Raw genomic sequence first — 43,071 nt, 5'->3', positions numbered from 1 at the left:
CCGGGGATCGGGCCACCGTTGTGCAGGCGGCGTTGAGCCAGGTCGGATCGTCGTACGTGTGGGGCGGCGCCTCACCGGGCGGGTTCGACTGCTCCGGACTGGTGATGTGGGCCTTCCAGCAGGCCGGCATCTCACTGCCGCACTCCAGCCAGGCGCTGGCCCACGGCGGTCAACCGGTAGCGCTGTCGGATCTGCAGCCCGGTGACGTGCTGACCTTCTACTCGGACGCGTCACATGCCGGCATCTACGTGGGCGACGGGATGATGATCCACTCCTCCACCTACGGGGTGCCGGTGCGGGTGGTACCGATGAACTCCTCCGGCCCGATCTACGACGCGCGCCGCTACTAGACGCCTCGTCGCAAAGCGCCGTCGCCGGTGGTCGTTCCTGCTGGCGGTGTTGTTGGTGGGCGAACTGATCGCTGCCTTGGTCCTCGCGGTGCATCCGGTGCATTCCCACCCCGGGCACGGGCCGTTGACCGTCGGCGACCGCACGGTCCGGTTGATCGATCTCGGCGGCCCGGATGCCCAACGCCTGCTGTCGCGTATCGCGTCGAACATCGGCGTCGCGGTCGATAAGGTCGAAGCCTTCTGGGGCTCCGACTGGTCACGCGAGATTTCGGTAGTGGCCGCCGGCTCGGACAAACAGTTTCGCGCTGCCGCCGGCGGCGGCCCGGCATCGCAGTGGTCCGATATCGCCGCGGTGACGGTCGTGGACCGCGTTGACTTCCCTCACCGGGTGGCGGTGAACCAGCGCATGGTGTTCGCGCCGGGCGCGGTCAACATGAGCGAGACCGCGCTGCGAATAGTATTGGCGCACGAGCTTTTCCACTATGCGGCCCGGGTAGACACCGCCGTGGACGCACCGCGCTGGCTGACCGAAGGGGTAGCCGACTTCGTCGCCCGGCCGCAGACCGCATTGCCCGCCGACGCCTCGTCGATTGCGCAGGCACTGCCGTCGGACGCCGATCTGGACGCGCCCGGGCCGCAGCGCTCCCTGGCCTACGACCGCGCATGGTGGTTCGCCCGGTTCATCGCCGACACCTACGGCACTGCGAAGTTGCGTGCGCTCTACCTGGCCGCCTGCGGCGTAGGACACACCGACCTGTCCACCGCCGTTGGCGACGTGCTCGGCACCGACTCGGAGAATCTGGTCACGGCCTGGCGCCGCTGGCTGACCCGTTAGCCACCGGCTAGCCTCACCCGAGTGAACCGGGTCCTGCTGGTAACCAACGACTTTCCGCCCCGACGCGGCGGCATCCAGTCCTACCTGGGGGAGTTCGTCAGTCGGCTGGTCGCCGCCCGGTCGCACGCCGTGACGGTCTATGCACCGCAGTGGAAGGGCGCCGACGCGTTCGACGACCTGGCCCGCGAGAGCGGTTATCGCGTGGTGCGCCATCCCGGCACGCTCATGCTGCCCGTTCCGGCGGTCGACGGCCGCATGCGCCGGCTGATCGCCGACGAGGCGATCGACACCGTCTGGTTCGGTGCGGCCGCCCCGCTGGCACTGCTGAGTCAGCGCGCCCGGCGCGCGGGCGCCCCCCGGGGGCGGGCCCCCCCCCACGGCCACGAAGTGGGATGGTCGATGCTGCCGGTCGCCCGGTCGGTGCTGCGCCGCATCGGAGACCAGACCGACGTCGTGACGTTCGTCAGCCGCTACACGCGGTCACGCTTCGCGCCGGCCTTTGGACCCGCGGCGTCATTGGAATACCTGCCGCCCGGCGTGGACACCGACCGGTTCCGTCCCGATCCGGCCGGCCGAGCCGAATTGCGCGCCCGCTACGGACTGGGGGAGCGGCCCACCGTGGTGTGCCTGTCGCGACTGGTGCCGCGCAAAGGACAGGACGTGCTGATCAAGGCGCTGCCGTCGATCCGTCGGCGCGTCGACGGAGCCGCGCTGGTGATCGTCGGTGGCGGCCCGTATCTGGACACGCTGCGCAAGCTGGCGCGCGAATGCGGAGTGGCCGACCACGTCACTTTCACCGGCGGTGTGGCGACCGATGAGCTGCCCGCTCACCACGCGCTGGCCGACGTTTTCGCCATGCCATGCCGTACCCGCGGGGCCGGCATGGACGTCGAAGGGTTGGGCATCGTGTTCCTGGAGGCCTCGGCCACCGGCGTGCCGGTAATCGCCGGCGAATCGGGCGGAGCCCCAGAGGCGGTGCAGCACAACAAGACCGGGCTGGTTATCGACGGCCGCTCGGCGGAGAATGTCGCCGACGCGGTCTCCGAGGTGCTCGCCGACCGCGACCGGGCCGCCGCGATGGGCGCCGCCGGACGGGAATGGGTGACGTCGCAGTGGCGCTGGGACACGTTGGCCGCCCGGCTGGGTGACCTGCTGCGCGGCTAAGTGTCTGCTCGGCGATCAGTCCTTGGTGTAGATCGCCTCGATATCGGAGGCAAACTTCTCCGCCACGACGTTGCGCTTGACCTTCATCGTCGGTGTGAGCTCGCCGGTGTCCTCGGTGAAGTCGACCGGCAGAATGCGGAATTTGCGGATCGACTCCGCGTGCGACACCTGCTGGTTGGCCTGCTTGACCGCCGCATCCACCTCGGCCACCAGGTCGGGGTCGGTGGCCAGGTCGCCCACCGAGGCACCGGCGGACTTGCTGTTGCGCTGCTTCCAGCCGTCGAACGCCTCGGGGTCGATGGTGATCAGCGCGCCGATGAACGGCTTGTTGTCCCCGACCACCATCGCCTGGCTGATCAAGGGGTGGCTTCGCAGCTGGTCTTCCAGCACGGCCGGGGCGACGTTCTTGCCGCCGGCGGTGACGATCAGCTCCTTCTTGCGTCCGGTGATGGTCAGGAAGCCGTCCTCGTCGACGGCACCCAGATCACCCGTGCGGAACCAGCCGTCGGTGAATGCCTCCTCGGTGGCCTGGTCGTTCTTCCAGTAGCCGGCGAAGACCACACCGCCACGCACCAGCAGTTCCTTGTCGTCGTCGGCGATGCGCAGGCTGTTGCCGGGCACCAGCTTTCCCACGGTCCCGATCTTCAGCGCGCCGATCTGGTTGACGGTGATCGCGGCGCTGGTTTCGGTCAGGCCGTAGCCCTCGTAGATGGTCACGCCCACACCGCGGAAGAAGTGGCCCAGCCGCGCACCCAGTGGCGCGCCGCCCGAGACCGCTGCGTGGCAGTCCCCGCCCAGCGCCTCGCGCAGCTTGTGGTAGACGAGTCGGTCGAACAGCGCGTGCTTGGCGCGCAACACCAACCCCGGCTTGCCACCGTCTTGGGCGCGGCTCCAGTCGACCGCGGCCTGCGCCGCCTTTTTGAAGATTGGACCCTTGCCCTCGTTGGAGGCCTTCTGCTCGGCGGTGTTGTAAACCTTCTCGAACACCCGCGGCACCGACACCACCACCGTGGGCTTGAACACCGCGAACAGCGGAAGCAGGTTCTTGATGTCGCTGGTGAATCCGACGGTCACCTTGCTGGTGAAGGCGGAAAGGGTGAGTGCCCGGGCCAGCACGTGCGCCAGCGGCAGGAAGACCAGCAGCCGCTCGCCCTCGCGCAGCAGCGTCGGCAGGCATTCCTGGGTGCCCCGGATCTCGTAGAGCAGGTTGGCATGGGTGAGCTGGCAGCCCTTGGGGCGTCCGGTGGTGCCCGACGTGTAGATCAGCGTCGCCGCGTGCTCGGAGCGCAGCCCCTCCTGCCGCGCGGTCAGCTCGGTCTCGTCGACCGAAGCGCCCTCCTCGGCGAGCTGGTCGAGCGCCTTGGGGCCCGACCCGTCGATGTGCAGCACGCGGCGCAGCTCGGGCAGTTCGCCGGCGAGCTCGGCGATCATCGCGGCGTGCGCGTCGGTTTCGGCGAAGGCCAGCACTGCTGCGGAGTTCTGCAGCACCCAGCGCACCTGCTCGGCCGACGAGGTCTCATAGATCGGCACGGTGACGCCGCCGACGGACAGGATCGCGAGGTCGAGGATCGCCCATTCATAGCGGGTGGCCGAAAAGATGGACACCCGGTCCCCGGCCTGCACCCCTAGGGCGATCAAACCCAGTGCTGCGGAACGGATTTGGCGTGCCGCCTCGGCGCACGTGACGTCGGTCCATTCGCCGTCGATCAAGCGCTGATAGATGACGAAGTCGGGATCGTCGCGCTCGTGCTCGAAGACCACGGCCGCGACGTTGTCGTGCTCGTCGACCGAAAAGCGGGCAGGGGCACTTAACTCAGGCACTGGAATGACCTCGCTTGACCTCGGGTGATGTTGCCGGTTGCCGGCTTGCTGCCGCCAGCCTAATCCAGTGTCCGCAGAGCACTGAGGCGCAGCGGCCGCAGCGGCGCAATGGTGTGCAAAGCTGAAACGATGAACAGCATCCAGATCGCGGACCAGACATTCGTCGCGGCCGACGGCGCGCGGGTCGGTGCTGCCATCGCAGATCGCGCGAGCTGGCGCCGGTGGTGGCCGGACCTGCGGCTGCAGGTCGTCGACGATCGTGCTGAAAAGGGCATTCGCTGGTCGGTGACCGGCGCTTTGACCGGCACCATGGAGGTCTGGCTGGAGCCGTCGCTGGATGGGGTCGTGCTGCACTACTTCCTGCATGCAGAACCGTCCGGCGTGGCCGCCTGGCAGCTGGCGAAGATGAATTTGGCCAAGATGACACACCGGCGTCGGGTGGCCGGGAAAAAAATGGCATTCGAGGTGAAGACAACCCTGGAACGCTCGCGTCCGGTGGGTACTTCTCCGGTAGTTTAACCGGGTCGGCAATGCCGGGGTTGACCGCGCGCGGAGAGAGGTAAGCAGTCAGGTGGCGGAGAAGACGACGCAGAAGATTTTCATCAATGCCGATCCGAGCACCGTCTTGGAAGTGATCGCCGATATCGATACCTACCCGGACTGGATCTCGGAGTACAAAGAAGCCGAAGTGCAGCAACGCGGCGAGGACGGATACCCGAAGGTCGTGCGGTTCGTGATGGACGCCGGTGTCATCAAAGACACGATGGTCATGTCCTACACCTGGCCGGAGGACCGCAAATCGCTGAGCTGGACCCTGGTATCCAGTTCGCTGCTGAAGTCGCTCGAGGGCTCGTATCACTTGGCGCCCAAGGACTCTGGCACGGAGGTCACCTACGCACTCACCGTCGACCTCGCCATCCCGATGATCGGGATGCTCAAGCGCAAGGCCGAACGCAGGCTGACCGACACCGCTTTGAAGGATCTGAAGAAACGAGTCGAGGGCTGAGTGATTCGAGCGAATTCGGGCAGCCGTCCCGCGCCCGGATCAGTCTCTTCGTCGGGAAGGGCGGGGTAGGCAAATCCACCCTTGCGTCGGCCACCGCCGTCCGTGATGCGAGCGGGGGCCGACGGGTCCTGCTGGTGTCCACCGACCAGGCTCACTCGCTGGGCGACGTGCTGGGCGTCGCGGTACCGCCAACGGGCTCCAAGGATCCTGTTCGGGTACTTGTCGACTTCGAAACCGGGCATGCCGAGGCAGGCGGGTTTCTCGATGCGCTGGCGCTGGACACCCTGGCCCTGCTCGAGACGCGATGGCGCGATGTCGTAGACACCCTGGACCGCCGCTTCCCCGAATCCGAGTTGAGCAGCATTGCCCCGGAAGAGCTTTCGGCGCTGCCGGGCATTCAGGAGGTACTCGGCCTGCACGCCGTGGGCGAACTGGCGGAGGCCGGGCGTTGGGACCGCATCGTGGTCGACTGTGCCTCGACCGCGGACGCGCTGCGGATGCTGACCCTGCCCGCCACCTTCGCGCTGTACGTCGAGCGCGCCTGGCCGCGGCACCGCAGGCTTTCCGTCGGCGCCGACGATCCGCGGTCGGCCGCGATCGTGGAACTGCTCGAGCGCACCAGCGCCAGCGTCGAGCGGCTCAGTGCCCTGCTGACCGACGGCGACCTGGTGAGCGCGCACCTGGTGCTGACCCCTGAGCGGGTGGTCGCGGCCGAGGCGACCCGCACGCTGGGTTCGTTGGCGCTGATGGGCGTTCGGGTCGAAGAGCTGATCGTGAATCAGGTTCTGGTGCGCGACGAGTCCTACGAGTACCGCAACCTGCCCGACCACCCGGCGTTTTACTGGTATGCCGAACGCATCTCCGAACAACGCTCGGTGCTAGCCGAACTCGACACCACCATCGGGGACGTGGCACTGGTGCTGACTCCACACCTGGCCGGTGAGCCGATCGGCCCGAAGGCGCTGGGCGAGCTGCTCGACAGTGCCCGTCGGCGTGGCGGAGCCGCCCCGCCGGGCCCGTTGCGCCCTATTGTGGACTTGGAATCCGGGTCGGGGCTTGCGTCGGTGTATCGAATGCGGGTCGCGTTGCCCCAACTGGATCCGGGCGCGCTGACACTGGGCCGGGTCGACGACGACCTGATCATCAGTTCCGGCGGGCTGCGACGCAGGGTTCGTTTGGCGTCCGTATTGCGGCGGTGTACGGTGCTGGACGCGCATCTGCGGGGCAGTGAGCTCACAATTCGTTTTCAACCAGATCCGGAGGTGTGGCCGAAGTGAATGGGGCACATCCCGACATCGGTCCCGAACTGCGCCGGCTTGCCCAGGCGTTGCTGAACGGGATCGACCCCGCACTGCGATCGGCAGCCGCGCTTGCGTCGGCGGCGAGTTCGGCCAATTCGTCGGGCGACGGCGGTGACAGAGCGACGGGCAAATGCCAGCAGGTGTGGTGCCCGGTGTGCGCGCTGGCCGCCTTGGTCAACGGCGAACAGCATCCGTTGGTGACCGTCATCGCCGACCACAGCGTCGCCCTGCTCGACACGATCCGCTCCATCGTCGACGACATGGACCGGCCGCAGAACCTTCCGGCAGACGAAAAATCGGAGGCCGTCACCACCAACGGAAGCGGCCCCGACGAGCCGGCCGTCAAGACGCGTTACCAGCCCATCCCGGTCACCGTCGAGGAGTGAGCGGCCCGGCGCCGAGGTGGTCGGAGCCGTCACACATGAGTACAGTTGGACACCATCGAGTGTGGGTGAGAGGGAGGGCCATGTGGTACTGGCTATTCAAGTACATCTTCATGGGCCCACTGCTCTCTCTGCTCGGACGGCCGAAAGTCGAAGGCCTGGAACATGTTCCGAACTCCGGGCCGGCGATACTGGCCAGTAACCACTTGGCGGTCGCTGACAGCTTCTTTCTGCCGCTGGTGGTTCGGCGCCGGATCACGTTTCTGGCGAAGGCCGAATACTTCACCGGCACCGGCCTCAAAGGCTGGTTCACCCGGTGGTTCTATACCGTCGCCGGCCAGGTGCCGATCGACCGCAGTGACGCCGACGCCGCGCAGGCGGCGCTGACCACCGCCGAGCGGTTGCTACAGCAGGGCAAGCTACTCGGCATGTATCCCGAGGGCACCCGTTCGCCCGACGGCCGGTTGTACAAGGGCAAGACCGGGCTGGCGCGGCTGGCCCTGCAGACCGGAGTCCCGGTGATCCCGGTGGCGATGATCGGCACCAACGTGGTCAACCCGCCCGGCAGCAAGATGTGGCGCTTCGGGCGGGTCACCGTCCGGTTCGGCGAGCCAATGGACTTCTCCCGCTTCGAGGGCCTGGCCGGCAACCGGTTCATCGAGCGGGCCGTCACCGACGAAGTGATCTACGAACTAATGGGCCTGTCCGGTCAGGAGTACGTCGACATCTACGCCGCCACCGTCAAGGACGGCGGCAATGACGAGTCCAACGGCGAAGCGACGCGGATCCCGCAGACCGCCGCGGGTTAGTCCCGTGTCGATCAGCCGACGGCAGGGACGGGCGTCAGTTCGGGCGCGGTGGCTTTCTGCGCAGCTGTCCGAGCGCTGACCGTGGCCCCGACGACCACGATGAACGCCAAGGCCCACCACACGTAGGACATCCCCAGCAGCTGACGCCACCAGTTCGCGGTCGCCTCGTGATGTTTGGGGAGCAAGTCGATCGGCGTCCACCTCATCAGCGCCACGCCGACGACGCTGAGCACGGCCAGTGCCACGTTGCGGCGCCGCCACGCCAATACGGCCGCCACTACCACGGCCGGCAGCACCCACACCCAGTGATGCGACCACGACACCGGTGACACCACCAACCCGAACAGGGCGACGCAGATCAGCGCCAAAGCCGGCTCGCCGGCCCGCAATACCCGCTGCATCGCCCATACCGTGAGGGCGAGCACCAGCAGGCACGCGCCCGCCCACAGCAGGAAGCGTTCCTGCTCTCCGAGCCCGAGCCGGGCGAGCGCCCCCGCGATGTTCTGGTCGGTGTTCAGCGCCGCGTCGCCGATCCGCGCGGTGTTGCGCGCGGTGTGAGTCCAGTACTCCCACGAGTCACGCCACGCCAGCGCGAAGCCGACCAGCGTCGCGACCACAAACGATGCCAGGGCGGTAAGAGCCGCTCGGCCGTCGCGGCGCAGCAGGAAATACAGCAGGAACACCGCAGGGGTGAGTTTCAGCGCTATTCCCAGGCCGAGCAGCACACCGCGCGGCCATGGCGTGTGCCGTGGCAGGCAATCGGCGATCACCAGGGTCATCAGCACGACGTTGATCTGACCGAAGGCGAAGTTGGAGCTGATGGGCTCGAGCCAGAGGGTCGCCGGCGCCACGATGATCACCGCCAGCCACAGCCGCCGCACCCAGGCCGGCCCGGGCAGCACGTTCGAGCTGGGCCAGACGTCCAGGCGGGTCAGCACGATGGTCGTCGAGACAATCAGCAGCAGCAACGTCAACAGCGTGATCGCGACGCTGGCCGCCGGCATGTGCAGCCATGCGAAGGGGCAAAAGACGATCGCCGCCAGCGGGGGATACGTGAAAGGGAGATTCACGATGGGTGTGGGAAACAGCACATCGCCCTTGTAAAGGGGATGTCCGTCCAACCAGGCCTGGCCGCCCATCTGATACACGTCGATGTCGATGCGGTACGGCGTGTGCCCGAATAACGTCCAGGCCACATAACCAAGCGCCGCGGCGGCCAGCACCCACAGCAGGCAAAACCACCAGACTCGTCCGTGGCTGCTGTCAGGAGAGCCCACGTCGGGCGCCTGCGAGTTACTCATGTCGCGGTCAAGCCTAATGGTTGACGCGCCGGTGATTGTCAGAGCAGCGCGGCTCCCGCCCCGTGTCGACATCTGGGCGTAGCTTTTTGGGGGTGTTGTTCCGTTGGTTGCAGCATGACATCGTCGACCGGGGCCGCCTGCCCCTGTTGTGTTGCCTGGTCGCCTTCATCCTGACCTTCTTCGTCACGCGAACTTTCGTCCGGTTCATCCGCCGTCGTACCGACAACGGCGCGCCCGCGCGGTGGTGGCAGCCGCGAAACATCCACATCGCGTCGATCCACATCCATCACGTGACGTTCGGCGTGGTCCTGGTGATGATTTCGGGGCTGACCCTCGTGTCGTTGTCCGTCAACGGGCAGGAACCCGAATTCACCGCGGCGGCCGTCCTTTTCGGAATCGGCGCGGCATTGGTGCTCGACGAGTACGCGTTGATCCTGCATCTGTCCGACGTGTATTGGGAGGAGGACGGGCGGACCTCGGTGGACGCCGTGTTCGCTGCGGTCGCGGTGGCCGGGCTGTTGATCCTGGGGCTGCATCCGCTGATGTTCTTGCTGCCGATCTGGAATGACACCCGTTCGGTTTGGCTGCACCTGGCGCTGCTGGGCGGGCTGGTGCTGACGCTGCCGTTGGCCGTGGTGGTGCTGTTCAAGGGGAAGCTGTGGACCGGCCTGTTGGGCATGTTCCTGGTCGTGCTGCTGGTCATCGGGGCGATCCGGCTGTCGCGTCCACACGCTCCGTGGGCCCGGTGGCGATACTCGAATCAGCCGGACAAGATGCGTCGTGCCCTGGACCGGGAGCGCCGGTGGCGTCGGCCCGTGGTGCGGGCCAAGCTGTGGGTGCAATGCCTGATCGCCGGAACCCCGCGTTTGCCCGACGAGCGCACGGTCGACGCCCAGCTGGACCAGGACGTGCATCCGGCGCCGCCCCCTGAACCCGTTGGCGCCGGCTTGCCGGACTAGGGTGCGCCCGTGCGGTACTTCTACGACACCGAGTTCATCGAGGACGGCCGCACGATCGATCTGATCTCCATCGGGGTGGTCGCCGAGGACGGCCGCGAGTATTACGCCGTGTCCACCGAATTCGATCCCGAACGGGCCGGCAGCTGGGTGCGCGCCCACGTGCTGCCCAAGCTCCCGCCGCCGGCCTCACAGTTGTGGCGCTCGCGCAAACAGATTCGCGAGGAGCTGGAGGAATTCCTCCGGGTGGACGGCACCGACCCGATCGAGCTATGGGCGTGGGTCGGCGCCTACGACCACGTCGCGCTGTGTCAGCTGTGGGGGACGATGCCCGAATTGCCGCGGGCAATACCTCGCTTCACCCGCGATCTGCGGCAGCTGTGGGAGGACCGGGGATGCCCCCGGATGCCACCGCGGTCGCGCAATGTCCACGACGCGCTGGTGGATGCCCGGGATCAGTTGCGCCGGTTCCGGATCATCACCTCGGGCGACGAAGCGCAGCCGACGGGCGATCCCCGGTGATGTCGCAGCGACGTTCGCCCTGATCAACCGTCACGCTATGGTTCAGGGCCCGGTTACCATGGACCGATGAACTGGACAGTCGACATCCCGATCGACCAGCTGCCGCCACTGCCGCCGCTGCCGGCCGACCTGCGTGCCCGGCTGGACGCCGCGCTGGCCAAGCCGGCCGCGCAACAACCGTCCTGGGACCCCGATCAGGCCGCGGCGATGCGTACCGTGCTGGAAAGTGTGCCGCCGGTGACCGTGTCGACCGAGATCCTCCGGCTGCAGGAACAGCTGGCCCAGGTCGCCCGGGGCGAGGCGTTCCTGCTGCAGGGCGGCGACTGCGCGGAGACGTTCACCGACAACACCGAGCCGCACATCCGGGGCAATATCCGCACCCTGCTGCAGATGGCCGTGGTGCTGACCTACGGCTCAAGCATGCCTGTGGTCAAGGTGGCCCGCATTGCGGGTCAGTACGCCAAGCCACGGTCGGCGGACATCGACGCGCTGGGCCTGAAGTCCTACCGCGGCGACATGATCAACGGCTTTGCCCCGGACGCCACGGCGCGCCAGCACGATCCGTCGCGGCTGGTACGTGCTTACGCGAACGCCAGCGCCGCGATGAACCTGGTGCGTGCGCTCACGTCGTCGGGCTTTTCGTCGCTGCACCTGGCGCACGACTGGAATCGGGAATTCGTGCGGACCTCGCCGGCTGGCGCGCGGTATGAGGCCCTGGCCACCGAGATCGACCGGGGACTGCGTTTCATGAGTGCCTGCGGGGTGGCCGACCGCAATCTGCAAACCGCCGAAATCTACGCCAGCCATGAGGCTTTGGTGCTGGACTACGAGCGTTCCATGCTGCGGCTGGCGGATGAACCCGACGGGCCGAAACTCTACGACCTGTCGGCGCACACCGTGTGGATCGGCGAACGGACCCGCCAGCTCGATGGGGCACACGTCGCGTTCGCCGAGGTGATCGCCAACCCGATCGGCGTCAAGATCGGCCCGACCATGACTCCGGAGCTCGCAGTCGAGTACGTCGAGCGGCTCGACCCGCACAACAAACCGGGTCGCCTCACCCTGGTGAGCAGGCTAGGCAACAACAAGGTGCGCGACGTGCTGCCGCCAATCATCGAGAAGGTCCAGGCCACCGGCCACCAAGTGATCTGGCAGTGCGACCCGATGCACGGCAACACCCACGAGTCGTCCAACGGTTACAAGACCCGGCATTTCGACCGCATCGTCGACGAAGTGCAAGGGTTCTTCGAGGTGCACCGCGCGCTGGGTACCCACCCGGGCGGCATCCACGTCGAGATCACCGGTGAAAATGTCACCGAGTGTCTTGGTGGTGCGCAAGACATTTCGGACACCGACCTGGTCGGCCGCTATGAGACCGCGTGCGACCCGCGGCTGAATACCCAGCAGTCGCTCGAGTTGGCATTCCTGGTCGCCGAGATGCTGCGCGACTAGGGTTCCCCGGGCTCGACCCGCCGAGCAGACGCAAAGTCGCCCGAAAACCGCCGTTTCGGGCGACTTTGCGTCTGCTCGCCCTACAAAAGGCCGGTCAGGTTGGTACCGATCGTCCAGGCCGCTGTCGCGACCAGGCCGGTGATCGCCACGACGATCGCCACCCAGATCAACACCATGCGCCGACCATGCTGCCGTACCCAGGCCAACTCATTTAGTGCGACACCGCCGAATTGTCCTGGAACCACATCGGATTCGGATTCGCCGGGCTCTGGCTCGAACTCGGCGGCAGGTTCCGGGTCGGACCAATCTTCGGGACCCCGGGTGAACTGACGTGTCGCGTGCAGCGGCGGCTTGCCGGGTGGCGCGGACGGTGGCTGCGCGCTGTCCCGGCGCGCGGCAGCTCGGGTGTGGTGCAGCGCCGCCGAGCGGTGCTGGGCCGAGTTGCGCGGAGCCGGCACCCGGAAATCCGGCAGCGCCAGTTCCTCGGCGATTTCGTCCACCTCGGCGCCCATTTCGATGGCGTCGGCGTAGCGGCGGGCGGGATCCCGGGCGGTTGCGCGTGCCACCAGCTCGTCGAATTCGGGTGGCACGCCTGCGATTACCGCGCTGGCGCGTGGCACATCATGGTCCAGCCGCTGGTAGGCGATCGACAACGGCGTATCGCCGGTGAACGGCGTCACACCCGTCAGCAACTCATAGGTGAGGATCCCGACTGAGTAGACGTCGCTGCGCAGACCGGCGCTGCCGTCGCGAACCTGCTCGGGGGACAGGTAGGCGGCGGTGCCCAGGATGACGCTGGCGGACGTGATGCCGGCGGCCGCGACCGCACGCACCAGCCCGAAATCGGCGATCTTTATCTCGCCGTCGTCGGAGATCAGCACGTTTTCCGGCTTGACGTCGCGGTGTACCAGGCCGGCGCGGTGTGCGGCGGCCAACCCGCCCAGCACCGGGCGAAGCACCGCCGCGACGGCGTGCGGCGGCATCGGGCCGCGTTCATTCAGCAATTCACGCAGCGTTCCGCCCTCGACGAGCTCCATTACCAGGAACGGGTGCCGGCCGTCCAGGCCCTGGTCATAAACCGCGACCACCGCGGGATGCTTCAGCCGGGCGACGGTTCGGGCCTCCAGTTGGAAGCGAGTCAGGAACTGCTCGTCGCCCGCGTAGCGCGAGTCCATCACCTTCAGCGCGACGGGGCGGTCGAGCCGGATGTCGACGCCGCGGTACACCGTGGACATGCCGCCGCTGGCGATCTTGGTGTGCACCAGGTAGCGACCGTCCAGGTAGGTGTCTTCCAAGGGGTCCGCGGTGCCTGGTCGAGCCACTGGGTCATCGTAGGTGCGGTGTCGGCGTTTGGTGCGCCCTGTGGTGATCGCGAGCGCGGCGCAGCCTGGAAAGTAGCGTCGAAAAGCCCCATCCCGGCCGCGTACCAGGCTTTACACTGGCGAAGTGGGCAGTATTCCGGCCGGCGACGACGTATTGGACCCCGACGAGCCAACATACGATCTGCCCAGAGTGGCTCAGCTGCTCGGCGTGCCGGTCAGCAAGGTGCAACAACAGCTAAGGGAAGGCCATCTGGTCGCGGTGCGGCGCGGCGGCGGCGTGGTAGTGCCCCAGGTGTTCTTCACCAACTCCGGTCACGTGGTCAAGAGCCTGCCGGGGCTGTTGACCATCCTGCATGACGGCGGTTACCGCGACACGGAGATCGTGCGCTGGCTGTTCACTCCGGATCCATCGTTGACGGTCACCCGCGACGGCAGCCGGGACGCGATGTGCAATGCCCGGCCGGTCGACGCGCTGCATGCCCACCAGGCTCGGGAAGTGGTGCGCCGCGCCCAGGCCATGGCTTATTAGTGGGGCCTGTCAGGGCGAGTCGCTCGCTGGTTCTGCGGCTGCTGAAACGTCTGGGGCCGCACGACTTCGCTGGTCCTCGGTCCGGTGCAGCGCATAGCAGGCGGCCAATGCGCACCCCGTGGCCAGTGAGAAGTGCAGCCAGGAATACATTCCGTGTGACCCATCGGGTTTGAAGATCACCATCACCCACGTGGACAGCCCGGCGATCACGGCCATCGCCCGCTGTGACTGGGCCAGCGGCGCGGCTATCGCCAGCGGCCAGGAGTAATACCAGGGCAGCGCGGCGGGGACGAACAGCACCACGATCAGCATCGACCACGCGATGCCGGTCAGCGCGGCCCGATCGTCGCGGCGAAACCACCACCACAACACCGGCAGCGACACCGCGATGATGCCGATGCCGACAAGCCGGGTCAGCCGCAGCGTGGTGTAAAAGTCGACCGCGAAGAATCCGCTGAAGACAGCGTGAATGATGTTGGCCACCGCGGTGGGGACGGTGAGCCAGTTGATGATCTTCACCGAGCCGGCCAGCGCGGTCAGCCAACCCAGGCCGACACCGGCTATCGCGGACAGCACCGCGAACACCACCGCGAAGATCAGCAGCGAAATGGCGGCCGCCGCCAAAAACGCTTGCACCGGTCGGTATCCCCGGCGTTCACGCAGGTGGCGCGCCCATACCCAGACCAGGAACGGCAACGCGATTCCGGCGGTGGCCTTGACGGCAATCGCGACCGTGAGCAGCACGATGCCCTCGACATTGCGACCGGCGAAGGCCAGCGCGATCCCGGCCGTCATCAACCCGACCATCAGCATCTCGTTGTGCACCCCGCCCATCAAATGGATGAGCACCAGCGGGTTGAGAACGCAGATCCACAGGGCGGTCGGCCCGTTGGCGCCGAGATGGTGGGCCAGCCGGGGAGTGGCCCAGATCAGCAGCGCCAGCCCGGGCAACATGCACAGCCGCAGCAGCATGGTTCCGGCCACCACATTGTTGCCGACGAGCATCGTGACGAACTTGGCCACCAGGATGAACGCCGGACCGTACGGCGCGGTGGTGATGGTCCAGATGGGACTCACGTCGTCCAGCAACGAATTCGGGTTTCCGACCGGACCGACCGCGTAGGGGTCGAATCCGTCGCGCAGCAGTGCGCCCTGGGCCAAATACGAATAGGTGTCGCGGCTGAAGACCGGGACCGAAAGCAGCAGCGGCGCCAACCAGAAGACGGTGGTGGCCCGCATCACGAACTCGCTGGCATCGCCGGCGAGGACCAGCCGGCCCAGGCGCAGCCAGGCGATCAACATGAGACCAACGCCGGCCCACAACAGGATCGACGACATCACCAGTCCGTGCCCGAACCGCAGCCAGGACAAGTGAATGGACTCCAGCAGCGGGTCGTGCTGGCGGGTGCTGCCCGCCCCCAGCCCGCCCAGGGTGATCAGCGCCGAGCCCAGCAAACCCAATTTCGCCGGTCCGGCCTCCGGCGTGGCGGCAAACCCTTGCAATCGTGAAAAGTATTGCGCCAGAAAGTGTTGTGACGTCGTGTCAGTGGCCATCGGTTCAGGCGGACCGGTTCGTGGCCAGGTTGGCCAGTTCGGAAAGTCCCGCCTTGGCTGCCTCGTTGACAGGTGCGGCGGCCAGCGTGGCCAACGCACGTTGGGTCAGCATGGAAATGCGGCGCTCCGCCGCGGCCAGTGCGCCCACGGACTCGATGACCTCCCGCAATTCGCGCACCTGGGCGTCGGTCAGTTCGGTGCCGATCGAGGCTCGCAACAGCTTGGCCGCCAACGGATTTGAGTTATCCGCCAATTCCAGCGCCTCGGCCACCAGGACGGTGCGCTTGCCGGACCTGAGGTCGTCCCCGGACGGTTTGCCGGTCACCTCGGGGTCCCCGAACACCCCGAGCACGTCGTCTCGCAGCTGGAACGCGACACCCAGGTCGGCGCCGAACTGACCGAAGACGGCCTGCACGTCGAGTCGGTCGGCGGCGGCGGCAACGCCCAGCTGCAGCGGGCGGGTGACGGTGTAGCAGGCGGTCTTGAAATTGGCGACGGTCATCGCGGACGCGATCGATTCGGCGGCGGAGGCCGGTACCGAGGCCTCGGCGACGATGTCCAGATATTGCCCCCCCAGCACCTCGGCGCGGATGTCGGCCCAGACGCGCTGAACGCGCTGCCGGGCGTCGGGGGACAACGAAGCCCGCAGGATGATGTCGTCGGCCCACGCGTGGGCCAGATCGCCGGCCAGAATGGCGGCCGACGTTCCGAACTGCTCGGGTGACCCGCGCCAGTTGCGGTCCCGGTGCAGGGCCGCGAAGTGCACGTGGGTCGTCGGCCTGCCGCGCCGGGTAGCGGAAGCGTCGATCACGTCGTCGTGGATCAATGCCGACGCGTGCAGCAGCTCCAGCGCGGAAAACAGGAGCAGCACACCGGGATCCGGGTTCTGGGCCGCCACGGCGCGCCAGCCCCAGTAGGCGAAGACCGGCCGCAGCCGTTTGCCACCGCTCAGCACGAAATCCTCGAGTTCCGCGACGAGAACTTCGTAGTCGCTACCCAGGTAGGCGGTTTCGTTACGACGCTCGCGCAGATACTGCCGAAGTTGGTCGGTGATCTCGCCGGCCAACTCGACGGTTGCCGCTGCTACTGCAGCTTCTGGGCTCAGCGCGGCACCCCTTTCTCGATCGTCCTGCCGTGGCCCGACAAGTGTATTCGCCGCAAGCCCGCACGCGGCCTGCTCCTCATTCTCGGGACCGGTGCGACGTGCTTCGAACGGCTCGCCAACTCGCCCCTATGCTGTCGAGTGGATTAGGGCTGCCACCGATGAAGAGGAGCCGCGTGAGCCTCAACACCATCGCGCTCGAGCTGGTGCCACCGAACGTGGACGGCGGTCGGGAGCGGGCAGCAGAAGATGCGCGCAAAGTGGTGCAGTTCTCGGCCGATTTCGGGCTGGACGGCCGGATTCGGCACGTGATGATCCCGGGGATGATCGCGGAGGAGGACGATCGGCCGGTCCCCATGCAGCCCAAGCTGGACGTGCTGGACTTCTGGTCCATCATCCGTCCGCAGCTGCCGGGGATGAACGGCCTGTGCACCCAGGTCACCGCGTTCATGGAGGAGGAATCGCTGCGCAAGCGGCTCACCGAGCTGGCTGGGGCGGGGATGGAGGGCGTGGTCTTCGTCGGCGTACCGCGCACGATGAACGACGGTGAAGGTTCCGGCGTCGCGCCGACGGACGCTCTGTCGATCTACCGCGACGTGGTGGCCAACCGCGGCGTGATCGTGATTCCCACCCGGGAAGGCGAACATGGCCGGCTCAACTTCAAGTGCAACCAGGGCGCGACCTACGGCATGACCCAGCTGTTGTACTCCGATGCGATCGTTGGTTTCCTGGCCGACTTCGCGAAGAACACCGATCATCGACCGGAGATCCTGCTGTCGTTCGGCTTCGTGCCCAAGGTCGAGGACCGGATCGGCCTGATCAACTGGCTGATTCAGGATCCGGGGAACGCGGCCGTGGGCCACGAGCAGGCCTTCGTCAAAAAGTTGGCCACGTGCGAAGCCGCGGAGAAGCGACGGCTGATGGTCGATCTGTACAAGCGCGTCATCGACGGTGTCGCCGAGCTCGGCTTTCCATTGAGCATCCATTTGGAGGCCACCTACGGCGTTTCCGCGCCGGCGTTCCAGACCTTCGCCGAGATGCTCGACTACTGGTCGCCCACGGGTGGCAGTTAGCTGGTGATCTGGTCGCGCGGTGCGGTGAATCGCTCCGAGCGGTCCCGGCTCACCCAGGCCAGCAGGGCTACCACGCCGGCCACCGCGAACGATCCGATGCCCAGCCATACGCCCGCTCCGGTGAACGACCGCGTGTTCGGATCGGTGTAACGGGCTTGGGCGCTCATGGTGGTCACCACGCCCGGCTTGAGCTTCCACTGCACAACCTGGGGTTCGATGCGGTCACCGTTGGTGGAGGTCACGGCGCCGGGGAACGCCACGGTCAGCTCCACCTCCGCGTCGGGATCGGTCACCGACGTCAGATCGGCCCGGCCTTCCAGTAGCACCAGGTTGCCGTTCCGGCGCAGGGACAGATTCACCCCGGCCGCGTCGCGGTTCATGTGGGCCAGCTGCGGTACCTCGCCGAAGGTCAAATCGGAGAACACCGCCTGTGACCCCACATAGCCGTCGCTGTTGTAATTCGAGACCGCGACCTTCTGGCTGAACGGCAAATTGCTGTCGAGCTGGGGTCCGGGATCTTTCGGGCTCTTCGGTTTGGCCGCGGCGATGATCTCCCCGGACACCAGGTCGTCGGGAGAAATGGTGATCGAGGCCCGGACGCGCAGGCACCCAGTCGCCAGCGGCACCAGCATCAGCAGCATCGCAACGGCCAGCAGACGGCGTCGCCAAGCCCTGAATTCGCGGGATCGTCGGCCCAGGCGCGGGTGCACCAGGTCATCGTGCCAGACCCGGCGACCGGTGTCGTCGAACCGTGCGCTAAAGCGGCAGCGCGCGCCCCAGGATCGCGAAAGCGCGTGGGTCGCCGGCGAAGTGGTAGCGACGGATTATGTCGGTGAAGCCCAGGCGGCGGTACAGTCGCCAGGCGCGGTTCGCCTCACCATTGGTCTCCGGCGTGGAGAGCAGGACGTTGCGTTCCCCACGATTGGCCAGCAGTCGCCGGGCCAGAGCCTCACCGAGGCCGTGACCTTGGGCGCGTGGATGAATATGCAGTTCGGTCAACTCGAAATAACTGGTCATCAGCCGGGCGATCTCCTGGGGCGGCAGGCCGCCGCGCTCCAAGCCCAAGACGACCTGCTGCTGCCACCACTGGCCGGGGGCGCCCGGGTAGCCGTAAGCCACGCCGTGCAATGGCGCGTTGCCCAGTTCCGACGGTGTGGGGCCCCGGGAATCCGGTGTTTTCGCGGCGTCTGGCGCTTCTACCGCGGCGACCGCCTTCCAGCCGGGTCGCCGCACGTGTTCCAGCCACATTGCCGCGCGCTGATTTTCGGTGCCGCGCGGGTAGCGCATTGCGTCGACATACACTCCCAGAGCGTCATTGAGGCGGCGCTCCATATCGTTCGGCGACAGATCGATGAGGAATATCGCCAACTCGCGCTGTCCTCCTCATACCGTGATGCGGTCGGATGCTGTTATCAGTATCAGGGTCGACCATCGCGGTCATTATCTGACGGCAGCGCCACCGATCTGCGAGAGGTGTGACGAGAGCCCTCCCCGCTCGCGTCTGCGCTGCGGTGCAACCGGATAGAATCGCCTGCGAACCAGTGGTACGGCACAGATTGACCTCGTATCATCTGAGTTAGTTGCCCACGTAACGGGCATCCGCGTGCTACCGATATACGTGTCGGCCTGTCGGCAAGGAGGGACGAATGCCACTCTCCGATCATGAGCAACGAATGCTCGATCAGATCGAGAGCGCTCTCTATGCCGAGGACCCCAAATTCGCGTCGAGCGTTCGTGGCGGCGGATTCCGTGCGCCGAGCGCGCGCCGGCGCCTGCAGGGTTCGGCGCTGTTCGTCATCGGTCTGGCAATGCTGGTTTCCGGTGTCGCGTTTCCGGCCACGATGATCAAAAACTTTCCCATTCTGAGTGTCTTCGGCTTCATCGTGATGTTCGGCGGAGTCGTGTTTGCCATCACGGCTCCGCGGTTGTCCGGACGGGCCGACCGCTCCGGATCGGTCCGCGGCGCATCGCGCCAGCGTCGCAACAAGGGCGCGGGAGGTTCGTTTACCAGTCGCATGGAAGACCGATTTCGCCGCCGCTTCGACGAATAGCGGTCCGGATCCAGTCATCACGGGGAAGCCGACGGCTTCCCCGTTCTTCATCCGGTTGGCACGCGCTGAGCCTGCGGTAAGCGCGCGATTGAGCGCCCTGGGCGCGCACTAGGCGCAGGCTCGACGCCATCAGCGCAGGTTCGGATCCGTAGTCCGCATCGAGCCGCACTTGTGTCCGACTTGTGCTCCAAACCTGCCCCACTTGGCCCCACCGATGCCGTACCCGCTCATTTGGGGCGTTGAAATGCGCTTTCCCGGCGGCGTTGGCGGTCACGCGCTCGCCGACGATGAACCCGAAGCGCTCCGGAGTGGTGGAAAAGGCGGAAAACGCCACGGCGACATTCCATTAATGGGGGGAAGTGGGGAATTGTGGGGTATGGTGGCTGCAGAGTTTGAGAGGTGAGCGGGTGCTCCGCAAAGCGGCTCCGGGCGGGAGGTGAGCTGGTGTTTCTCGGCACCTACACGCCCAAACTCGACGACAAAGGGCGGTTGACGCTGCCCGCCAAGTTTCGCGACGCACTGGCAGGGGGATTGATGGTCACCAAGAGCCAAGATCACAGCCTGGCCGTCTACCCGCGCGCCGAGTTCGAGCAATTGGCGCGCCGGGCAAGCAAGACATCGCGAAGCAACCCCGAAGCCAGGGCGTTCCTGCGCAATCTGGCGGCGGGTACCGACGAGCAGCATCCCGACGGCCAGGGCCGGATCACGCTGTCGTCCGACCACCGTCGCTACGCCAACCTGTCCAAGGACTGCGTGGTGATCGGAGCGGTCGACTACCTGGAGATTTGGGACGCCCAAGCCTGGCAGGACTATCAGCAGACCCATGAAGAGAACTTCTCCGCGGCCAGCGATGAAGCACTCGGCGACATCATCTGAGGTGCGTGCCCATGCATCCTGGCCTCTGCCCGAACCGACCCTGGCGTACTTCCCCAACGCCAGGTTCACACGTTCGGACAGGGACCAGACTGCATTGGTCGCGGCCCGCCGGCCCGCAGGGACTGCCTTGGCGACATCGGCGGCATCCTTCGAAACCCTCCAGACCCGGGGAGGTGTTGCGGTGGCTGACGCAAATTTCGGTCACGTGCCCGTCCTGGCCGATCGTTGCGTCGAACTGCTCACCCCGGCGCTGACCCGTCATCACCCGGACGGGCGGGATGCGGTCGTCGTCGACGCGACCATCGGCGCGGGCGGCCATGCCGAGCGATTGCTGTCCGAGCTGCCAGGCCTGCAATTGATCGGACTCGACCGCGACCCCGGTGCCCTGGACATCGCCCGCGGTCGGCTACAGCGATTCGGCGATCGGGTCACACTGGTACACACGCGCTACGACGGCGTGGCTGCGGCGCTGACCGAAACCGGTTATGCCGCTGAGGAATCGATCGACGGGATGCTGTTCGATCTCGGTGTCTCCTCGATGCAGCTGGACCAGGTCGAGCGGGGCTTCGCCTACGCCCAGGACGCGCCCCTGGACATGCGGATGGACCCCGAGTCGCCGCTGACGGCGGCTGACATCCTCAACACCTACGACGAGGCTGCGCTGGCCGACATCCTGCACCGATACGGCGAGGAACGGTTCGCCCGCCGGATTGCCGCGCACATCGTGCGGCAGCGTTCCCGAGCACCGTTCACCTCTACCGCCGAGCTGGTAGCCCTGCTGTACCAGGCGATTCCGGCTCCCGCCCGGCGCACGGGCGGACACCCGGCCAAGCGAACCTTCCAGGCGTTGCGCATCGCGGTCAACGACGAGCTGGACACGCTGCGCGGCGCCCTTCCCGCCGCACTGGGCGCGCTGGCCGTCGGCGGGCGGATCGTGGTGTTGGCCTACCAATCGCTGGAAGACCGGATCGTCAAGCGCGCGTTCGCCGACGCTGTCGCCTCCCGGACGCCGGCGGGTCTGCCGGTCGAACTTCCCGGCCACCAACCGCGATTCCGGTCGCTGACCCGCGGTGCTGAACGTGCCGATGCCGCCGAGATCGAACGCAACCCCCGCAGCGCCCCGGTGCGGCTGCGGTCCCTGGAACGAGTTCGGAAGGGCGATTCATGAAGGCCAAACGTGAGGCCGGAGTGCCTGGCAAGCGCGACAGCAGTCGGCGCGCCCGCGACGGTTCTGGGCGCACCAGCGGGCGGTCCGCGACGGAGGCGACGGCGCGCCGGACCCGAACGCGCGCCGGCAATGCCTCGACACCCGCCCGCGAAGCCCGCAGATCTGGACCTCAAACCAATCCGATCGCTCGGCCGGTGGAGCGGCCGGCCCGAGCCAAGAACACCAAGCAGGCCAAGGCGCGGGCCAAGGCGCGGAAGGCCAAGGCGCCCAAGGCTATCCGGCCCAAGTTGAGCGAGCGGCTGGCGACCCGGCTGGCCGCCATGGATTTGCGGCCACGCACGCTGGCGAACAAGGTCCCTTTTGTCGTGCTGGTCATCGGGTCGCTGGGTGTGGGACTGGCCCTGACGCTGTGGCTGTCCACCGACTCCGCCGAGCGGTCTTACCAACTGAGCCATGCGCGCGAGAAGACCCGGATGCTGCAGCAGCAGAAGGAGGCGCTGGAACGCGATGTGCGCGAGGCGGAGTCAGCGCCGGCGCTGGCCGAGGCGGCCCGCAAGCAGGGCATGATCCCGACCAGGGACACCGCCCACCTGGTCCAGGCGCCGGACGGTAGCTGGGTGGTCGTGGGCACGCCCAAGCCGGCCGACGGGGTTCCGCCGCCGCCGCTGAACACCAAACTTCCCGAAGAAGGACCTCCGCCGCCCCCGAAGCCACCGGCGGTTCCCGCAGAGGTCCCGGTTCTGGTCTTACCGGCACCCGGTGACCCCACGGCAGCGAGGGGGCCGGAGGCGTTGCTGCGCGCTCCTGACGGCGCATCGACGCTGGGTGGTCAGCATCTCTCTCCGCCGACCGTCCCGGGCCCGCCCGGGACGCCTCCTGGTCCGCTGCCCGGCTTGCCCGGCGGAGCGGTTCCCGGCGTGCCGCCGGCACCCGGGCAACTCCCCGTCGTCGCCGGACCGGTGCCCGCCGAGGTGCCCGTTCCCCCACAGCCGGGCTTGGCGCCCCCCGCGCAAGTCCCGGCCCCCGCGCTCGCTCCGGCGCCGCAACCGTCGGCTCCGCCTCGCGGCGAACAGTTCGGCCCGGTTGCCACGTCAGTCCCGGCGGCGCCACGGTGAGGCGCGGCGACACGGGGAGAGCGCGCCCGTCGCAGCCGTCGCGGGGCCGCCGGAAGAACCTAGCAGCCGCAGAAGCTGGGAACGCGAAGCGGCTGCGCAAGCCGGAGAAAGCGGGAAAGATCAAGCAGTCCAAGAAATCCGGCGCAGGAGGGCGAGCGGAGGCGGTCGGCCACTCGGCACGCGAGCGGCGTACCCGCCAGGTGGTGGAGGCGGGTACGCGCGGCGCATCATTCGTCTTTCGGCATCGCGCCGGCAACATCGTCATTCTGGCCTTGATGCTGGTGGCGGCCACCCAGCTGTTCATGCTGCAGGTTTCCAACGCCGCGGGATTGCGCGCGCAGGCGGCCGGGCAACTCAAGGTCACCGACGTCAAGAAGGCGGTTCGCGGCAGCATCGTTGACCGCAACAAGGATCAGCTCGCGTTCACCATCGAATCCCGTGCGCTGACCTTTCAGCCCAAGCGCATCCGCCAGCAGCTGGAGGAGGCCAGACGAAAGAACTCCGCCGCCCCCGACCCGCAGCAGCGGTTGCAGGACATCGCCAAGGAGGTTGCGGGCCGGCTCAGCAACAAGCCTGACGCCCCCACCCTCCTGAAGAAGCTGCAAAGCGATGAAAACTTCGTCTACCTGGCCCGCGCGGTCGACCCCGCCATCGCCAGCGCGATTTCCGACAAATACCCCGAGGTGGGTTCGGAACGGCAGGATCTGCGCCAGTACCCGGGTGGTTCGCTGGCCGCCAATATCGTCGGCGGCATCGACTGGGACGGCCACGGATTGCTGGGGCTGGAAGAATCTCTGGACTCCGTGCTCGCCGGAACCGACGGGTCGGTGACCTACGACCGCGGCTCGGACGGGGTGGTCATCCCGGGCAGTTATCGCAACCAGCACCGAGCGGTGAATGGTTCCACTGTCCAGCTGACCCTCGACGATGACATCCAGTTCTACGTGCAGCAGCAGGTGCAGCAGGCGAAGAACTTGTCTGGGGCGCACACGGTGTCGGCCGTCGTGCTCGATGCCAAGACCGGTGAAGTGCTCGCCATGGCCAATGACAACACTTTCGACCCGTCGCAGGACATCGGCCGTCAGGGCGACCGGCAACTCGGTAACTTGCCGGTGTCCTCACCGTTCGAGCCGGGCTCGGTCAACAAGGTCATCACCGCGTCCTCGATCATCGAGTACGGGCTGTCCAATCCCGACGAGGTGTTGCAGGTGCCGGGCTCGATCCAGATGGGCGGCGTCACCGTGCACGACGCCTGGGAGCACGGCGTGATGCCCTACACCACTACCGGCATCTTCGGGAAGTCGTCCAATGTCGGGACACTGATGCTGGCCCAGCGCATCGGCCCGGAACGCTATTACGACATGGTCCGCAAGTTCGGCCTAGGCCAGCGCACCGGCGTGGGCCTGCCCGGTGAGAGCGCGGGGCTCGTGCCGCCGATCGACCAGTGGTCGGGCAGCACATTCTCGAACCTGCCTATCGGACAAGGTCTTTCGATGACCCTGCTGCAGATGACCGGCATGTACCAGGCCATCGCCAACGACGGGGTGCGGATGCCGCCGCGGATCATCAAGGCCACCATCGCCCCCGACGGCTCCCGCACCGAAGAGCCGCGCCCGGACGGCGTTCGGGTGGTGTCCGCGCAGACCGCGCAGACCGTACGGCAGATGCTGCGCGCCGTCGTCCAGCACGACCCGATGGGCTACCAGCAGGGCACCGGGCCGGCCGCCGCAGTGCCGGGCTATCAGATGGCCGGCAAGACGGGCACCGCACAGCAGATCAACCCGGGCTGCGGCTGCTATTTCGACGACGTCTACTGGATCACCTTCGCTGGAATGGCCACCGCCGACAATCCCCGCTACGTCATCGGCCTCATGATGGACAACCCCCAGCGCAACGCCGACGGCACGCCAGGCCACTCGGCCGCGCCGCTGTTTCACAACATCGCGGGCTGGCTGATGCAGCGCGGAAACGTCCCGCTGTCACCCGATCCAGGGCCACCGCTGACTTTGCAGGCTACGTAGGCGTACTTTCGGCGCCGGGTCAATCCTCCGAGTCCGCGTCGCTGCGCTGTAATCTGGCGATCAATTCGCCCTAGAGAAGCCTGGGAGAAGCCAGGTTGCAGCCGAACGTCGTCCGGGTGGACGAGAGACCGAGCGAGCCTCGTCCCTGGAGAGAGGCGATGCTTTGGCTCCTGCTGATGGCGCCGGGTTTCCTTCTCGCCTACACCGCAGCCAATCTGTACGCCGCGCATTTGCCGCCGGCGCGGGTGCACGAAATCAGCATGGACTGGGAGAAATTCATCCCATTCCTGCCGTGGACGATCGTGCTGTACGTGAGCATCGACCTGCTTTACATCTTCTCGGCATTCCTCTGCCAGACCAGGCGCGAGCTGCGCGCTCACGCCGCCCGCTTCGCTCTGGCGACCGCGATCTCGGTTGTCTGCTTCGTGCTGTTCCCCCTGCGCTTCGGTCCCGTGCGACCCGCAGTCGACGGCATTCCCGGCCTGTTGTTCGATCTGCTCGGCCTGGTCGACCATCCCTACAATCAGGCACCCTCCCTGCACATCAGCCTGTTGGTGATCCTGTGGGCCTGCTATCGGCGCCACTGCCCGGCGCGTTGGACCTGGCTGCTGAATCTGGCGTTCGTGTCCATCGCGGTGTCGGTGCTGACGACCTGGCAGCATCACTTCTTCGACGTTCCCACCGGGTTGGCCGTCGGCCTTTTCACTTGTCGGGTGATCGCGATGGACCCGACGCCTCGCGTCGTCACGACGTAGCCCGATGTTTGACACTCGTCACGGCGCTGTGCGCCGCTTCGCTGAGGTGCGGGAGCGCCTCTTGGGGCGGCGTGTCTAGGTAGGGTGTCAGGGCCGATCATGCCCGATCATCGAATAGGCGGCGCCGGATGGAGGTGGTGGTACAAGTGGTGTCGGTGCCCCCTCAACGCGCCCCCGGCGTGCTGCTGTCCGCGCTGGCCGCTCAGGTCGGCGCGGTACTCGCCGAACCGGCTGCCGTCGTTCCGGACCTGCCGGTCACCGGTGTGACGTTGCGTGCCCAGGACGTGCGGCCCGGTGACCTGTTCGCGGCCTTATCCGGCGCGACCACGCACGGCGCGCGATTTGCCGGCGAGGCGATCGAACGCGGCGCCGTTGCTGTGCTGACCGACGCCGCCGGGGTCGACGAGGTGGCCGCTGCCAGCGCCAAGCCGGTGCCGGTCCTGGTACATCCCGCGCCCCGCAGCGTTCTGGGCGACCTGGCCGCCACGGTGTACGGACGGCCTTCCGAGCGGGTGACCGTGGTGGGGATCACCGGAACGTCCGGCAAGACCACCACGACCTACCTGGTCGAGGCCGGTCTGCGGTCCGGCGGGCGGATGGCCGGGCTGATTGGCACCATCGGCATCCGGATCGACGGAGCCGACATCCCCAGTGCCCTCACCACTCCCGAGGCACCCGCGCTGCAGGCGATGCTCGCGGAGATGGCCGACCGTGGGGTGGACACCGTGGTGATGGAGGTTTCCAGCCACGCCCTGACGCTGGGCCGGGTGGACGGCACCCGGTTCGCGATCGGTGCCTTCACCAACCTGTCCCGCGACCACCTGGACTTTCACCCCACCATGACGGACTACTTCGAGGCCAAGGCCTTGCTGTTCGACCCGGCTTCGTCGCTGCACGCCCGCACCGCGGTGGTGTGCGTCGACGACGACGCCGGGCGCGCGATCGCCGCCCGTGCCGGCGCCGCGATCACCGTCAGCACCACCGACCAACCCGCGCACTGGCACGCCAGGGATGTGGCTCCGATGGGCGCCGGGGGACAGGAGTTCACCGCCGTGGACCCGGCCGGCGTGCAGCACCGGATCGGCATCCGGCTGCCGGGTCGCTACAATGTCGCCAATTGCCTTGTCGCACTTGCTATTCTGGATGCCGTCGGGGTCTCACCGGCGCAAGCTGCGCCGGGTCTGCGCGAAACCCGGGTCCCGGGGCGATTGGAACAGATCGACTGCGGCCAGGATTTCCTGGCGCTGGTCGACTACGCCCACAAGCCCGGCGCCCTGCGCGCCCTGCTGACCACGCTGCGGCAACCGGAGCGTCGGCTGGCGGTGGTATTCGGCGCAGGTGGCGAGCGCGATCCAGGCAAGCGGGCCCCGATGGGCGTGGTCGCCGCCGAGCTCGCGGATCTGGTCGTCGTCACCGACGACAACCCGCGCGGGGAAGACCCGGCGGCGATCCGCAGCGAGATCCTGGCCGGGGCTACCAAAGGCGGTGCCAAAGCGCAGGTGGTCGAAATCGCCGACCGGCGCGAGGCGATCAGGCACGCGGTCGCCTGGGCGGGCCGGGACGACGTGGTGGTGGTGGCCGGAAAGGGCCACGAGACCGGGCAGCGCAGCGCCGGGGAGGTGCGCCCGTTCGACGACCGCGTAGAGCTGGCTCGCGCTCTTGAGGCGTTGAAGGCACGCCGGTGATCGACCTGACCGTTGCGCAGATCGCCGAAATCGTCGGTGGCACGCTCGCCGACATCTCCCCGGCTGCCGCCGCGGCGACTCGCGTGACCGGTACAGTCGAGTTCGACTCGCGGGCCGTGGGGCCGGGCGGGCTCTTCCTGGCACTGCCCGGGGCGCGCTCCGACGGGCACGACCATGCGGCCTCAGCCATAACCGCCGGCGCGGTCGCGGTGCTGGCCGCGCGGCCGGTCGGCGTTCCGGCCATTCTCGTTGCGCCGCAGCCACGTACGGCCGAAGGTGGGCTGGCGGGGGTGCTCGAGCACGACGCCGACGGGTCGGGTGCGGCGGTGCTGGCCGCGTTGGCCAAGCTGGCCAGGACGGTGGCCGTCGAGCTGGTGGCGGGCGGGCTGACGATCGTCGGGATAACCGGCTCGTCGGGAAAGACCTCGACCAAAGACCTGGTGGCGGCTGTGCTCGAGCCGCTGGGTCAGGTGGTGGCCCCGCCCGGGTCGTTCAACAACGAGCTGGGTCATCCATGGACCGTGCTGCGCGCCACCCGCGACACCGACTATCTGGTCCTGGAGATGTCGGCCCGGCATCCAGGCAATATCGCGGCGCTGGCCGAGATCGCTCCGCCGTCGATCGGTGTGGTGCTCAACGTCGGCACCGCCCATCTGGGCGAGTTCGGCTCCCGCGAGGCCATTGCCCGAACCAAAGCCGAACTGCCACAGGCTGTTCCAGCATCGGGAGTGGTCATCCTGAACGTGGATGACCCCGCCGTGGCGGCGATGGCCGAGGTGACCGCGGCGCGGGTGGTCAGGGTCAGCCGTGACAGCGCAGCTGACATCTGGGCGGGACCGGTCACGCTGGACGAACTGGCCCGGCCGCAGTTCACCATGCACGCCGGCGACGTTCACGCCGAAATCCGGCTGGGGGTGTACGGCGACCACCAAGTCGGCAACGCGCTGTGCGCGGCCGCCGTCGCACTGGAATGCGGCGCCACCCCCGAACAGGTTGCGGCCGCGCTGGCCACCGCCGGGCCGGTGTCGCGGCACCGGATGCAGGTGACCAACCGGGCTGACGGGGTCACCGTGATCGACGATGCCTACAACGCCAACCCCGACTCGATGCGAGCCGGGCTGCAGGCGCTGGCCTGGATCGCGCACAGCCAGGCCGAGGACGGTCCCGCCGAAAAACGCCGGAGCTGGGCGGTGCTGGGCGAGATGGCCGAGTTGGGCGCGGACGCGATATCCGAGCACGATCGCATCGGACGGCTGGCGGTGCGATTAGATGTGTCTCGACTCGTTGTCGTGGGAACCGGGAGGTCGATGAGCGCCATGTACCACTCGGCGGTCCTCGAAGGCGGGTGGGGCTCCTGGGGCACCCAAACTGACAGGGGGGTCGTCAGCGTGCCCGACGCGGAGGCGGCGCTGGCGCTGTTGCGCGCCGAGCTGCGACCCGGGGATGTGGTTCTGGTCAAGGCCTCCAACGCGGCCGGGCTGGGTGCGCTGGCCGACGCTCTTGCTGACAGCGATGAGAGTGCGCGCCGATGAGACAGATTCTCATCGCCGTCGCCGTCGCGCTGACCGTGTCGATCTTGTTGACCCCGGCGCTGATCCGGCTGTTCACCAAGCAGGGCTTCGGGCACCAGATCCGCGAGGACGGCCCGCCGACGCACCGCAGCAAACGCGGCACGCCGTCGATGGGCGGGGTGGCGATTCTCGCCGGCATCTGGGCCGGCTACCTCGGCACCCATCTGGCCGGGATGGCGTTCAACGGCGAAGGGATCTCTGCGTCCGGACTGTTGGTGCTGGGTCTGGCCACGGTACTGGGCGGCGTCGGCTTCATCGACGACCTGATCAAGATCCGCCGGTCACGCAACCTCGGGCTGAACAAGACGGCCAAGACCGTCGGGCAGATCACCGCCGCGGTGCTGTTCGGGGTGCTGGTGCTGCAGTTCCGCAATGCCAGCGGTCTGACGCCGGCCAGCGCGAACCTGTCTTACGTGCGCGAAATCGCCACCGTCACACTGGCTCCCGGACTGTTCGTGCTGTTCTGCGTGATCATCGTCAGCGCCTGGTCGAACGCGGTCAACTTCACCGACGGGCTGGACGGGCTGGCCGCCGGCTGTATGGCGATGGTGACCGGCGCCTACGTGCTGATCACGTTCTGGCAGTACCGCAACGCCTGCGTCACCGCGCCGGGACTGGGCTGCTACAACGTGCGCGACCCGTTGGATCTGGCGCTCATCGCGGCCGCGACCGCCGGTGCGTGCATCGGCTTTTTGTGGTGGAATGCCGCGCCGGCCAAGATCTTCATGGGCGACACCGGCTCGTTGGCGCTGGGCGGCATCATCGCCGGGTTGTCGGTGAGCAGCCGTACCGAGATCCTCGCGGTCGTCCTGGGCTCGCTCTTCGTCGCTGAGATCACCTCCGTGGTCCTGCAGATCCTGGCTTTCCGCACCACCGGGCGCCGGGTGTTCCGGATGGCGCCGTTCCACCACCATTTCGAGCTGGTCGGGTGGGCCGAAACGACGGTGATCATTCGCTTCTGGCTGCTGACCGCGATCACCTGCGGCCTGGGCGTGGCGCTGTTCTATGGCGAGTGGCTTGCCACGATCGGAGCCTGAACGTGCTTGACCCGCTGGTACCCGGCGCGGCCGTGCTGGTAGCCGGTGCCCGGGTGACCGGCCGGGCGGTCGTGGCCGCACTGACCCGGTTCGGCGCGGTGCCGACGGTGTTCGACGACGACCCGGCCATGCTGCGCTCCTTCGCCGAGAACGGGGTCGAGACGGTGGACCCTTCGGCGGCGGTACAGCAGGTCGCCGAGTATGCGTTGGTGGTCACCAGTCCGGGATTTCAGCCGACGACGCCCGTGCTGGCCGCCGCGGCGACGGCGGGCGTACCGATCTGGGGTGATGTGGAGTTGGCCTGGCGGCTCGACGCCGCCGGCCACTACGGGCCGCCGCGGCGCTGGCTGGTTGTGACGGGCACCAATGGTAAGACCACGACGACGTCGATGCTGCACGCCATGTTGACGGCCGCCGGCCTGCGCAGCGTGTTGTGCGGCAACGTCGGGGATCCGGTCCTCGACATGCTGGCTGAGCCGGCCGACGTACTGGCCGTGGAATTGTCCAGCTTCCAGCTGTTTTGGGCGCCGTCGCTGCGGCCGGAGGCCGGCGTGGTGCTCAATATCGCCGAAGACCATCTGGACTGGCATCACACGATGGCCGCATACACCGCGGCCAAGGCCCGGGTGCTGACCGGGCGGGTGGCGGTGGCCGGTCTGGACGACAGCCGCGCCGCCGCACTGCTGGACACCGCACCGGCGCCGGTACGGGTCGGCTTCCGGCTGGGCGAGCCGGCTCCCGGCGAGCTCGGTGTGCGCGACGGTCAGCTGGTGGACCGCGCCTTCGCCGATGATCTGGCGCTGTTGCCGGCCGCGTCGATACCGGTGCCAGGCCCGGTCGGAGCGTTGGACGCGCTGGCCGCGGCGGCGCTGGCGCGCAGCGTCGGTGCGCCCGCTGAAGCAATCCGGGCCGCGATCTCGTCCTTCCAGGTGGGCCGGCACCGCTCGGAGTTGGTGGCCATCGCCGACGGCATCCGCTACGTCGACGACTCCAAGGCAACCAACCCCCATGCCGCGCTGGCGTCCGTGCTGGCCTATCCGCGGGTGGTGTGGATAGCCGGTGGTCTGCTCAAGGGCGCCTCGGTGGATGCCGAGGTGGCCCGCATGGCCGGCCGGCTGGTCGGCGCGGTACTCATCGGCCAAGACCGCGCGGTGGTTGCCGAGGCGTTATCACGACACGCGCCGGATGTTCCCGTCGTCCACGTTGTTACAGGCGAGGATGTTGAGATGCATGCGACTGCTGTGGTTCCTGTGACAAAAGTTGACGATTCGGGGCGAACTATCGGCTCTCGCGTGATGGCGGCGGCCGTAGCCGCGGCCCGCGACCTGGCCACAGCGGGTGACACGGTGCTGTTAGCGCCCGCCGGTGCATCGTTCGACCAGTTCACCGGCTACGCCGACCGCGGGGACGCCTTCGCGGCCGCTGTACGCGCGGCGATCCGGTAGGCGCGTGGGTATCGCGCTGACCCGGCTGGTGCGCCGGGGCAAGAAAGACAACGACAGTTCACCTGACGACTCAGCGGACACCTGTGAGCCCGCCGAGGACGCCGCTGCACCGACGGACGATTCGCCGGACAAAGAACCCGAGAAACCCGAAAAGATCGGTCCGCGGAGGCGATTCGGCGCCTGGCTGGGCCGGCCGATGACGTCGTTCCACCTGATCATCGCGGTCGCTTCGTTGCTGACGACGCTCGGCCTGATCATGGTGCTCTCCGCGTCCGGGGTGCGCTCCTACGGCGACGACGGGTCGGCGTGGGTGATTTTTGGCAAGCAGGTGCTGTGGACGGTCATCGGGCTCATCGGCTGCTACGTCGCCCTGCGCATGTCGGTGCGGTTCCTGCGGCGGGTCGCCTTTAGCGGCTACGTCGTCACCGTCATTTTGCTGGTGCTCGTGCTGGTACCGGGGATCGGCAACCTGGCCAACGGCTCGCGAAAGTGGTTCGTCGTAGCGGGACTGTCCATGCAGCCGTCGGAATTGGCGAAGATCGCGTTCGCGATCTGGGGCGCGCACCTGCTGGCCGCGCGGCGGATGGAACGCGCGTCGCTGCGCGAGATGCTGATTCCGTTGGTGCCGGCCGCCGTAATTGCGCTGGGGCTGATCGTCGCCCAGCCCGACCTCGGGCAGACGGTGTCGCTGGGCATCATCCTGCTGGGGCTGCTGTGGTACGGCGGCCTGCCGCTGCGGGTCTTCGGCAGCTCGCTGGTCGCCGTCGTCATCGCCGGTGCCATCCTGGCGATGTCCGCCGGTTACCGGTCTGACCGGGTGCGGTCCTGGCTGGATCCCGAGATGGACCCGATGGACACCGGCTATCAGGCCCGGCAGGCGAAGTTCGCGCTGGCCCACGGCGGCATCTTCGGCGACGGTCTCGGTCAGGGCGTGGCCAAATGGAACTATCTGCCCAACGCCCACAACGACTTCATCTTCGCCATCATCGGCGAGGAACTCGGCCTGATCGGCGCGCTCGGACTGCTAGGGCTGTTCGGCTTGTTCGCTTATACCGGGATGCGCATCGCGCGCCGATCGGCCGATCCGTTCCTGCGGCTGCTCACCGCCACCACCACGCTGTGGGTGCTGGGCCAGGCGTTTATCAACATCGGCTACGTGATCGGCGTGCTGCCGGTCACCGGTTTGCAGCTGCCACTGATTTCCGCCGGCGGAACATCGACGGCCACAACGCTTTTCATGATCGGCATCATGGCCAACGCGGCTCGCCACGAACCGGAGGCGGTGGCCGCGCTGCGGGCCGGACGCGACGACAAGATGAACCGGCTGCTGCGGCTGCCGCTGCCGGAGCCGTATGCGGCGAGCCGCCTCGAGGCGTTCCGCGACCGCAAGGGCAACCGCTCGCAACCGGCCTCGAAAGCGGGTAAGACGGCGGCCAAACCGCCCCGACCGCCCGTCCGGCGGACTGCCCGGGAGTCGGGCCGCCCCGTGCGATCGGCCGCACCTCGTACGGCTGATCGGGCGGGCTGGGGGCATCATGGATCTGGCCAGCGCCATAGCAGTCACGGGGCCGGCCAGCGTCAGACACGGCGCGTTCGCGCACTGGAAGGTCAACGTTACGGGTGAACGACACGGTCAGGGAGCCGGCCGGCGGGCTGGGGACACCCCACCACGGCGAAGCCACACCAGGCTCTTTGGGCTCTTTGAGTTCCGCACCGGCATCTCTCTCAGTGGTGCTTGCCGGAGGCGGTACCGCCGGCCATGTCGAACCGGCAATGGCCGTCGCTGACGCCCTGAGCGCCCTGGACCCGCAAGTCCGTATCACCGCGTTGGGCACCGCGCGGGGGCTGGAGACCCGGCTGGTGCCCGAACGCGGCTACCACCTGGAACTGATCACCCCCGTACCGTTGCCGCGCAAGCCCACCGGTGACCTGGCCCGGCTGCCGTCGCGGGTGTGGCGCGCGGTGCGGGAGACCCGGTCGGTGCTCGATGCCGTCGACGCCGACGTGGTCGTCGGCTTCGGCGGGTACGTGGCACTGCCTGCCTACCTGGCGGCCCGGGGGGTCCCGGGCCGCCGGAGCCGCGTGCCGGTGCTCATCCACGAGGCCAACGCCCGGGCTGGTATCGCCAACCGGGTCGGTGCCCGCACGGCGGACCGGATCCTTTCCGCCGTGCCCGATTCCGGGCTGCGCCGCGCCGAGGTCGTGGGCGTACCCGTCCGCGCCGCCATCACCGCCCTGGACCGCGCGGCATTGCGCACCGAGGCGCGTGCGCACTTCGGCTTCGCCCCGGACGCGCGGGTGTTGTTGGTGTTCGGGGGTTCGCAGGGCGCGGTGTCGCTCAACCGGGCGGTGTCGGCGGCCGCGGCCGAGCTGGCTGCCGCGGGCGTGGCCGTGCTGCACGCCCACGGACCCAAGAACACCCTCGAGCTGCGCACTCCGGAACCGGGTGATCCGCCGTATGTGGCGGTGCCCTACCTGGACCGGATGGACCTCGCCTACGCCGTCGCGGACCTGGTGATATGCCGGTCCGGCGCGATGACGGTCGCCGAAGTGTCGGCCGTGGGCCTGCCGGCCATCTACGTCCCGCTGCCGATCGGCAACGGCGAACAGCGGCTCAACGCGCTGCCCGTGGTCAACGCCGGTGGCGGCATGCTCGTCGCCGACGCCGACCTGACACCCGGCCTGGTGGCCCGCGAGGCGGCCGGGCTGCTCACCGATCCAGCGCGGCTGGCCGCGATGACGGCAGCCGCCGCGCGGGTGGGACATCGCGACGCTGCGCGCCAGGTGGCACAAGCGGCGCTGGACATAGCCCGCAAGGGCCGGCGGTCGCCGCGCCTGGCCCGGAGGCCGCAGTGAACACCGAGCAGTTGCCCCCCGAGCTGCAGCGGGTGCACATGGTGGGGATCGGCGGCGCGGGCATGTCCGGCATCGCCCGCATCCTGCTGGACCGCGGCGGGTTGGTATCCGGATCAGACGCCAAGGAGTCGCGCGGCGTGCACGCGTTGCGGGCCAGGGGAGCGCTGATCCGGATCGGGCACGACGAGTCGTCGCTGGACATGCTGCCCGGCGGTCCCACCGCCGTCATCACCACCCATGCCGCCATTCCCAAGACCAACCCCGAGCTCGTCGAAGCCCGCCGCCGCGGCCTTCCGGTGGTGCTGCGGCCCGCCGTGCTGGCCAAGCTGATGAACGGGCGCACCACGCTGATGGTCACCGGCACGCACGGCAAGACGACGACGACCTCGATGCTCATCGTCGCGCTGCAGCATTGCGGGCGGGATCCGTCCTTCGCGGTCGGTGGGGAACTGGGTGAGGCCGGTACCAACGCCCACCACGGCAGCGGTGACTGCTTCGTCGCCGAGGCCGACGAAAGCGACGGTTCGCTGCTGGAATACCGGCCACACGTCGCAGTGGTCACCAACATCGAGTCCGACCACCTGGACTTCTATGGCAGCACCGACGCCTATGTCGGCGTGTTCGACTCCTTCGTGGAGCGGCTCGCGCCCGGCGGGGCGGTGGTCGTGTGCACCGACGACCCGGGGGCCGCCGCGCTGGCCCAACGCTCGGCCGATCTTGGCGTGCGTGTACTGCGCTACGGCTCGTCGGGAGACGACTTGGCCGGCACGCTGCTGTCCTGGGAACAGCAGGGCACCGAGGCCGTCGCGCACATTCAGCTGGCGGGCGAGCCCGTGCGGGTGATGCGGCTGTCGGTGCCCGGCCGGCACATGGCGCTCAACGCGCTGGGCGCCCTGCTGGCCGCTGTCGAGGTCGGCGCGGCCGCCGACGAGGTGCTCGACGGACTGGCCGGTTTCGAGGGCGTGCGACGCCGATTCGAACTGGTCGGCAGCGCGGCCTCGGTGCGGGTATTCGACGACTACGCCCACCACCCGACGGAGATCAGCGCGACGCTGGCGGCCGTGCGCACTCTGCTCGAACAGAGCGACGAGGGCCGGTCCGTCGTGGTCTTTCAGCCCCACTTGTATTCGCGGACAAAGGCTTTCGCCGCGGAGTTCGGCCGGGCGTTGAGTGCCGCCGACCAGGTGTTCGTCCTGGACGTCTTCGGCGCGCGCGAACAACCGCTCGCCGGCGTCAGCGGTGCCAGCGTCGCCCAGCACGTCAGCGCGCCGGTGCGCTATCTTCCGGATTTCTCGGCAGTCGCCGCAGAGGTGGCCGCCGCGGCCGGCCCCGGCGACGTCATCGTCACGATGGGCGCCGGCGACGTCACCATGCTGGGACCGGAGATCGTAACCGCGCTGCGGGCGCGGGCCAACCGAAGCGCGCCCGGCCAGTCCGGGGTGTTGCGATGAGCGAGCCCGCCGACCAGATCGAACCGGTCGGGGGCGACTCCACCGGCGACACCGCCGCCACCGAGCCGGTCCCCGCCGATGACGGCCAGGCGCAGGACGAAACGGCCGAAACCGAAGCCGAGGTCGAGGGGCCACGGCGGCGGGCGCGACGGGAGCGAGCCGAGCGCCGCGCCGCGCAGGCTCGCGCCACCGCGATCGAGCACGCCCGCCGGGAAGCCAAGCGCCAGGCCCGCGTGCACCTGGTCAACGAGCCGAAACCCGTTCAGCGAGGCGTTGTTCGGGGCCTCAAGATGTTGCTCTGGACGGTGCTGCTGGTCATTGCCGGCGTCGGGCTGGCGCTGATCCTGTACTTCACGCCGGCGATGTCGGCACGCTCCATCATCGTCACCGGGACCGGGGCGGTCGCGCGCGAGGAGGTTCTCGACGCTGCACAGGTGCGCCTCGGGACGCCGCTGCTGCAGATCAACACCAGCCAGGTCGCCGACCGGGTGGCCGCGATCCGGCGGGTGGCCAGCGCGCGGGTGCAGCGTCAGTACCCGTCTGCACTGCGAATCACCATTGTCGAGCGAGTTCCGGTGGCGGTGAAGGATTTTCCGGACGGTCCGCACCTGTTCGACCGCGACGGCGTCGACTTTGCGACCGCTCCACCGCCGGCGGCGCTGCCCTATCTAGAGGTCGACAATCCCGGGCCGAGCGATCCGGCGACCAAGGCGGCGCTGCAAGTGTTGACCACGCTGCATCCAGAGGTCGCGGGACAGGTGGGCCGCATCGCGGCGCCGTCGGTGTCATCGATCACGCTCACCCTGTCCGACGGGCGGGTGGTGATCTGGGGGAGCACCGATCGCGCCGAAGAGAAGGCCGTCAAGCTGGCAGCGCTGTTGACGCAGCCCGGGCGCACCTACGACGTGTCCAGCCCAGACCTACCGACCGTCAAGTAGTCAGGTTCGGTCGTCGCGCGGACGTCACCGACCCATCCGTCGAGATCGAAGCGCGAATGGGGCCAGCTGCAGCGTCACCCTGAGGCGCCGGAGCCGAAACCCGTCACGCCAATCACTAAAAATTCGCCCGCCGCGTGTCGGCGCGCCTGCAGGGTTAGCCCGCGTCCTGCCAATACGGTTCTGGTTACGCGGAACTACTTGACATAACTCTAACTCTATGGTTGAGGTTGAGGGTTTGCCAAGCGGACACACCGTAGACAGCAGAGAGAACACCGAACGGGAGCAGCCCCGGCAGAGACGGGGAAGGACAGGCCCACCATGGGAGGAAAACACATGATGACCCCCCCGCATAACTACTTGGCCGTAATCAAGGTCGTGGGCATCGGTGGAGGTGGCGTCAACGCCGTCAACCGGATGATCGAACAGGGCCTCAAGGGCGTGGAGTTCATCGCGATCAACACCGACGCGCAGGCGCTGTTGATGAGCGATGCCGACGTCAAGCTCGACGTCGGGCGCGACTCCACCCGCGGGCTGGGCGCCGGCGCAGACCCCGAGGTCGGGCGCAAGGCCGCCGAAGACGCCAAGGACGAGATCGAAGAACTGCTGCGTGGGGCCGACATGGTGTTCGTCACCGCCGGCGAAGGGGGCGGAACCGGCACCGGCGGGGCACCCGTCGTCGCCAGCATCGCCCGCAAATTGGGCGCGCTGACCGTCGGCGTCGTCACCCGGCCGTTCTCGTTCGAGGGGAAGCGGCGCAGCAACCAGGCCGAAAACGGGATCAACGCGCTGCGGGAAAGCTGTGACACCCTGATCGTGATCCCCAATGACCGGCTGCTGCAGATGGGCGACGCGGCGGTGTCGCTGATGGATGCCTTCCGCAGCGCCGACGAGGTGCTGCTCAACGGTGTGCAGGGCATCACCGACCTGATCACCACGCCCGGGCTGATCAACGTCGACTTCGCCGACGTCAAGGGCATCATGTCGGGGGCGGGCACCGCGCTGATGGGTATCGGCTCGGCCCGCGGTGAAGGCCGCTCGCTCAAAGCGGCTGAGATCGCGATCAATTCGCCGCTGCTGGAAGCGTCGATGGAGGGTGCCCAGGGCGTGCTGATGTCCATTGCCGGTGGCAGCGACCTGGGCCTGTTCGAGATCAACGAGGCGGCCTCGCTGGTGCAAGACGCCGCTCACCAAGACGCCAACATCATCTTCGGCACTGTCATCGACGACTCGCTCGGCGACGAGGTGCGCGTCACCGTCATCGCGGCCGGCTTCGACGCCGGCCCCGGCCGCAAACCCGTGGTCGGTGGCAGCGCCGGGGAGAAGGGCGGGGCGCACCGGATCGAGACGGCCAAGGCCGGCAAGCTCACCTCGACGCTGTTCGAGCCGGTGGACGCGGTCAGCGTGCCGGTGCACACCAATGGCGCGACGCTGAGCATCGGCGGCGACGACGACGACGTCGACGTGCCTCCGTTCATGCGTCGCTGAGGCTCACTGAGGTCTGTGGGGGCCATTGATGCGCGCCGAATCCGGATACTGGGCATGTGAGCGTTCGCATCCGGCGGGTGACCACCACCCGGGCGGGCGGCGTGTCGAAGCCGCCCTTCGATACCTTCAACCTCGGTGACCATGTCGGTGACGACCCGGCGGCAGTTGCGGCCAACCGGGGCCGGCTGGCCGCCGCCATCGGTTTGGCTGCCCACCGGGTGGTGTGGATGAACCAGGTACACGGTGACCGGGTAGCAGTGGTCGACGGGCCACGGGATGCTGCGGTTGACGGCACCGACGCATTGGTGACCACCACGGCGCGACTCGCGCTGGCGGTGGTGACGGCCGACTGTGTGCCGGTGTTGCTGGCCGACGCGCGTGCCGGCGTGGCGGCGGCCGTCCATGCCGGCCGGGTCGGCGCGCAGCGGGGCGTCGTCGCGCGTGCGGTGGAGGCGATGCTGAGCCAGGGCGCACGGACCGAGGACATTTCGGCGCTGCTCGGGCCGGCGGTCAGCGGCCGCAACTACGAAGTGCCCGCGGCAATGGCCGACGAGGTTGAGGCCGCGTTGCCGGGCAGCCGCACCACAACCGCTGCGGGGACCCCCGGGCTGGACCTGCGGGCCGGAATCGCTTGCCAGTTGGGCGATTTGGGTGTGGCGTCGATCGATATCGATCCGCGCTGCACGGTCGCCGACCCGACTTTGTTCAGCCATCGCCGGGACGCGCCGACGGGGCGGCTGGCGTCGCTCGTCTGGATGGAATGACCGTAATGGCGGCGGAGCTGGCGGCGTCCCGTGACGATAATGGCGACCGCGAATCGGAATTGACGCATGCGCTGGCGGCTGTGCGATCCAGGCTCGCGGCGGCGGCGGAAGCGGCGGGCCGCAATGTCGGCGAAATTGAACTTCTACCCGTTACCAAATTCTTTCCGGCAACCGATGTCGCAATTTTGTCCAGATTGGGTTGCCGGGCCGTTGGTGAATCGCGCGAGCAGGAAGCCAGGGCGAAGATTGCCGAACTTACCCGGCTTTGCACGGCATCTGCGCGCATCGATACGCGAGATATGCGAAATATTAACTGGCACATGGTAGGCCGGATTCAGCGGAACAAGGCGCGGTCATTGGCCGGCTGGGCGCACACGGCGCATTCGGTGGACAGCCGACAGTTGATCACCGCGCTGGACCGCGCGGTCGTTACGGCGATGTCCGATGGCCGTCGCGAGCACCCGCTGCGGGTCTACGTTCAGGCCAGCCTCGACGGCGACGTGTCCCGCGGCGGCGTGGACGTCACCGCTCCCGGGGCGCTCGACCAGGTCTGCGCACAGGTGCAGGAGTCGCGCGGTCTGGAACTGATCGGGCTGATGGGGATACCGCCGCTGGACTGGGACCCCGAACAAGCGTTTGACCGGCTCCAATCCGAGCATCAGCGGGTGCTGGAAGCCCACCCGACCGCCGTCGGGCTGTCCGCGGGGATGTCCGACGATCTGGAAATCGCCGTCAAACATGGTTCGACATGTGTGCGTGTCGGTACCGCGCTATTGGGCCCGAGGCGGTTACGGTCACCGTAATTAGTCACTGTAGTCACACCTTCATCACAGACACCAATACTCCCAGGGGCTAGAAGGGGTCACGCAATGAGCACACTGCATAAGGTCAAGGCCTACTTCGGTATGGCGCCGATGGACGACTACGACGACGAGTACTACGACGACCGCGCCCCGTCCCGCGGATATTCCCGGCCGCGATTCGACGACGACTACGGCCGTTACGAAGGGCGCGACTACGAGGACCCGCGCCGCGAGCCGACTGACTACCCACCGCCCAGCAGCTATCGGGGCGGCTACGGCGAGGAACCTCCATTCCGCGCCCGCGAGTTCGACCGCGCCGACATGAGCCGACCCCGCTTGGGGTCGTGGCTGCGCAACTCCACGCGGGGCGCGCTGGCCATGGACCCACGACGCATGGCGATGATGTTCGAGGAAGGCCACCCGCTGTCAAAGATCACCACGCTGCGGCCCAAGGACTACAGCGAGGCCCGCACCATCGGTGAACGGTTCCGCGACGGTACCCCGGTCATCATGGACCTGGTTTCGATGGACAACGCCGACGCCAAACGGCTGGTCGACTTCGCAGCTGGCCTGGCCTTCGCGTTGCGTGGCTCATTCGACAAGGTGGCGACCAAGGTGTTCTTGCTCTCACCCGCCGACGTCGACGTCTCCCCCGAGGAGCGGCGCCGGATTGCCGAAACCGGTTTCTACGCTTACCAATAGACGCAGACGCCGGCCCGTTGCAGGCCGGCACCCCGGCGAGGCGCTCTGCTTGCCCGACGGCTCAGATGTGTGTCGACCTCCTGAGTCGGTACGCTGAAAATCGTCGCGAGGGCGGCTATTGACATCTCATCGTTAAGGTCGGGTCATCGGTGCTGTTCGTTAAGATCCTTGGGTTTGCGCTGTTCTTTTTCTGGGTGCTGCTCATCTTCCGGATTGTCATCGAGTTCATCCGCTCATTCAGCCGCGACTGGCACCCCACCGGTATCACTGTGGTGATCCTGGAGATCATCATGTCGATCACCGATCCGCCGGTGAAACTGCTGCGCAGGCTGATCCCGCAACTGACCATCGGCGCGGTCCGCTTCGACTTGTCCATCATGGTGCTGCTGCTCGTCGTCTTCATCGGCTGGCAGGTGGCGCTGGGCCGGACGTGAGTTGGGCTTTCGCGGCGGTGTCGCGGAGAGTCGTTTCGGGCACGGTTCGGCGACAGTTCAGGGCGCGCGATTTCAAATCTAAGAACACGGAATTTAGAGTTTGAAATTCGTCCTTATTTATTGGTCCAATCAGCAACCGGCGGGTCTGGTGTGACAGGATGGGCGGCAGTTGCACGATGGCTGCCAGACCGTTCTACACTTTCCAGAGCGTTTGACAGGAACTCGAGGGGAACGAACAATGCCGCTTACACCAGCTGACGTCCACAATGTGGCGTTTAGCAAGCCTCCAATCGGCAAGCGCGGTTACAACGAAGACGAGGTCGACGCCTTCCTCGACTTGGTGGAGAACGAGCTGACGCGGCTTATCGAAGAAAATGCAGATCTGCGTCAGCGAATCGCGGAGCTGGATCAAGAGCTCGCCGGGGGGGCGGGCGCTGGTGCGGCTTCTCTTTCCGCGCAGCCGACCCAGGCAATACCGATCCCCGAACCCGAACCCGAGCCTGAACCGACCCCGGCACCGGTGGCCGCTCCGGTTGCGGCCGCGGCCGGGACCAACGAGGAACAGGCGATGAAGGCCGCTCGGGTGCTGGCTCTGGCGCAAGACACCGCCGACCGGCTCACCGGCACCGCCAAGGCCGAGTCGGAAAAGATGCTGGCCGATGCGCGCGCGAATGCCGACCAGATTCTCAGCGAAGCCCGCCACACCGCGGACACCACGGTTGCCGAGGCCCGGCAACGCGCCGAGGCGATGCTCGCCGACGCCCAGACGCGGTCCGAGAGTCAGTTGCGTCAAGCCCAGGAGAAAGCCGACGCCCTGCAGGCCGATGCCGAACGCAAGCATTCCGAGATCATGGGAACCATCAACCAGCAGCGCACGGTGCTGGAAGGCCGTCTCGAGCAGCTGCGGACGTTCGAACGCGAGTACCGCACCCGGCTCAAGACCTACCTGGAATCTCAGCTCGAGGAACTCGGTCAGCGCGGATCGGCGGCTCCGGTCGATTCCACCGCGGACGGCGGCGGGTTCGACCAGTTCAGCCGGGGGAACAACTAGGCAGATGGTGGCGACCCGCACCGCCCGGCTCTGCCGCGCTTGCGATCGCCACTGGACCCCACATGTGCCGGACTGCACGGTTGGCACATCAGAGCTGTCCTGAACGAGGACAGTCCCGCTCGTCGGCCGGAGGGTAATCGATGTTGATCATTGCGCTGGTACTGGCCCTGGTTGGGCTCGTCGCGCTGGTGTTCGCGGTCGTCACAAGCAATGAGCTGGTGGCCTGGGTATGCATCGTTGCCAGTGTTATCGGGGTGGTGCTGTTGATCATCGACGCGCTGCGTGAGCGCCGGGCGCGCGCCGCAGGTGATGACGGCGAAGACGACGGAGAGCGAGCCGGCGAAGGGGACGACTACGTCGACTATCCGGAGGAGCTCACCGACGCCGACGAAGAGACCGCTGCCGGCGAATCGCATGAGGAAGCGGATGGCGATGCGACCCAGCAGTCGGCAATCAGCCGCGACGAGGGATCCAAGTAGTAGCCCGCTTAGCCACCGCCCGTTGGGGTGGCCAGGAATTCGCGCACCTCGTCATCGGTGACCTGGTGAAAGTCACGGTAGACCTGCCCGACGGCCTCGAACGCCGGCGGCATCGTGGCGCACACGACGTCGTCTGCTTCGCGGGCGAGCTCGCGGCAAGCTGAGGGCGGCCCGACCGGGACCGCGACAGTTATCGATTCGGGGGCGGAGTCGGGGCTGGCGGCCCGCAAAGCGCGGACCGCCGCCAGCATGCTGGCTCCGGTGGCGATGCCGTCGTCGACCAGGATCACGGTCTTGCCATGCGGGTCGGCGAGCGGCCGGCCATCCCGGTAGGCCTGCTCGCGTCGCTGCAGCTCCGTCGTCTCGCGGGCTATCACCGCGCGCACCTGCTCGTCGCTGACGTGCAGGCTGGACACCACATTGTCGTTCATGACGACCCCGCCGCCGCTGGCCAGGGCGCCCATGGCCAGTTCTGCCCACCCCGGTACCCCGAGCTTGCGGACCAGGAACACATCCAGCGGGGCCCGCAACGCGGAAGCGACCTCCCAGCCGACGGGAACACCGCCGCGAGCCAAGCCCAGAACCAGCAAGCCGTCCCTACCCCGGTACGAGGCCAGCTCCTCGGCCAGCACGCGGCCCGCTTCGCGGCGGTCGCGAAAGGTGCGCTCCGACGTCCGCCGCAGAAAGCCGCTCGGTGGGTTCATGGGGACTCCTAGCCATCAAGCCTACGTCCGGGCCAGTGTTGCGAGGGGGCTTCTCGCCGGGCTTGTCATCTGGCTTGGTCACGAACCGGGATCGGACGTGGTGTCTGGGTTGGTGTACGCGGGGGTGTCCGAGGGGGTGTCTGAGTTCACGACATAGGTGACAGATGAGTCGAGTCATGGGTGACACCTGGGGTGATGGC

General features: G+C 67.7%; 41 protein-coding genes and 1 pseudogene. 34 read left to right on the top strand and 8 right to left on the bottom strand.

The window, feature by feature from the left end; genetic code table 11:
• The 3 genes from A9W99_RS09090 to pimB form a co-directional block, all read left to right on the top strand.
• Nucleotides 1-350: NlpC/P60 family protein (locus A9W99_RS09090; protein ID WP_082929921.1), on the top strand; the 350-nt coding region annotated here is incomplete at its 5' end.
• Between the two features lie 76 nt (nt 351-426).
• Nucleotides 427-1,185 carry a hypothetical protein gene (locus tag A9W99_RS09085; RefSeq protein WP_253869700.1) on the top strand — a complete coding sequence of 253 codons (759 nt, stop codon included), beginning with the start codon at nt 427-429 and terminating at the stop codon, nt 1,183-1,185.
• Nucleotides 1,186-1,206: 21 nt separating this feature from the next.
• Nucleotides 1,207-2,349 (top strand): GDP-mannose-dependent alpha-(1-6)-phosphatidylinositol monomannoside mannosyltransferase, encoded by a 1,143-nt coding sequence (pimB, locus tag A9W99_RS09080; RefSeq protein WP_067375962.1) that lies wholly within the window; start codon nt 1,207-1,209, stop codon nt 2,347-2,349.
• Nucleotides 2,350-2,364: 15 nt separating this feature from the next.
• Here the strand turns inward: pimB and A9W99_RS09075 are convergent, their stop codons facing one another.
• Nucleotides 2,365-4,170 carry a long-chain fatty acid--CoA ligase gene (locus A9W99_RS09075; RefSeq protein WP_067375960.1) on the bottom strand — a complete coding sequence of 602 codons (1,806 nt, stop codon included), beginning with the start codon at nt 4,168-4,170 and terminating at the stop codon, nt 2,365-2,367.
• 129 nt (nt 4,171-4,299) lie between these two features.
• Here A9W99_RS09075 and A9W99_RS09070 point away from each other — a divergent pair, with 129 nt between their 5' ends.
• The 5 genes from A9W99_RS09070 to A9W99_RS09050 all read left to right on the top strand — a co-directional run bounded on the left by A9W99_RS09070 (nt 4,300) and on the right by A9W99_RS09050 (nt 7,669).
• Nucleotides 4,300-4,689 carry a polyketide cyclase / dehydrase and lipid transport gene (locus A9W99_RS09070; RefSeq protein ID WP_067375976.1) on the top strand — a complete coding sequence of 130 codons (390 nt, stop codon included), beginning with the start codon at nt 4,300-4,302 and terminating at the stop codon, nt 4,687-4,689.
• 52 nt (nt 4,690-4,741) lie between these two features.
• Nucleotides 4,742-5,176, top strand: coding sequence for an SRPBCC family protein (locus A9W99_RS09065; RefSeq protein ID WP_067375958.1), 435 nt, complete (start codon nt 4,742-4,744; stop codon nt 5,174-5,176).
• Nucleotides 5,173-6,453, top strand: coding sequence for an ArsA family ATPase (locus tag A9W99_RS09060; RefSeq protein WP_082929920.1), 1,281 nt, complete (start codon nt 5,173-5,175; stop codon nt 6,451-6,453). The genes A9W99_RS09065 and A9W99_RS09060 overlap by 4 nt, the downstream gene beginning before the upstream one ends.
• Nucleotides 6,450-6,863, top strand: coding sequence for a hypothetical protein (locus A9W99_RS09055; protein ID WP_067375975.1), 414 nt, complete (start codon nt 6,450-6,452; stop codon nt 6,861-6,863). The genes A9W99_RS09060 and A9W99_RS09055 overlap by 4 nt, the downstream gene beginning before the upstream one ends.
• An 80-nt stretch (nt 6,864-6,943) precedes the next feature.
• Nucleotides 6,944-7,669, top strand: coding sequence for a 1-acyl-sn-glycerol-3-phosphate acyltransferase (locus A9W99_RS09050; RefSeq protein WP_067375954.1), 726 nt, complete (start codon nt 6,944-6,946; stop codon nt 7,667-7,669).
• Between the two features lie 11 nt (nt 7,670-7,680).
• On the opposite strand, the gene A9W99_RS09045 is transcribed toward A9W99_RS09050, so the two are convergent.
• Nucleotides 7,681-8,970 carry a glycosyltransferase family 87 protein gene (locus A9W99_RS09045; RefSeq protein ID WP_067375952.1) on the bottom strand — a complete coding sequence of 430 codons (1,290 nt, stop codon included), beginning with the start codon at nt 8,968-8,970 and terminating at the stop codon, nt 7,681-7,683.
• Nucleotides 8,971-9,065: 95 nt separating this feature from the next.
• Between A9W99_RS09045 and A9W99_RS09040 the strand changes: the two genes are divergently transcribed.
• The 3 genes from A9W99_RS09040 to A9W99_RS09030 all read left to right on the top strand — a co-directional run bounded on the left by A9W99_RS09040 (nt 9,066) and on the right by A9W99_RS09030 (nt 11,900).
• Entirely contained in the window at nt 9,066-9,929 is an 864-nt protein-coding gene (locus A9W99_RS09040) for a hypothetical protein (protein WP_067375974.1), read from the top strand.
• Between the two features lie 9 nt (nt 9,930-9,938).
• The gene (locus A9W99_RS09035) at nt 9,939-10,448 is read left to right on the top strand and encodes a polyadenylate-specific 3'-exoribonuclease AS (protein WP_067375950.1); all 510 of its coding nucleotides are present in this window, start codon (nt 9,939-9,941) and stop codon (nt 10,446-10,448) included.
• A 66-nt stretch (nt 10,449-10,514) separates the two neighbouring features.
• Nucleotides 10,515-11,900 carry a class II 3-deoxy-7-phosphoheptulonate synthase gene (locus A9W99_RS09030; protein WP_067375948.1) on the top strand — a complete coding sequence of 462 codons (1,386 nt, stop codon included), beginning with the start codon at nt 10,515-10,517 and terminating at the stop codon, nt 11,898-11,900.
• Nucleotides 11,901-11,980: 80 nt separating this feature from the next.
• Here the strand turns inward: A9W99_RS09030 and A9W99_RS09025 are convergent, their stop codons facing one another.
• Nucleotides 11,981-13,222, bottom strand: a complete 1,242-nt coding sequence (locus tag A9W99_RS09025; protein ID WP_156623024.1) for a protein kinase — start codon at nt 13,220-13,222, stop codon at nt 11,981-11,983.
• A 124-nt stretch (nt 13,223-13,346) separates the two neighbouring features.
• Here A9W99_RS09025 and A9W99_RS09020 point away from each other — a divergent pair, with 124 nt between their 5' ends.
• The gene (locus A9W99_RS09020; RefSeq protein WP_067233618.1) at nt 13,347-13,751 is read left to right on the top strand and encodes an Rv2175c family DNA-binding protein; all 405 of its coding nucleotides are present in this window, start codon (nt 13,347-13,349) and stop codon (nt 13,749-13,751) included.
• Between the two features lie 9 nt (nt 13,752-13,760).
• Here the strand turns inward: A9W99_RS09020 and A9W99_RS09015 are convergent, their stop codons facing one another.
• Both A9W99_RS09015 and idsA2 read right to left on the bottom strand, forming a co-directional pair.
• Nucleotides 13,761-15,305: an alpha-(1->6)-mannopyranosyltransferase A gene (locus A9W99_RS09015; RefSeq protein ID WP_067375944.1), complete on the bottom strand. Its 1,545-nt coding sequence runs from the start codon at nt 15,303-15,305 to the stop codon at nt 13,761-13,763.
• Between the two features lie 4 nt (nt 15,306-15,309).
• Nucleotides 15,310-16,371 (bottom strand): bifunctional (2E,6E)-farnesyl/geranyl diphosphate synthase, encoded by a 1,062-nt coding sequence (gene idsA2, locus A9W99_RS09010; RefSeq protein WP_067375942.1) that lies wholly within the window; start codon nt 16,369-16,371, stop codon nt 15,310-15,312.
• Between the two features lie 212 nt (nt 16,372-16,583).
• On the opposite strand from idsA2, the gene A9W99_RS09005 reads away from it, so the two are divergent.
• Complete coding sequence (locus A9W99_RS09005) at nt 16,584-17,480, top strand: mycobacterial-type methylenetetrahydrofolate reductase (protein ID WP_067375940.1); 897 nt, start codon at nt 16,584-16,586, stop codon at nt 17,478-17,480.
• On the opposite strand, the gene A9W99_RS09000 is transcribed toward A9W99_RS09005, so the two are convergent.
• A complete protein-coding gene (locus tag A9W99_RS09000) occupies nt 17,477-18,121 on the bottom strand; it encodes a DUF3153 domain-containing protein (protein ID WP_067375972.1) in 645 nt (214 codons plus the stop codon). The two genes, A9W99_RS09005 and A9W99_RS09000, sit on opposite strands and share 4 nt — an antisense overlap.
• A gap of 115 nt (nt 18,122-18,236) precedes the next feature.
• Entirely contained in the window at nt 18,237-18,848 is a 612-nt protein-coding gene (locus A9W99_RS08995; RefSeq protein WP_067375938.1) for an N-acetyltransferase, read from the bottom strand.
• A gap of 278 nt (nt 18,849-19,126) precedes the next feature.
• On the opposite strand from A9W99_RS08995, the gene A9W99_RS08990 reads away from it, so the two are divergent.
• The 21 genes from A9W99_RS08990 to A9W99_RS08890 all read left to right on the top strand — a co-directional run bounded on the left by A9W99_RS08990 (nt 19,127) and on the right by A9W99_RS08890 (nt 42,167).
• On the top strand, nt 19,127-19,531 hold the full coding sequence (locus A9W99_RS08990) for a DUF3040 domain-containing protein (RefSeq protein WP_067375936.1): 405 nt from the start codon (nt 19,127-19,129) through the stop codon (nt 19,529-19,531).
• Nucleotides 19,532-19,975: 444 nt separating this feature from the next.
• On the top strand, nt 19,976-20,407 hold the full coding sequence (gene mraZ, locus A9W99_RS08985; RefSeq protein WP_067375968.1) for a division/cell wall cluster transcriptional repressor MraZ: 432 nt from the start codon (nt 19,976-19,978) through the stop codon (nt 20,405-20,407).
• 1 nt (nt 20,408) lies between these two features.
• Complete coding sequence (rsmH, locus tag A9W99_RS08980; protein ID WP_156623023.1) at nt 20,409-21,575, top strand: 16S rRNA (cytosine(1402)-N(4))-methyltransferase RsmH; 1,167 nt, start codon at nt 20,409-20,411, stop codon at nt 21,573-21,575.
• Nucleotides 21,572-22,690: a hypothetical protein gene (locus A9W99_RS08975; protein WP_067375934.1), complete on the top strand. Its 1,119-nt coding sequence runs from the start codon at nt 21,572-21,574 to the stop codon at nt 22,688-22,690. Before rsmH ends, A9W99_RS08975 begins: the two co-directional genes overlap by 4 nt.
• 119 nt (nt 22,691-22,809) lie before the next feature.
• Nucleotides 22,810-24,711 (top strand): peptidoglycan D,D-transpeptidase FtsI family protein, encoded by a 1,902-nt coding sequence (locus A9W99_RS08970; RefSeq protein WP_371514938.1) that lies wholly within the window; start codon nt 22,810-22,812, stop codon nt 24,709-24,711.
• 158 nt (nt 24,712-24,869) lie between these two features.
• Nucleotides 24,870-25,466, top strand: coding sequence for a phosphatase PAP2 family protein (locus A9W99_RS08965; protein ID WP_067375930.1), 597 nt, complete (start codon nt 24,870-24,872; stop codon nt 25,464-25,466).
• Nucleotides 25,467-25,594: 128 nt separating this feature from the next.
• Nucleotides 25,595-27,151 carry a UDP-N-acetylmuramoyl-L-alanyl-D-glutamate--2,6-diaminopimelate ligase gene (locus tag A9W99_RS08960; protein WP_067375928.1) on the top strand — a complete coding sequence of 519 codons (1,557 nt, stop codon included), beginning with the start codon at nt 25,595-25,597 and terminating at the stop codon, nt 27,149-27,151.
• Complete coding sequence (murF, locus tag A9W99_RS08955; protein ID WP_067375926.1) at nt 27,148-28,683, top strand: UDP-N-acetylmuramoyl-tripeptide--D-alanyl-D-alanine ligase; 1,536 nt, start codon at nt 27,148-27,150, stop codon at nt 28,681-28,683. Before A9W99_RS08960 ends, murF begins: the two co-directional genes overlap by 4 nt.
• Nucleotides 28,680-29,759 (top strand): phospho-N-acetylmuramoyl-pentapeptide-transferase, encoded by a 1,080-nt coding sequence (gene mraY / locus A9W99_RS08950; RefSeq protein WP_067375924.1) that lies wholly within the window; start codon nt 28,680-28,682, stop codon nt 29,757-29,759. Before murF ends, mraY begins: the two co-directional genes overlap by 4 nt.
• A 2-nt stretch (nt 29,760-29,761) precedes the next feature.
• The gene (gene murD, locus A9W99_RS08945; RefSeq protein ID WP_067375922.1) at nt 29,762-31,204 is read left to right on the top strand and encodes a UDP-N-acetylmuramoyl-L-alanine--D-glutamate ligase; all 1,443 of its coding nucleotides are present in this window, start codon (nt 29,762-29,764) and stop codon (nt 31,202-31,204) included.
• A gap of 4 nt (nt 31,205-31,208) precedes the next feature.
• Nucleotides 31,209-32,828: a putative lipid II flippase FtsW gene (ftsW, locus tag A9W99_RS08940; RefSeq protein WP_067375920.1), complete on the top strand. Its 1,620-nt coding sequence runs from the start codon at nt 31,209-31,211 to the stop codon at nt 32,826-32,828.
• Entirely contained in the window at nt 32,825-34,060 is a 1,236-nt protein-coding gene (gene murG, locus A9W99_RS08935) for an undecaprenyldiphospho-muramoylpentapeptide beta-N-acetylglucosaminyltransferase (RefSeq protein WP_067375918.1), read from the top strand. The genes ftsW and murG overlap by 4 nt, the downstream gene beginning before the upstream one ends.
• Nucleotides 34,057-35,511: a UDP-N-acetylmuramate--L-alanine ligase gene (gene murC / locus A9W99_RS08930; protein ID WP_067375916.1), complete on the top strand. Its 1,455-nt coding sequence runs from the start codon at nt 34,057-34,059 to the stop codon at nt 35,509-35,511. Before murG ends, murC begins: the two co-directional genes overlap by 4 nt.
• Complete coding sequence (locus A9W99_RS08925; protein WP_067375914.1) at nt 35,508-36,449, top strand: cell division protein FtsQ/DivIB; 942 nt, start codon at nt 35,508-35,510, stop codon at nt 36,447-36,449. The genes murC and A9W99_RS08925 overlap by 4 nt, the downstream gene beginning before the upstream one ends.
• A gap of 336 nt (nt 36,450-36,785) precedes the next feature.
• Complete coding sequence (ftsZ, locus tag A9W99_RS08920) at nt 36,786-37,934, top strand: cell division protein FtsZ (protein WP_067228942.1); 1,149 nt, start codon at nt 36,786-36,788, stop codon at nt 37,932-37,934.
• Nucleotides 37,935-37,990: 56 nt separating this feature from the next.
• Nucleotides 37,991-38,698 carry a peptidoglycan editing factor PgeF gene (gene pgeF / locus A9W99_RS08915; RefSeq protein WP_067375912.1) on the top strand — a complete coding sequence of 236 codons (708 nt, stop codon included), beginning with the start codon at nt 37,991-37,993 and terminating at the stop codon, nt 38,696-38,698.
• A 5-nt stretch (nt 38,699-38,703) separates the two neighbouring features.
• A complete protein-coding gene (locus A9W99_RS08910; RefSeq protein ID WP_156623025.1) occupies nt 38,704-39,501 on the top strand; it encodes a YggS family pyridoxal phosphate-dependent enzyme in 798 nt (265 codons plus the stop codon).
• Between the two features lie 66 nt (nt 39,502-39,567).
• On the top strand, nt 39,568-40,203 hold the full coding sequence (locus A9W99_RS08905; RefSeq protein ID WP_067375908.1) for a cell division protein SepF: 636 nt from the start codon (nt 39,568-39,570) through the stop codon (nt 40,201-40,203).
• 149 nt (nt 40,204-40,352) lie between these two features.
• Nucleotides 40,353-40,637: a YggT family protein gene (locus A9W99_RS08900; protein ID WP_067375907.1), complete on the top strand. Its 285-nt coding sequence runs from the start codon at nt 40,353-40,355 to the stop codon at nt 40,635-40,637.
• Between the two features lie 238 nt (nt 40,638-40,875).
• Nucleotides 40,876-41,688, top strand: a complete 813-nt coding sequence (locus A9W99_RS08895) for a DivIVA domain-containing protein (RefSeq protein ID WP_067375905.1) — start codon at nt 40,876-40,878, stop codon at nt 41,686-41,688.
• Nucleotides 41,689-41,828: 140 nt separating this feature from the next.
• Nucleotides 41,829-42,167, top strand: a complete 339-nt coding sequence (locus A9W99_RS08890; protein WP_067375903.1) for a hypothetical protein — start codon at nt 41,829-41,831, stop codon at nt 42,165-42,167.
• An 8-nt stretch (nt 42,168-42,175) separates the two neighbouring features.
• Here the strand turns inward: A9W99_RS08890 and A9W99_RS08885 are convergent.
• Nucleotides 42,176-42,874, bottom strand: a pseudogene (locus A9W99_RS08885) (phosphoribosyltransferase); the annotation flags it as partial.
• Nucleotides 42,875-43,071 lie beyond the last annotated feature (197 nt).

The organism is Mycobacterium sp. 1164966.3 (assembly GCF_001665395.1).
Lineage (GTDB): Bacteria > Actinomycetota > Actinomycetes > Mycobacteriales > Mycobacteriaceae > Mycobacterium.
The sequence above is the reverse complement of the archived record's forward strand: the minus strand, read 5'-3'. Positions and strand labels throughout refer to the sequence as shown.

Bases quoted from the DNA above. Each gene is read 5' to 3' on its own strand.
- A9W99_RS09030 (WP_067375948.1), top strand. From the start codon at position 10,515: ATGAACTGGACAGTCGACATCCCGATCGACCAGCTGCCGCCACTGCCG.
- A9W99_RS08990 (WP_067375936.1), top strand. From the start codon at position 19,127: ATGCCACTCTCCGATCATGAGCAACGAATGCTCGATCAGATCGAGAGC.
- A9W99_RS09045 (WP_067375952.1), bottom strand. From the start codon at position 8,970: ATGAGTAACTCGCAGGCGCCCGACGTGGGCTCTCCTGACAGCAGCCAC.
- A9W99_RS09050 (WP_067375954.1), top strand. From the start codon at position 6,944: ATGTGGTACTGGCTATTCAAGTACATCTTCATGGGCCCACTGCTCTCT.
- A9W99_RS08965 (WP_067375930.1), top strand. From the start codon at position 24,870: ATGCTTTGGCTCCTGCTGATGGCGCCGGGTTTCCTTCTCGCCTACACC.
- A9W99_RS09000 (WP_067375972.1), bottom strand. From the start codon at position 18,121: ATGCTGCTGATGCTGGTGCCGCTGGCGACTGGGTGCCTGCGCGTCCGG.
- ftsZ (WP_067228942.1), top strand. From the start codon at position 36,786: ATGACCCCCCCGCATAACTACTTGGCCGTAATCAAGGTCGTGGGCATC.
- A9W99_RS08905 (WP_067375908.1), top strand. From the start codon at position 39,568: ATGAGCACACTGCATAAGGTCAAGGCCTACTTCGGTATGGCGCCGATG.
- A9W99_RS08925 (WP_067375914.1), top strand. From the start codon at position 35,508: ATGAGCGAGCCCGCCGACCAGATCGAACCGGTCGGGGGCGACTCCACC.
- A9W99_RS08975 (WP_067375934.1), top strand. From the start codon at position 21,572: ATGAAGGCCAAACGTGAGGCCGGAGTGCCTGGCAAGCGCGACAGCAGT.
- mraY (WP_067375924.1), top strand. From the start codon at position 28,680: ATGAGACAGATTCTCATCGCCGTCGCCGTCGCGCTGACCGTGTCGATC.
- A9W99_RS08960 (WP_067375928.1), top strand. From the start codon at position 25,595: ATGGAGGTGGTGGTACAAGTGGTGTCGGTGCCCCCTCAACGCGCCCCC.
- A9W99_RS08910 (WP_156623025.1), top strand. From the start codon at position 38,704: ATGGCGGCGGAGCTGGCGGCGTCCCGTGACGATAATGGCGACCGCGAA.
- A9W99_RS09070 (WP_067375976.1), top strand. From the start codon at position 4,300: ATGAACAGCATCCAGATCGCGGACCAGACATTCGTCGCGGCCGACGGC.
- A9W99_RS09015 (WP_067375944.1), bottom strand. From the start codon at position 15,305: ATGGCCACTGACACGACGTCACAACACTTTCTGGCGCAATACTTTTCA.
- A9W99_RS08895 (WP_067375905.1), top strand. From the start codon at position 40,876: ATGCCGCTTACACCAGCTGACGTCCACAATGTGGCGTTTAGCAAGCCT.
- A9W99_RS08890 (WP_067375903.1), top strand. From the start codon at position 41,829: ATGTTGATCATTGCGCTGGTACTGGCCCTGGTTGGGCTCGTCGCGCTG.